This is a genomic window from Mesorhizobium sp. WSM4841 (assembly GCF_055811515.1).
In genome coordinates this window covers 1-57671 of record NZ_JBVVQC010000034.1, presented here as the reverse complement: position 1 = coordinate 57671, position 57671 = coordinate 1, and the positions used below count along the sequence as shown (strand labels likewise).

The 57671-nt window shown below is 57.6% G+C and carries 51 protein-coding genes and 2 pseudogenes (1 of these 53 running past the window's edge); 23 read left to right on the top strand and 30 right to left on the bottom strand.

The genetic code is table 11. The annotated features are described in order from the left end of the window. Both AC0L14_RS28900 and AC0L14_RS28895 read right to left on the bottom strand, forming a co-directional pair. Positions 1–270, bottom strand: partial view of a hypothetical protein gene (locus AC0L14_RS28900; RefSeq protein ID WP_473529797.1) — the 5' portion only. 255 nt of this gene lie to the left of the window's left edge; only the first 270 of its 525 coding nucleotides appear in the window; the start codon lies at positions 268–270; the stop codon falls past the left edge of the window. Between the two features lie 345 nt (positions 271–615). After that, on the bottom strand, positions 616–1524 hold the full coding sequence (locus AC0L14_RS28895; RefSeq protein WP_473529796.1) for a hydrogen peroxide-inducible genes activator: 909 nt from the start codon (positions 1522–1524) through the stop codon (positions 616–618). A gap of 162 nt (positions 1525–1686) precedes the next feature. On the opposite strand from AC0L14_RS28895, the gene katG reads away from it, so the two are divergent. The 6 genes from katG to AC0L14_RS28865 all read left to right on the top strand — a co-directional run bounded on the left by katG (position 1687) and on the right by AC0L14_RS28865 (position 9962). Then, complete coding sequence (gene katG / locus AC0L14_RS28890) at positions 1687–3882, top strand: catalase/peroxidase HPI (RefSeq protein WP_473529795.1); 2196 nt, start codon at positions 1687–1689, stop codon at positions 3880–3882. A gap of 378 nt (positions 3883–4260) precedes the next feature. Beyond that, positions 4261–5550, top strand: coding sequence for an RsmB/NOP family class I SAM-dependent RNA methyltransferase (locus AC0L14_RS28885; RefSeq protein WP_473751552.1), 1290 nt, complete (start codon positions 4261–4263; stop codon positions 5548–5550). Positions 5551–5647: 97 nt separating this feature from the next. Then, complete coding sequence (locus AC0L14_RS28880) at positions 5648–6106, top strand: PaaI family thioesterase (RefSeq protein WP_095494954.1); 459 nt, start codon at positions 5648–5650, stop codon at positions 6104–6106. A 4-nt stretch (positions 6107–6110) separates the two neighbouring features. Next, a complete protein-coding gene (locus AC0L14_RS28875; protein WP_473529793.1) occupies positions 6111–6773 on the top strand; it encodes a 5'-methylthioadenosine/S-adenosylhomocysteine nucleosidase in 663 nt (220 codons plus the stop codon). Between the two features lie 56 nt (positions 6774–6829). After that, a complete protein-coding gene (gene guaA / locus AC0L14_RS28870; RefSeq protein ID WP_473529792.1) occupies positions 6830–8392 on the top strand; it encodes a glutamine-hydrolyzing GMP synthase in 1563 nt (520 codons plus the stop codon). Between the two features lie 316 nt (positions 8393–8708). Continuing rightward, entirely contained in the window at positions 8709–9962 is a 1254-nt protein-coding gene (locus AC0L14_RS28865) for a tyrosine-type recombinase/integrase (RefSeq protein WP_473751551.1), read from the top strand. On the opposite strand, the gene AC0L14_RS28860 is transcribed toward AC0L14_RS28865, so the two are convergent. After that, positions 9943–10302, bottom strand: coding sequence for a helix-turn-helix transcriptional regulator (locus AC0L14_RS28860; RefSeq protein WP_473751560.1), 360 nt, complete (start codon positions 10300–10302; stop codon positions 9943–9945). The genes AC0L14_RS28865 and AC0L14_RS28860 overlap by 20 nt on opposite strands. A 1473-nt stretch (positions 10303–11775) precedes the next feature. Here AC0L14_RS28860 and AC0L14_RS28855 point away from each other — a divergent pair. From AC0L14_RS28855 to AC0L14_RS28845, 3 genes are all read left to right on the top strand, one after another. After that, positions 11776–11910, top strand: a complete 135-nt coding sequence (locus tag AC0L14_RS28855) for a YHYH domain-containing protein (protein WP_473751550.1) — start codon at positions 11776–11778, stop codon at positions 11908–11910. 12 nt (positions 11911–11922) lie between these two features. Continuing rightward, positions 11923–12198, top strand: coding sequence for a DUF5334 family protein (locus tag AC0L14_RS28850; RefSeq protein WP_473751549.1), 276 nt, complete (start codon positions 11923–11925; stop codon positions 12196–12198). Between the two features lie 138 nt (positions 12199–12336). Then, positions 12337–13209, top strand: a complete 873-nt coding sequence (locus AC0L14_RS28845; RefSeq protein WP_473751548.1) for a thermonuclease family protein — start codon at positions 12337–12339, stop codon at positions 13207–13209. Between the two features lie 1125 nt (positions 13210–14334). Here AC0L14_RS28845 and AC0L14_RS28840 read toward each other — a convergent pair. From AC0L14_RS28840 to AC0L14_RS28825, 4 genes are all read right to left on the bottom strand, one after another. Further along, positions 14335–14646 carry a hypothetical protein gene (locus tag AC0L14_RS28840; protein WP_473751546.1) on the bottom strand — a complete coding sequence of 104 codons (312 nt, stop codon included), beginning with the start codon at positions 14644–14646 and terminating at the stop codon, positions 14335–14337. Positions 14647–14659: 13 nt separating this feature from the next. Further along, positions 14660–14992, bottom strand: coding sequence for a hypothetical protein (locus AC0L14_RS28835; protein ID WP_473751545.1), 333 nt, complete (start codon positions 14990–14992; stop codon positions 14660–14662). Between the two features lie 29 nt (positions 14993–15021). Then, complete coding sequence (locus AC0L14_RS28830) at positions 15022–15264, bottom strand: hypothetical protein (RefSeq protein ID WP_473751544.1); 243 nt, start codon at positions 15262–15264, stop codon at positions 15022–15024. A 68-nt stretch (positions 15265–15332) separates the two neighbouring features. After that, complete coding sequence (locus tag AC0L14_RS28825; RefSeq protein ID WP_473751543.1) at positions 15333–15767, bottom strand: hypothetical protein; 435 nt, start codon at positions 15765–15767, stop codon at positions 15333–15335. A gap of 236 nt (positions 15768–16003) precedes the next feature. Between AC0L14_RS28825 and AC0L14_RS28820 the strand changes: the two genes are divergently transcribed. Then, entirely contained in the window at positions 16004–16300 is a 297-nt protein-coding gene (locus AC0L14_RS28820; RefSeq protein ID WP_473751542.1) for a hypothetical protein, read from the top strand. 128 nt (positions 16301–16428) lie between these two features. Here the strand turns inward: AC0L14_RS28820 and AC0L14_RS28815 are convergent, their stop codons facing one another. From AC0L14_RS28815 to AC0L14_RS28745, 15 genes and pseudogenes are all read right to left on the bottom strand, one after another. Further along, positions 16429–16941 carry a hypothetical protein gene (locus AC0L14_RS28815; protein WP_473751541.1) on the bottom strand — a complete coding sequence of 171 codons (513 nt, stop codon included), beginning with the start codon at positions 16939–16941 and terminating at the stop codon, positions 16429–16431. Positions 16942–17192: 251 nt separating this feature from the next. Further along, positions 17193–17744, bottom strand: a complete 552-nt coding sequence (locus AC0L14_RS28810; protein ID WP_473751540.1) for a hypothetical protein — start codon at positions 17742–17744, stop codon at positions 17193–17195. 246 nt (positions 17745–17990) lie between these two features. Beyond that, positions 17991–18257, bottom strand: coding sequence for a hypothetical protein (locus tag AC0L14_RS28805; protein WP_473751539.1), 267 nt, complete (start codon positions 18255–18257; stop codon positions 17991–17993). Positions 18258–19003: 746 nt separating this feature from the next. After that, the gene (locus AC0L14_RS28800; protein WP_473751538.1) at positions 19004–20710 is read right to left on the bottom strand and encodes an ATP-binding protein; all 1707 of its coding nucleotides are present in this window, start codon (positions 20708–20710) and stop codon (positions 19004–19006) included. Next, positions 20697–21980, bottom strand: a complete 1284-nt coding sequence (locus tag AC0L14_RS28795) for an SIR2 family protein (RefSeq protein ID WP_473751537.1) — start codon at positions 21978–21980, stop codon at positions 20697–20699. The genes AC0L14_RS28800 and AC0L14_RS28795 overlap by 14 nt, the downstream gene beginning before the upstream one ends. A gap of 115 nt (positions 21981–22095) precedes the next feature. After that, on the bottom strand, positions 22096–23256 hold the full coding sequence (hxsC, locus tag AC0L14_RS28790) for a His-Xaa-Ser system radical SAM maturase HxsC (protein ID WP_473751536.1): 1161 nt from the start codon (positions 23254–23256) through the stop codon (positions 22096–22098). A 1-nt stretch (position 23257) separates the two neighbouring features. Continuing rightward, a complete protein-coding gene (gene hxsB / locus AC0L14_RS28785) occupies positions 23258–24715 on the bottom strand; it encodes a His-Xaa-Ser system radical SAM maturase HxsB (RefSeq protein ID WP_473751535.1) in 1458 nt (485 codons plus the stop codon). After that, positions 24708–25040 carry a His-Xaa-Ser system protein HxsD gene (gene hxsD, locus AC0L14_RS28780; protein ID WP_473751559.1) on the bottom strand — a complete coding sequence of 111 codons (333 nt, stop codon included), beginning with the start codon at positions 25038–25040 and terminating at the stop codon, positions 24708–24710. The genes hxsB and hxsD overlap by 8 nt, the downstream gene beginning before the upstream one ends. Further along, positions 25040–25300 carry a hypothetical protein gene (locus AC0L14_RS28775; RefSeq protein WP_473751534.1) on the bottom strand — a complete coding sequence of 87 codons (261 nt, stop codon included), beginning with the start codon at positions 25298–25300 and terminating at the stop codon, positions 25040–25042. The genes hxsD and AC0L14_RS28775 overlap by 1 nt, the downstream gene beginning before the upstream one ends. Before the next feature lie 206 nt (positions 25301–25506). Then, on the bottom strand, positions 25507–26862 hold the full coding sequence (locus tag AC0L14_RS28770; RefSeq protein WP_473751557.1) for a RecQ family ATP-dependent DNA helicase: 1356 nt from the start codon (positions 26860–26862) through the stop codon (positions 25507–25509). Positions 26863–27006: 144 nt separating this feature from the next. After that, positions 27007–27075 (bottom strand): annotated as a pseudogene (locus AC0L14_RS28765) (hypothetical protein); the annotation flags it as partial. A gap of 508 nt (positions 27076–27583) precedes the next feature. Next, positions 27584–27871 carry a hypothetical protein gene (locus tag AC0L14_RS28760; RefSeq protein WP_473751533.1) on the bottom strand — a complete coding sequence of 96 codons (288 nt, stop codon included), beginning with the start codon at positions 27869–27871 and terminating at the stop codon, positions 27584–27586. A gap of 662 nt (positions 27872–28533) precedes the next feature. Further along, positions 28534–29097, bottom strand: a complete 564-nt coding sequence (locus tag AC0L14_RS28755) for a tetratricopeptide repeat protein (RefSeq protein ID WP_473751531.1) — start codon at positions 29095–29097, stop codon at positions 28534–28536. A gap of 14 nt (positions 29098–29111) precedes the next feature. Continuing rightward, positions 29112–29204 (bottom strand): annotated as a pseudogene (locus AC0L14_RS28750) (tetratricopeptide repeat protein); the annotation flags it as partial. Between the two features lie 456 nt (positions 29205–29660). Further along, the gene (locus AC0L14_RS28745; RefSeq protein WP_473751530.1) at positions 29661–30842 is read right to left on the bottom strand and encodes an extracellular catalytic domain type 1 short-chain-length polyhydroxyalkanoate depolymerase; all 1182 of its coding nucleotides are present in this window, start codon (positions 30840–30842) and stop codon (positions 29661–29663) included. Between the two features lie 258 nt (positions 30843–31100). Here AC0L14_RS28745 and AC0L14_RS28740 point away from each other — a divergent pair, with 258 nt between their 5' ends. The 7 genes from AC0L14_RS28740 (at position 31101) to AC0L14_RS28710 (ending at position 39277) form a co-directional block, all read left to right on the top strand. Then, positions 31101–32039: a hypothetical protein gene (locus AC0L14_RS28740; RefSeq protein ID WP_473751529.1), complete on the top strand. Its 939-nt coding sequence runs from the start codon at positions 31101–31103 to the stop codon at positions 32037–32039. 216 nt (positions 32040–32255) lie between these two features. Next, a complete protein-coding gene (locus tag AC0L14_RS28735; protein WP_473751527.1) occupies positions 32256–33083 on the top strand; it encodes a hypothetical protein in 828 nt (275 codons plus the stop codon). A gap of 42 nt (positions 33084–33125) precedes the next feature. After that, positions 33126–34793 (top strand): hypothetical protein, encoded by a 1668-nt coding sequence (locus tag AC0L14_RS28730; RefSeq protein WP_473751525.1) that lies wholly within the window; start codon positions 33126–33128, stop codon positions 34791–34793. Between the two features lie 32 nt (positions 34794–34825). Beyond that, positions 34826–35335: a hypothetical protein gene (locus AC0L14_RS28725; RefSeq protein WP_473751524.1), complete on the top strand. Its 510-nt coding sequence runs from the start codon at positions 34826–34828 to the stop codon at positions 35333–35335. 378 nt (positions 35336–35713) lie between these two features. Next, entirely contained in the window at positions 35714–37336 is a 1623-nt protein-coding gene (locus AC0L14_RS28720) for an amidohydrolase family protein (RefSeq protein ID WP_473751523.1), read from the top strand. A 294-nt stretch (positions 37337–37630) separates the two neighbouring features. Beyond that, on the top strand, positions 37631–38275 hold the full coding sequence (locus tag AC0L14_RS28715) for a carboxymuconolactone decarboxylase family protein (protein WP_473751522.1): 645 nt from the start codon (positions 37631–37633) through the stop codon (positions 38273–38275). Positions 38276–38536: 261 nt separating this feature from the next. Next, entirely contained in the window at positions 38537–39277 is a 741-nt protein-coding gene (locus AC0L14_RS28710; protein WP_473751521.1) for an AfsR/SARP family transcriptional regulator, read from the top strand. A 159-nt stretch (positions 39278–39436) separates the two neighbouring features. Here AC0L14_RS28710 and AC0L14_RS28705 read toward each other — a convergent pair whose 3' ends face one another. Further along, positions 39437–40114 (bottom strand): DUF6008 family protein, encoded by a 678-nt coding sequence (locus tag AC0L14_RS28705; RefSeq protein WP_473751520.1) that lies wholly within the window; start codon positions 40112–40114, stop codon positions 39437–39439. 414 nt (positions 40115–40528) lie between these two features. Here AC0L14_RS28705 and AC0L14_RS28700 point away from each other — a divergent pair, with 414 nt between their 5' ends. From AC0L14_RS28700 to AC0L14_RS28675, 6 genes are read left to right on the top strand one after another with little or no spacing between them, the layout of a single operon-like run. Beyond that, positions 40529–40738: a hypothetical protein gene (locus AC0L14_RS28700; RefSeq protein ID WP_473751519.1), complete on the top strand. Its 210-nt coding sequence runs from the start codon at positions 40529–40531 to the stop codon at positions 40736–40738. A 1-nt stretch (position 40739) separates the two neighbouring features. Beyond that, the gene (locus AC0L14_RS28695; protein WP_473751518.1) at positions 40740–41729 is read left to right on the top strand and encodes a DUF1702 family protein; all 990 of its coding nucleotides are present in this window, start codon (positions 40740–40742) and stop codon (positions 41727–41729) included. After that, on the top strand, positions 41726–43693 hold the full coding sequence (locus tag AC0L14_RS28690) for a CRTAC1 family protein (protein ID WP_473751517.1): 1968 nt from the start codon (positions 41726–41728) through the stop codon (positions 43691–43693). Before AC0L14_RS28695 ends, AC0L14_RS28690 begins: the two co-directional genes overlap by 4 nt. Next, entirely contained in the window at positions 43693–44685 is a 993-nt protein-coding gene (locus AC0L14_RS28685) for a hypothetical protein (protein ID WP_473751516.1), read from the top strand. Before AC0L14_RS28690 ends, AC0L14_RS28685 begins: the two co-directional genes overlap by 1 nt. Continuing rightward, positions 44685–50237: an SDR family NAD(P)-dependent oxidoreductase gene (locus AC0L14_RS28680; protein ID WP_473751515.1), complete on the top strand. Its 5553-nt coding sequence runs from the start codon at positions 44685–44687 to the stop codon at positions 50235–50237. Before AC0L14_RS28685 ends, AC0L14_RS28680 begins: the two co-directional genes overlap by 1 nt. Then, the gene (locus tag AC0L14_RS28675; protein WP_473751514.1) at positions 50238–50705 is read left to right on the top strand and encodes an acyl-CoA thioesterase; all 468 of its coding nucleotides are present in this window, start codon (positions 50238–50240) and stop codon (positions 50703–50705) included. A gap of 32 nt (positions 50706–50737) precedes the next feature. On the opposite strand, the gene AC0L14_RS28670 is transcribed toward AC0L14_RS28675, so the two are convergent. The 7 genes from AC0L14_RS28670 to AC0L14_RS28640 all read right to left on the bottom strand — a co-directional run bounded on the left by AC0L14_RS28670 (position 50738) and on the right by AC0L14_RS28640 (position 57304). Continuing rightward, positions 50738–52009 (bottom strand): ABC1 kinase family protein, encoded by a 1272-nt coding sequence (locus tag AC0L14_RS28670; protein ID WP_473751513.1) that lies wholly within the window; start codon positions 52007–52009, stop codon positions 50738–50740. Continuing rightward, a complete protein-coding gene (locus AC0L14_RS28665; RefSeq protein ID WP_473751512.1) occupies positions 52006–52668 on the bottom strand; it encodes a hypothetical protein in 663 nt (220 codons plus the stop codon). Before AC0L14_RS28665 ends, AC0L14_RS28670 begins: the two co-directional genes overlap by 4 nt. Positions 52669–53379: 711 nt before the next feature. Further along, positions 53380–53685: a MoaD/ThiS family protein gene (locus AC0L14_RS28660; protein WP_473751511.1), complete on the bottom strand. Its 306-nt coding sequence runs from the start codon at positions 53683–53685 to the stop codon at positions 53380–53382. A 5-nt stretch (positions 53686–53690) separates the two neighbouring features. Then, the gene (locus AC0L14_RS28655) at positions 53691–54773 is read right to left on the bottom strand and encodes a WD40/YVTN/BNR-like repeat-containing protein (RefSeq protein ID WP_473751510.1); all 1083 of its coding nucleotides are present in this window, start codon (positions 54771–54773) and stop codon (positions 53691–53693) included. A gap of 491 nt (positions 54774–55264) precedes the next feature. Then, the gene (locus AC0L14_RS28650; protein ID WP_473751508.1) at positions 55265–55588 is read right to left on the bottom strand and encodes a family 16 glycosylhydrolase; all 324 of its coding nucleotides are present in this window, start codon (positions 55586–55588) and stop codon (positions 55265–55267) included. 120 nt (positions 55589–55708) lie between these two features. Next, the gene (locus AC0L14_RS28645) at positions 55709–56488 is read right to left on the bottom strand and encodes a hypothetical protein (protein WP_473751507.1); all 780 of its coding nucleotides are present in this window, start codon (positions 56486–56488) and stop codon (positions 55709–55711) included. A gap of 399 nt (positions 56489–56887) precedes the next feature. Next, positions 56888–57304: a hypothetical protein gene (locus AC0L14_RS28640; RefSeq protein ID WP_473751506.1), complete on the bottom strand. Its 417-nt coding sequence runs from the start codon at positions 57302–57304 to the stop codon at positions 56888–56890. Positions 57305–57671 lie beyond the last annotated feature (367 nt).

Here is a 57671-nt window from a genome sequence, read left to right as displayed (position 1 = left end):
GATGGCCAGGATCAAATGCACGATCACGCCGGCGATGCTGGCCGTCAGGAGCGGGTAGCCGGGATCGAGAGCTTCCGGTCCAAGTGCGATGGCGCCGATCATGCGCAGGGGCATGAAGAACGCTTCCGCCCCCATCATGAACGCACTCGCCGTCATTTCGAACGCCGCAAAGACGATGCCTGCGACAATGCCCGCAACGGCCCCCTGCTGGAGTCCCCATCGGATGTCGCGCGGCGTCACTGGCGTATGGATGTAATCACGGTAAGCCATCATACTGCTCCCTGTTCTGGACGCAGACTTCTCCGCAAAATCAATGCCGTAGACGCGTCGACGGTTCCGGGCGTTCGGTACAATTCACGGTGATTTGATTGAAGTTGATGTTTCCCAGGCCGAACGGACGGGGAATGATACGTCCCCGTAGCGTACACTGACTGCGCTCCCTAACTCTCTCCGCACCCGTTGCACGCTCCACCTGGAATGCCTGAGATCCCGAACGCCATCCTTCAGGAGGTGGGGCTGCTTTCGTCCCCTTGGCGTATTCCTGACTCTCAGTGCGATGATTTGAACATTTGCTTTGGGTCATAGCAGACTTTCCATTGGATGGTGCGACGCGCCTCACGCCGCCAGCACCGCCGCATCCAGCCCACGAATAATCTTCGCCAGTTCCACACATTCGTCGTGCCGGGCCTTGTTGCGTCGCCAGGCGAGGCAGATCGTGCGCTGCGGCATCGGCTCCTGGAACGGCACGATCTTCAGATCGCGCATGGCGCTGGCCGGTCCTGCGGCCATTTCCGGGATGAGCGTGACGCCGAGCCCGTGCGCCACCATCTGCAGCAGCGTCGTCAGGCTGGTCGCGCCATAGCTTGCCATTGCCACCGGCCGCACGCTGCCGCAGACGGCAAGCGCCTGTTCGCGCAGGCAATGGCCTTCCTCAAGCAGCATCAGCCTTTCCAATGCCGGGCTTTCCGGCGGAACCGGCGGCGAGGCGAAGGCGGGGTCGCCGGCCGGTACGGCAAGGAAGAACCGGTCGGAGAAAAGCGGCTCGGTGATCAGCCCGGGCTGTTCGAGGGGAAGGGCCGCGATGAAGGCGTCGAGTTTTCCCAGGGCGGTGTCCTCGACCAGCGACGCGGTCACCGCTTCGCGCAGTTCGAGCTGCAAGGCCGGGAAATGCCGTTTCAGCTCCGGCAGCACATGCGGCAGCAGATAGGGCGCCACCGTCGGGATGATGCCGAGCCGGAAGCGCCCTTCCATGGCGGGGCGGCCACGCCGGGCCGTGGTCTCGATTTCGCGGATGTCGGCAAGAATGCGCTCGATGCGCGGCAGCATGGCCAATGCCTCGTCGGTCATCCGCACCGATTTGCCGCCGCGCTCGAACAACCGGCAGTTGAGCCGTAGCTCCATCTCGGCGATCTGTGAGGACAGCGCCGGCTGGCTGACGCCGGCCAGCTTCGCGGCGCGGCCGAAATGCAGCGTCTGCGCCAGCGCCTCGAAATATTGCATCTGCCGGACGGTGAGACCAATCATAAGGAAAACCTATCGCAATAAACAGGAAAGGCAATTTGTTTTTATCGGCAATGCGGCCTAGTCTGGAACCATTCCAAAATGGCGTGGCTCAAGGCCCGTCCGGAAAATCAACAAACCCCGGAAAATCAACAAATCCCGGAAAACGACAAATCGGAGAGAACGATGGACGCAAAGACCGATGACACCAGCGCGGGAAAATGCCCGGTCGTGCACACGACTATCGCCAGGGCCAACCGTGACTGGTGGCCGAACCAGCTGAATGTGCAGGTACTCCACCAGCAATCCGCACTGTCCGATCCAATGGGCGAGGCGTTCGACTACGCCAAGGAATTCGAGAGTCTCGACCTGAACGCCGTGATCAAGGACCTGCATGCCCTGATGACGGACTCGCAGGAGTGGTGGCCGGCCGACTTTGGCCATTACGGGCCGCTGTTCATCCGCATGGCCTGGCACAGCGCCGGCACGTACCGCATCGGCGACGGCCGCGGCGGCGCCGGAGCCGGCCAGCAGCGCTTCGCGCCGCTCAACAGCTGGCCGGACAACGTCAACCTCGACAAGGCCCGCCGGCTGCTGTGGCCGATCAAGCAGAAATACGGCCGCAAGATCTCCTGGGCCGACCTGATGATTCTCACCGGCAACGTCGCCCTGGAATCGATGGGCTTCAAGACCTTCGGTTTTGCCGGCGGGCGCGCCGATGTCTGGGAGCCCGAACAGGACATCTACTGGGGCCCGGAAGGCAAGTGGCTGGCCGACGAGCGCTACAGCGGCGACCGCGATCTCCAGAACCCTCTCGCCGCCGTGCAGATGGGCCTGATCTACGTCAATCCGGAAGGGCCGAACGGCAACCCGGATCCGTTGGCCGCGGCGCGCGACATTCGCGAGACCTTCGCGCGTATGGCAATGAGCGACGAAGAGACCGTCGCACTCATCGCCGGCGGCCACACCTTCGGCAAGACCCACGGCGCCGGCGATGCGACGCTGGTGGGCCCGGAGCCGGAGGCCGCCGGCATTGAAGAGCAGGGCCTCGGCTGGGCGAGCACGTTTGGCAGCGGCAAAGGCGGTGACGCGATCGGCAGCGGCCTGGAAGTGACCTGGACGACGACGCCGACCAAGTGGGGCAACAACTTCTTCGACAATTTGTTCGGCTTCGAATGGGAGCTGACCAAGAGCCCGGCCGGGGCGCACCAGTGGACGCCGAAGGGCGGCGCCGGCGCCGGCACGGTGCCGGATGCGCACGATGCAGCCAAGCGTCACGCGCCATCGATGCTGACCACCGACCTCGCTTTGCGGTTCGATCCTGCCTACGAAAAGATATCGCGGCGCTTCCATCAGAATCCGGACCAGTTCGCCGATGCCTTCGCCCGCGCGTGGTACAAACTGACCCACCGCGACATGGGCCCGATCGTGCGCTATCTCGGCCCGCTCGTTCCCAAGGAAGAGCTGCCGTGGCAGGATCCTATCCCTGCCGTCGATCATGTTCTGGTCGATGAGCTGGATGTGGCCGCCCTGAAGGCGAAGATCCTCGCCTCCGGCCTTTCGGTGCCGCAGCTGGTGTCGACGGCCTGGGCGTCCGCCTCGACGTTCCGTGGCTCCGACAAGCGCGGTGGCGCCAACGGCGCGCGCATTCGCCTGGCGCCGCAGAAGGATTGGGACGTCAACCAGCCGGCTCAGCTGGCCAAGGTCCTGGAGAAACTCGAAGCGATCCAGAAGGAGTTCAATACTTCGCAGTCCGGCGACAAGAAAGTCTCGCTTGCCGACCTGATCGTCATTGGGGGCGGCGCCGCAATCGAAAAGGCCGCGAAGGACGCCGGCAACGACGTGAAGGTTCCGTTCACGCCGGGTCGCATGGATGCCTCGCAGGAGCAGACCGACGTCGACTCTTTCGCCCCGCTCGAACCGACCGCCGACGGTTTCCGCAACTATCTCAGCGGCAGGCAGCGTTTGTCGCCCGAGGAGGCGCTGGTCGATCGGGCGCAATTGCTGACGCTGACGGCGCCGGAGATGACGGTCCTCGTCGGCGGCCTGCGTGTGCTCGGCGCAAATACCGACCAGTCAACGCACGGCGTCTTCACCAAACGGCCCGAGACGCTGACGAATGACTTCTTCGTCAACCTGCTCGACATGGGCACGGTGTGGAAGTCGACATCGGACGCCAAGGATGTGTTCGAAGGACGCGACCGGGCAACAGGCGAGCTCAAGTGGAGCGGCACCCGCGTCGACCTGATCTTCGGCTCGCACTCGCAGCTGCGCGCCCTGGCGGAAGTTTATGCGACCGCGGACGCCAAGGAGAAATTCGCCAACGACTTCGTGGCGGCGTGGAACAAGGTGATGAACGCCGATCGCTTCGAACTCGCCTGATCCAGGAGCATGATCCCGAAAAGTGGAATCCGGTTTTCGGAAAAGATCATGCTCAATAGAAAGACAGAGCCCCATCCCGATTCCATCGGGATGGGGCTCTAGCGCCAAGGCGCTCTGGCAACAAAAAGGCGCGGGCTTGGCCCCGCGCCTTTTTGTATTGGGGTTTCCTTCGGCCGTCAGTCCTTCTCGAAAATGCGTGTCTTGGCAACCACGCGGCGCCCCCCTCTCCCCGTTGTTCACGGGGAGAGGGTAAGGGTGAGGGGCAGCGCAAACCTGAAGCGATTGCCCTCTGCCTCCAAGGCTCTCCCCGCTTGTGTGCGCCAGTCGCGCGCTTTAGAGCAGGGCCGGAATTAATTTGCTGAGTAACGGAAGACAAAGATGAGACTGGGCGGACGGCTGGCGGCGGCCATCGAAGTGCTGGAGGATATCGGCCGGCGGCACCGGCCGGTGGCCGATGCGCTGAAGGATTGGGGCCTGTCGCACCGCTTCGCCGGCGGCGGCGATCGGGCCGCAATCGGCAACATCGTCTATGACGGGCTGCGCCGGAGGCGCTCGGCCGGCTTTTTGCTGGGCGAAGATACGCCGCGCGCCGTCGCTTTCGGCGCGCTGCTGCTCGAATGGAACCAGACAGCCCAATCTCTGAATGAAGCGCTCGATGGCGACAAATTCGCGCCGCCGCTGCTCAACGACAATGAGTTGAAGGCGGTTGCCGGCCGCCGGCTTGACGATGCACCGCCAGCGGTGCGCGCCGACATTCCCGACTGGTGCGAACCGCTTTTCGAACGGGCCTTCGGCGCCAGCTGGGTCGAAGAAGGTGCGGCGCTGGCGACCCGCCCGCCGCTCGATCTCAGGGTCAACACGCTGCGGGCCGATCGCGGCAAGGTTCTTGCCGAACTGGCCGAGGCCGGCGCCAGGGCCGCACGGATCGCACCGCACGGCATCCGCATCCCGCCGATCGCGGGCGACGGCAGGCACCCGAACGTACAGGCGGAACCGGCCTTCCAGAAAGGTTGGTTCGAGGTTCAGGACGAAGGTTCGCAGCTCGCCGCCATGCTGGCTGGCGCCGAGGCCGGAATGCAGGTCCTCGACTTTTGCGCCGGAGCCGGCGGCAAGACGCTGGCACTGTCGGCGGCGATGGACAATCGCGGCCAGGTGTTTGCCCATGATGCCGAAAAGGCGCGGCTGGCGCCGATCTTCGACCGCATCCGCCGCTCGGAAAACCGCAACGTGCAAATCGTCACCAAGCCGGCGGAACTCAGCACCCTCTCGGGCCACATGGACATCGTCCTGGTCGATGCGCCCTGCACCGGCAGCGGCACCTGGCGGCGCCGGCCCGATGCCAAATGGCGGCTGACGCAGAAGCAGCTCGATGCGCGCAAGGGCGAGCAATCGGCGATCCTCGACGCGGCCAAAGCCTTCGTCAAACCCGGCGGGCTGCTGGTCTACATCACCTGCTCGGTGTTCGACGAGGAGAATGGCGAGCAGGTCGCAGCCTTCCTGGATCGTGACAGCGGCTTTGCCCCGGTCGATCACCGCCAGCTCTGGGACAGCCGCTTTCCGGGCCACGAGACGGCCGCGCGTATCGGCGCAGCAGGCGGCATTTCGCTGTCGCCGGCGCTGAGCGGTACCGATGGGTTTTATGTCTGCGCACTGCGCAAGAGCGGCTGAACGTTGCCGACGGACCTGATTGCTGCAGTGCAGCAATAGCGATTGCCTGCCGCTCGTTCCTCTGCAATAAGCTTTTCTGACAGGAGCGTGACAAGCTATGGCAGCAGAGATCGTACCCGCCCCCAACTATGAGGATCGCGTCAGAACGTCCTTCGCGCGCCAGAACGCCATGACCACCATCGGCGCCGAGCTGACGCTGGTGACGCCCGGCATCATCGAGATCGAGATGCCCTATTCGGCGGCGCTGACCCAGCAGCATGGCTTTCTTCATGCCGGCGTCATTTCGACGGCGCTGGACTCAGCCTGCGGATATGCGGCGTTCTCGCTGATGCCGGAAAGCTCCAGTGTGCTAACCATCGAGTTCAAGGTCAATCTGCTGGCCCCGGGCCGGGGCGAGCGCTTCCTGTTCCGCGGCTCGGTGACCAAGCCCGGCCGCACCATCATCGTCGCCGACGGCCAGGCCTATGCCTTCGCCGTCGACGGCGAGGCCAAGCTGATCGCCACCATGACCGGAACGATGATGACGGTGGTCGGTCGCGATGGCATTGAAGGCTGATCCGATGCGCAAGGCCGTCAGAATTGCGGGTAGGGACGTCCTCTTCGTGATGGCGGCGCAGGCCGAATACGGCCCGCATCTGCAGCGGCTGTTCACGCCTGTCATGACCGGCGTCGGGCCGGTCGAGGCCGGCGTCAGGCTGGGCGCGGAACTGTCATGGCTGAAGACTGAAAAGGCGCTGCCGGACCTCGTCGTCTCGCTCGGTTCGGCCGGCAGCCGGACACTGGAACAGACGGAAATCTACCAGGCCGTTTCGGTCGCCTACCGCGACATCGATGCCTCGCCTCTGGGCTTCGAGAAGGGGGCGACGCCGTTTCTCGACCTGCCGGTGACCGTGCCGCTGCCGTTCAGGATTCCAGGCATAGGAGAGGCGACGCTGTCGACCGGCGCGGCGATCATTTCCGGCAGCGCCTATGATGCGATTACCGAGGACATGGTCGATATGGAGACCTTCGCCTGCCTGCGAGCCTGCCAACTGTTCGGCGTGCCGCTCGTCGGCCTGCGCGGCATTTCCGACGGGGCTGCCGATCTCAGGCATGTCGGCGACTGGAAGGAGTATCTCCATGTCATCGACGAGAAGCTGGCGGATGCGGTGACACGGCTGGAACAGGCGATCGGCTCCGGTGCACTGCAGTTTGGACCATCGCATGACGCGGAAACGGAGTGAGAGAGACGCCTTCGCAACCCATTGCGCCGACTCGTTTCTTTCTCTAAACGCTCGCCATGAAGATAGCCAATCACCCCGACACCGTCCTGATTGTCGATTTCGGCAGCCAGTTCACGCAGCTCATCGCACGCCGTATCCGCGAGGCCGGCGTGTTTTCCGAGATCGTTCCGTTCCAGTCGGCCGAAGCGGCGTTCAAGCGCATCAAGCCGAAGGCGGTGATCCTCTCCGGCGGCCCGGCCTCGACCGGCGACATCGGCAGCCCGCGCGCGCCGCAGATCGTCTTTGACGCCGGTGTGCCGGTGCTCGGCATCTGCTATGGCCAGATGGCCATGTGCGTGCAGATGGGCGGCATCGCCGAAAGCTCCGACCATCGCGAATTCGGCCGCGCCTTCGTCGAGATCCAGAAGGACAGCCCGCTGTTCGAGGGCCTGTGGGCGCCCGGCCAGCGCCACCAGGTGTGGATGAGCCACGGCGACCGCGTCATCTCCCTGCCCAAGGGGTTCGAGGTGTTCGGAAAATCGGAAGGCTCGCCCTTCGCCATCTTCGGCAATGTCGAGCGCAAGATGTACGGCATCATGTTCCACCCCGAAGTGGTGCACACGCCGGACGGCGCCAGGCTGCTGCAGAACTTCGTCCACAAGATCGCCGGCATCGAAGGCGACTGGACGATGCACGCCTACCGCGAACACGCGGTCGAGACGATCCGCAAGCAGGTCGGCAAGGGCAAGGTCATCTGCGCGCTTTCGGGCGGCGTCGATTCGTCGGTCGCCGCACTGCTGATCCACGAGGCGGTCGGCGATCAACTCACCTGCATCCTTGTCGACCACGGTTTGATGCGCAAGGACGAGGCATCAGGCGTGGTAGAGATGTTTCGCCAGCACTACAATCTGCCGCTCATCCTGGTCGACGCTTCTGACCGTTTTATCGGCGCGCTCGAGGGCGAAACGGACCCGGAAAAGAAGCGCAAGACCATCGGCCGGCTGTTCATCGAGGTGTTCGAGGAAGAGGCCGAGAAGCTCGGCGGCGCCGACTTCCTGGCGCAGGGCACGCTCTATCCCGACGTCATCGAAAGCGTCTCCTTCACCGGCGGTCCGTCGGTTACCATCAAGTCGCACCACAATGTCGGCGGCCTGCCCGAGCGCATGAACATGCAGCTGGTCGAGCCGCTGCGCGAACTGTTCAAGGACGAGGTGAGGGCGCTCGGCAAGGAACTCGGCCTGCCCGACAGCTTCATTGGCCGGCATCCGTTTCCCGGCCCCGGTCTCGCCATCCGCTGCCCGGGCGGCATCTCTCGCGAAAAGCTGGAGATCCTGCGCGAGGCCGATGCCATCTATCTCGACGAGATCCGCAAGGCCGGCCTCTACGACGCCATCTGGCAGGCCTTCGCCGTGCTGCTGCCGGTGCAGACCGTTGGCGTGATGGGCGATGGCCGCACCTATGAATTCGTCTGCGCGCTGCGCGCCGTCACCTCGGTCGACGGCATGACGGCGGATTTCTACCACTACGACATGGCGTTCCTCGGCGCCGCCGCCACCCGCATCATCAACGAGGTGCGCGGCATCAACCGCGTCGTCTACGACGTGACGAGCAAGCCGCCGGGCACAATCGAGTGGGAATAAAGTTCGGTCGTTCGCCAGCATTTGCTGACTATCGGCGCCAGACACTTAACTCACTGAACTAGAATTGTTTTCCTCTCATTTCCTATCGCTAACTATCGCCCGCAAGCGGGATCATTTGGCGATAGACCTGACGGTATCCCATTCCTCTTCATTCCCGCTCGAAGCTAATACCGTCACCACCTTATTTCCTAGAGAGTTAGGTAATCTCTAGGTAAGCCATTGAATCTCAAACGATATGGTCATGCCTTGACGGTAAAAACGATGACGGTAAAATCTGGCGCTGGATATGCGGCCACGCGCTTGGATTGTCCTCGCCATGCTCACCGACATTGCGCTTAAAAAGCTGAAACCAAAAGACAAATTATACAAGGTCGCTGATCGTGACGGTATGTACGCCACGGTGTCCACGGCCGGGCAGATCTCGTTCCGATACGACTACCGAATGAATGGAAGGCGAGAGACAGTCACGCTGGGCCGCTATGGTGAGGGTGGCATCTCGCTAGCAGAGGCGCGCGACCGCTGCATTGCCGCTCGAAAAATGGTGGCAGCCGGACAATCGCCGGCGCATGAAAAGCAGCGTGAAAAGCGGCGCCTGTCTGCAATGGCCACCTTCGGCGATGCCGGCGGGGGCTGGTTTAAGGAGGCCAAGATGGCGAATAGCACGCGCTCAATGCGCAAAGCCATCTTCGATCGAGACATCTTGCCGGTTTGGGACAAAAGGCTCCTCACAGAAATAACAGCTGACGACTTGCGGGCGCTCTGCGCAAAGGTGCGCGACCGCGGCGCGCCGGCAACAGCCATTCATGTCCGGGACATTGTTAAGCAGATCTATGGTCATGCCATTCTGCACGGCGAGAAGATTCCCAATCCAGCGGACGAAGTAGGACCGGCCTCGATTGCCACGTTCGAGGCAAAAGACCGAGCATTGTCCCCCGCAGAAGTCCGAATCATGCTGAACGAGTTGGAAAATGTGCCAACGTTGCCGACGATACGGCTCGGCCTAAAGCTGATCCTGCTCACGATGGTTCGGAAGGGTGAGCTGCTGGACGCGACGTGGGACGAGGTCGATTTTGAGAACGCTGTTTGGAGCATTCCCAAAGAGCGAATGAAACGGAAAAAGCCGCATAACGTCTACCTGTCCCGCCAATCCCTCGATATCCTGATTGCGCTCAAGACTTGCGCAGCGAACTCGCGATACGTGCTGCCATCTCGCTATGACGCCGACGAACCCATGTCGCGCGCCACCTTCAATCGGGTCACCATGGCCATTGTCGACCGCGCAAAAAAACAAGAATTGCCGCTTGCGCCCTTCACAGTGCACGACCTACGGCGGACCGGCTCGACACTCCTAAATGAGATCGGATTCAATCGCGACTGGATCGAAAAATGCCTTGCCCACGAAGACAGCCGTACCTCGCGCGGTGTTTATAACAAGGCTGAATATGAGCCGCAGCGTCGTCATATGCTGCAGGAATGGGCGGACATGGTTGAGGCATGGGCGGCGGGCAAGAAGCACACGCCCGTACTCCAGCCGGCTGCCGGGGCGGCGATCATCCTCGATCCGATTTGACAGGTCTCGTCTTCCGCGACCGCACGTCTGGACCTGGGGCAATTTCGATCGCGCCGGCAGACGGTCCGTTTCGCCTTGCCTGAACCCAGGCTTCGACCTCCGCCAGATCCCAAACAACACAGCGGGGGGTCAGATTGAAGCGTCGTGGGAACTCGCCACGCTGTTCCATCTCATAAATGGTCGTGTCCGATAAGGGGACGATTTCTCGCAGCTGCGACCGGCGAACAGTTCGCACTGCCAGACGCGACCCGATGTGTGGCAGAACCGGAAGTGGATCCGGCTGCCCAATTGCGAGGTCCTTGAATTTATCAAACTCGGAAGACTGCTGCCGTTTGACCATTTGCGTGACCGGATGGGTTGCCTTGCTGGCCGACAATCGCGCAATTTTTCGAAGTTTCGTACAGCCCTCAATTGCGACCACGTATCCTCGCCTACTGACGTGAAGACTCAAGGGCATTCCACTGCGGATTATGTCAGGACCGCACCACCAATGGAATCCATCGAGCAGGCGCTGCCTAAGATCCGACAGGCGATCCTCGCTGCCGGCTTGTCGAGGCCCGAATATCTCAAGCTGCGCGCTGACAATGACCTTGCGCCAATTGACGCGTTAAATCGGCCGGCGGGGCTAGATCGCAGCGGAGGGGAAGCGCCGCGAGATCACGCTCACAGCCGCGAGAACGCGAAGCGCCGCCGGCTTCACAGTTACGCCGTCGCCGATCTCACCAACAATAATGAGAGATGCCGACATGAACAGCGAGACTTGGTCTTTGCTTCAACGGCAGCAGGCTCGGCGGTCGCAACGGCTACCTTGTCAAATACTGCGACGAGAAACACTGCATCGCGGGTTGTTTGCGGAATCGGACCGAGTGTTGGAAAATGAAAGTTGGGGGCAGTGCTCTCCGGCAGTTGATTGCGGACGCATCACAGTGCGTGTTACGCCAACTCAACCGCGCGGGGAAACCAATGGCAAAGAAACCCAATGAGACTACGAGCAAGAAAGTTGCTTCTACGGCATCCAAGTTGCTTCGTTCTAAGAGCTCCTCAAAGGCAGTCAAATCGGTCGCGGGATCCGCTCTTACGCAAAGGCTGAAAAAGAAGAAATAGCGCCGGTTTGACAGACATGAAGCAGTTCTTTGGATTCATTCAGAAATGACAGTCGATTTGTAGGCTTCGACGGGCCGGATTTGACCTCTACAACCTCAGAACTTTTGACGGCTCTGCAAGACCTGGAGGACTTGCCGGAGGCGGACAAGGGGCCACTCGAACAGATACGGATAAGCTATTTTCGGGAAGCGCTGAGGCTGCGCGAGGCAGACGAAAAGAGGTGCAGGGGATTGCAGGGGTTGTTTCGGCTTCCCCATGAATTTTTGCACTGACACTTTCCCGCGTCGCGGCCATGACCAGGGACCGTTTAAACGAAAGGTGACAAGCAGCCATCAAGACGCGCGCCGACCACCATGGCGCCCACGAGTGCCGGCAGCAGGCCGAACGTTCGCCAGCCGAGCGGTAGCGACGGCGCTACTTCCTGCGGTGCAACTTACTCGCGAATATCGAGGCGATTGTACAACTTCGGATTTCCAGATTTCCCGGATTTGCTACATCTAAACGCGGGAATTTAGCAGTACGGACGTATATGTACGTGGCCATATTGCGAAATTCTTAGACATGGCTGAAATCGATCCGGGAAATCCGGAAATCCGGAAGCAAAGCAGGTTCCTTTTCGTCCTGCTACCTTTCTTCAATACCGCCTGTCCGGTTCTTTTGACTCTCGTCGGGATTGAGCGCCGAATGCCAGTATATTAGTGAGGGTGAAATGAGATATTTGACTTTGGTTCTTAGTGTTCTTTTTGGCGCCTATAGTGTTTCCCCGGCATTGAGCCATGGTGGCGGAACAGACTCAAATGGCTGCCACACAAACCACAAAACTGGCGAGTATCACTGCCATTAGGCAAATCCTGTCATGATGAAGCGTGTTGCGCTCACGATCGGATTCATTTTGGGCACGTCCGATGCCTATGCTTGGGACGGGACGGATACGATGACCGGCGAGACGGTTGAGATTGGCAAGGGTAATTTTATTAGAACGGGCAGGGACATCGAGATATTTGACGGTGGTGCTGGCGAACTTCGAGACGTAACCGTTGAAAGCATTCGGCGGTACGGATCAACAGTTGAAGTCGAGGTCTACGACAACGAAAGCGGCGAGTACCGGACTCTTGAAATGGAAGACGACTGACTCGCTATTTAATTGCACTCGCGCAGTGGGCCGCGCTCGTGAAGCGACACCATCACACGGCCTACGCCATGGTAAAGGCCCGAGCAAGCCTGGACTCTGGCCCGCAATGGAAGCATTCTCTATTCCGGGAGAAGGGGCGTGGGCAAAGGCTACCGATATCAGGGTGCCGATCAGGGTAACCGGTGGCGAAGACGCGCCGGCCGTAGAATGCCGTCACGGCGGCTGCCGCGACCGCTCTTAGGGCTGATCTTCCTCGGCGTCGGCACGCTTGCCGCCGCAGTCACCCAATTCGCGATCCAGAGCACCGCCGGCCAACAGAGCACCGCAGGCCTCCAGAGCACGATAACAAATTGGACAGAACCGCTGCCTAGGCCGATGCAAGGCCGGGCATCTATCATCGACGGCGACACCGTCGAGATTGCTGGCCAGCGCATCCGCTTCAATGGCATCGACGCACCGGAAAGCCGGCAATATTGCAGCGACGCCAAGGGCTTTGACTACCCATGCGGGCGCCGCGCTGCCCAAGCCTTGGACAAGTTCCTGGCAGCTTCGCGACCGCTGCATTGCAGGTTTGTCGATCGTGATCGGCACGGGCGTCTTGTCGGTAACTGCGATCGCGCCGACGGCCGAAGCGTTCAGAAATGGCTCGTTGAACAAGGCCTCGCTCTAGATTGGCCTCGCTATTCGAACGGCGCATTTGCCGCCGAGCAAGTCTCAGCCAAGGCCGCGCATCGCGGAGTTTGGCAGGGCCGCTTCGATCAACCATGGGACTGGCGGGATGCGAATGCCGACAAGGTCGAGACCGTCAGCGAGCAATCGACCGGCTTCGGTCTGCTCGGCTCCGGCTGCAACGTCAAAGGCAATATCAGCGTGAACTCGGGTGAGCATATTTACCATCTGCCGGGCCAAGAGTATTACGACGAGGCAGTGATCACGCCGAGCAAAGGTGAGCGCTGGTTCTGCAGCGAGGCCGAGGCGCGCGCGGCCGGCTGGCGTAAGGCAAGGCGGTAAGGGTCGACAAAAACGTCGATTTTTCACGGCGTACATACGGCCAAGACCAAAACGCCCGGCGTGCTCCCTCCGCCATATCAATCGATTTTATCCGACGCGTCACATCCGCGTGATCTAGCGGCCTCTAATGAAACCGGCTAAGGGGAAGCGCGGGTTTGGGGGAAACTTCTCGTGACTAGCCAAAAAGATGCAGAGCGTATCCGTGCCGAAATGTCGATCGCACAGGCGATTTACGATGCCATTTGCGAGATGAACGGATCTTCGTACAGGCAAGACAAAGCACCTTTGCGGTGGGACACTTCGTCAGGCCAACCATTGAGCCTAATGAGTATTGACGGCTTTTTCGAATTGCGGGAACTCGCCAGGCGCATAGCGTCCAAGATCGACACGCCTGCGCTCATCAGTCTCCAAAGCCACACCTCGCAGTCGTCAAAAAAGATTGACTTCCACTAGGTAGAAACTGCGCTCGCGCTGCGACGTGCCTCTGGTCTGAGCGCCGACAAAACCCGGCAATCGGGAAGCGCCCGCCGCACCTTTCGGCACGGCGGGCGATCACTCGTTCGCCAGGCACGGGGTGTGGGCGGGGTGGTGTGCCCGGTGCACGGATTAGAAACCTATGCTCGACGGCGGCGTGCGTCTACCAACCGGCAGTTGGAATGTTTCAACAGCTTGCCTGGTACGACCGCGGCTCGATCAAAACCATCAACGATCGGAGTTGCTATAGTGTTCCTAGCTCATCGCCACGCAAAAACCCGCCGCTACTTGATTGCGGCCCAGTGACCCAGCGGCCGATTCACTCCTCCGCTGCCGGCCTGAACTTCCGCACGATGAAGTCCAACGTCAAATGTCCGCTGCAAGTCGCCTAATCGTGTCGGCAACACAAGACGGCCTGCGGGAGGCCGCCAGCCAATAGCCGCCGCTCCGTTGCGTCGTTCACTAGATGGAACGGGGCAGAGCCGGTGGGCTGGGTAGAGCTCTACAACCGTTCGCAAGCCGTTTGCGTGCGGGGGTCACCAGCCAGCTAACTCAGGTTCCGGATCATCAGACAATGACGACGAATGATCGTTACTCTCCCCGGCCACTCGCCACACGGTGCTGTTGCTGTTGCTGTCGCGAGGCAGTTGTTCAATCCCATCGCCCGCCGATCCGCGTCCCGGCATATCGCGCTAGATACCGCCCGAAGCGCTTGGACGAAAATGCGCCGCTTCGTTCGATGAAGCCGCCTAGCGATTCCTTGAGAGGCAGGCTATCGGCGACCCGGAGAGCTATTTCCCGTGTCGTGAACGGCCCGTTTGGCAGGGCTTCGATGATCTCGGCAAGTTCGTCCTTCTCCGGGTCCGCTGCTCTCTGAGCCGCTACATCGCCCCGGCAATCAGCTAGCCCGAGCCAGATCAAGGAAGATCGTATCAGATCGCTCCAATCTTCAAACCCGCCCATGGGTGACGCTCTGTTAGCTAGGTGCGGCCGCCGACAGGTAGGCGCGCTCGACTGTCAGTGCGGCCGCAACAAGCTCGGGCCGCTTGCGCATGGCCAGGTCAATCGCGTCGAACTCGAAACGTCTTTCCTCAGGCCGCTCACACTTGGCGTCTAGCCGGATTTGGATCGTTCGCCTGTTCAAATCACCATAGACCGTGAGATCGTTTCCCGTGGCGCAGATCAGGGTGGTCGCGGGAATGCGGACGTTCTTTGATGACCCAAGCACGCGGACCTGAACCTCATCTTGCGTGAGCATCTCGCAAAGTTGGTCACTGCGCAGGATCCAGGTGACGTTGTCGATGCTCATGATCTGATCGCCAGCGAGCGCGCACGCCCCTATCCTCTTTTCAAGTTCCGCCTCGTCCGGCGTGGAGTGATGACAGCCGCCCGCCGACTCGTCGCCATCACCGCCGCGACATCGACCACAAGGCTCTTGCCCGTGCCTGCAGATGGGGCGGATACCGCGAACATAGGCGCGCTTTTCAGGCTGGGGCGCAGAACGCTGGTGATCAGCAGTGCCAGGGCAGCGGCGCGGTCGCTTTCGTTCACGAAGGGAAGCGCGGCGATCGGTTCTGACAAGACGGCAAGAGCTTCCGTAGCTTCGCGTTTAGACGGGCTTTCAGGTACATGCCGCCAGAGCCGTTCACCTACAAGGGTAGGCCAGTCTCAGCGTCATACCCCGGCTCGCTGATCACTGTTCCGTCAGGCCGGAGCGTCGGCGCGCTGATAACCGCTCTCAGTCGCGGCATGGTCCAGTTATGGCTCTTTCTCGCAAGGATCATTTTTGCCACCTCAGGCGGGCAGTCGCATGCAACGAAGTCATTGACCCGCAGATTGAACTTCATAAACAGCGCTGCTTCCGTTAGGGCCTCAGTTAGCGCGGCCTCCGTAAGGGTTGTGACGATCACCGATCCGTCAGCGCGGCTGATATTCTCGCCCTGCTTGGCAACGGTCAGGGTCTGAGAGGGAGTGCGGTGGGTGACCGGGCGAACAAGTTCGTCTGCGCGTGAGAAGATGCCAAAGTCCCGGTTTGAGCGGACGGCGATCGCTTGGTTGACTGCCCGGTGGATTTCGCCCTTCACGACATTGATCCGGGGCTTGAGGCGTGGGGGCTCAGCCTGAAGCGTGGAGATTGTCTCGACCGCGCGCGCGCTCTCAGCGGGCTCGCCTGCCGGTTTCTGTTGCGGTGGCGACCACGGCCTAGCGGTAGCCACCCGGCCAAGGCCGCCCGGATTGGCTTTTCGGTCTCGCAATCTCTGCGGTAAACCGATTATGCTGCTGACCAAAGCGACTGCCGCCATAATCGGAGACTACCCTGATGCATGAACGGAATGAAAATGCGAAGCGCGCCCGCGAAATCCTGAAGGCGTGCGAGATCGATATATGCACAGCCTTCGAGGCGCTGGATGGGCGGCAAATCGATGCGCTGCTCGCACATCTGGATCAGCATCGGTTCAGCAAGTACGGCCCTATGAGCAAACTTCGCCAACCGCCGGGCAGCGTCAATTCGCGATTGCGATCGTTTCACGGCCTGCTTCAGGGCCGCGCTGCACTCCGGCAGCCTCGAATCGCTGCATCAGTGGGTACTGAACTCAGGTCGGAGACTGAAGAGTAGCTTGGCGACCTGATCGCTTCTCTCAGCTAGCCGTCCGCAGTCGGTTAGTCCCATGTGGTCGGTGGCTACAGTGAAGAGATAGCCCGCCATCTCGCTCGCGGTGGCGCCTTCGTCCATCACTCCGCTGATCAACTCGATATCAATGGGCGTTCACGGCTCCTGCTGTAGCCACCGTTCGTCCATTCTGGCCGTATCGCCAGGTCCGTAACTTCATCCGCCAGGCATTCGTATCTCGAAGTCGCGCTTGCCTGCATGGGGATGGAGAAGCGCTCGCCATGCTCCTGAATCTGGCTAATCGTGCCGAAATAACTGCAGAACAACTGCCGCTCGGGGATGACCTGAACGGTCACCCAAGCGAGTTGCGCGTGGTAGCGCCGGGCAACACCGAGAAGGTCAGCGCCCTTCTTGCGCACGTTGTAACAGGGGTTCAGAAGCCCGCTTGCCTGAAATTTGTTGCGGGTCTTCACGCTGATCAGATACATCAGCCCGCCCCGCTCAGCATAGATGTCGCCGAATGGTTGGTTGCAAGTCTCGACGTTTACATCTTTCACCTTCACGAAGCCTGCGTGTTTGAGCAGAGCGAGCGTCTTGTTCTCTCCCCATTGGCCTAACTCCAACATCCGCTGTTTGTCGCTGAGCATAGCGCCTCCGTGCTCCCTTGTGACGGGTCAATCCAACGTAGGAACAGCTCCTCTCTTAGCTGTCCCAAAAATCGCCCAGTTCTTTTCGATGAGAGTCTAGAAGTTCGCTACGCCGTTCGACTGCTGTATTCATGGCCTCAATTCGGCGCTCAATATCCTGTTTGAGAATCAGGTCGATACTTCCAATGTCCAGAGATTCGTCTCGCTCATAGATTTGACCACCGGAACAAATTTGCGGGCGGCGTTGACAATCAAAGATGTTGCATTGAGAAAAACACCCTCCGCATCGACATCGCGTGTCTCGCGTAAGAGTCGAGTTTCTCACCGGCGAGGTAACTGTAGATTGCCTTGCTGACGCCAGCTCGCAGCCTGCTCTCCGACTGTGGCATCATTAGCAAGGTACGAAGGTTGTGCCAGGAAATAGGAACATCGAATGTGCTGCCACCATCTTCGGCTTCCGGATAAGTCACGAAAATATATGGCCTAGGTTCTTCCGGCCTCAGCTGCTGCAGATGGTAGGTGTATAGGCCGCGGATGCGATGCGCGACATTGTGATGGCGGGCATTCCTCACCGCAAGCAAGGTCGCGGTCTCCGGGGTTCCGTACCAGTCGAACGAAAACCGGTCATCATTGAGAGAACTGTCATAGACGCGATGATACGCATTCAGAGCGTTCGTCAGCCCCTGCTCGATGTTTCCAGCGGCTTCATGAGCATCGACCAAGAGAACGTCGTGAGAGCGATGCACGGCTTCAAGCAGAATACGGAGTGAATGGGCAAATCCCTCAAAGGCCTCTGTTATCATCTGTTTCCGGCCCTCTCGATGGGCAACATGGGCAACTCAGGATCGATCGCGAAGACTGCTAAGTATCATTCTGTAGTCTGACGTCTTCTCAATTCCCCCCATCAACATGTAGATTGTCGGCTCCTTGCAAATGGCGCGTCGGAAGTTTTCGGCAGTGCGCTTATCAACGTACAGCACGTCAGCGTAGGCACTGAGTGTTGCCAGATATCCATCGTTTAGGTCGCTACCTTTGCGCTTATTAGCCTTCTATCCGTGAAAACGCAGAGCGTTACCAATCACCCGGCTTGGCAGCTGATCAGGTCTAACGGAACGCTTCAAAATCTCAAACGAGATGCCCGTCTTCGGTGCGACAACGCGAAGCTGAGATCGGAAGAGCCCAAGCTGATCGATCTGCTCCATCGTTGTAGTCGGTTTGAATTCGTCCTCATCGATTCCTTGTGCTGCCAGACCTCGCAGCACCAACTCGCGAGCTGTCAACGGCATGTCTTGTGCAAAATCCAAAACCTCATGCATAAAATCACCTGCTCGTTCACTCGCGTTTGTGATCTTACTGTCACCGTGGGCTTTTCCGCAGTCAACTGCCGCTGTTGCGCGCGCAACGCTCGTTTTGTTCGTTCCGGAGATCGAATTTTGCCCGCCATGAGTTCGCCGACGGTCCTGTTTGGATCGATGAACGTAAATGGAGATATAGCGGTGATCGTGCGCGCACGGTCGGCGCTCTCTCGGGACCACTTTTGCATGATCGGTAGAAAGAGAGGGTGATCTGGGAGGAGATCGTGACCGGGCCCGGAGCGCAGAAGAAGCAATCTTGCCGCCTGTCGCACCCCGGAGACGTCGTTGCCGCTTCGGTAAGCCGTCAGAACCTCAGCTGCCATAACGTCGGCCATACTACCCAAGCCGTCGTCATCGCCGATCCTACCGATCCAAGATAAGAAGGGTATATTGCGGATGAAGCGATGAAGCGCAACCGGCGCTCAACGACCTCGTCGTCGTTGATCGCCAAAAGTTCTTCAAGATGATGCCAGCTGAACAGGATAGTGTAGCCAAGCGAAAGGAGATCCTCAGCGAAGCTGAAAGCCATACGCCGAACTGTCTGATCACTTGAGAAAGCGTCATGGATCCCTTTTTGCCCAATGGCTGCTATCCAATGCCACCAATTTGGACACGTGCATAATCTGGGTCCTTGTTCCGAAAGTCGCTCACGCCATTCAGCAAAGGCTCAGCGTAGCCATGCGATTCAAACACGGCGGCCGTCGCATCTAAGTTGGTGGCGACTCTTTTCGCCCTTGCCAGAACGTCGCATAATCCGGGCCCTTTGAGTTTGGCGGAAACATCGGCTCCTGAATCATAACCGGTACAGGCGCGGGCAACCCCGGCCCTATTATGATAGCTTCGCCGGGAGCAAGCGTGGGTACGAATAAAGCCGCGTTGCGATCAAGATCACCGCAAGCCCGTTCGACGGCCATTCGATCCTCGTCGTTGGTTAGTCGATGGACTATGAATGTTCCCAGCTGACTTAAAACGTCCGCGGGTACGTCTCTGGGCCGTTGAGTTGCCAATACGCAGGTAAGCCCATATTTGCGGCCCTCTTTGGCTATTAGGCCGAATGCCTCCAGCCGTACGCTCACGTACTCATCACCCACGGTTCGCCCAAGAAACTGATGCGCCTCGTCGAGAATCGCAATCATCGGCCGATTCCGAAATACGTCGTTTCTCGCTCTACCAAGCAAGTAACGGCCTATAACATTCATAAGAATCTCGCGGGTATTGTGCTCAAACCGAACATTCTTGAATGATATCCTGATAACGTCATCGTCATCGTCCTCAATAAACTGATCGATAATCTCGGCAAGCGAGGGTCCTTCTGCCCCAAAGAGACAGGACAATTCGGCCGAATGGACCAGCGTTCGGATTCGTGAGATCAGACTTTCACAGTGACCCATCGCCTGTTGATCGGCCTTGCCAAAATTGGCTGGGATATCAAAATCTGAGCCATAGATGCACTCCGCAGCGATCTGCTCCGGCAGGTCGTCAATCTTGAACTCGCAGTACGGGCTATGAAGTGCGCTGGAGTTTGCAGCAACAGCATTGTAAAAAGCTGCTCTTGGCCGCTGTCGCTTCGTTAGCAGCCTTCCTTCATAGATGGTCAATGTTTGTGAAACGCCACTGAGATTTGTTATCAGTTTGAGGCTTCTAATAGCCTCCCGCAGCTTTGGGCCTTGGCTCTGTCCACCTGGACGAAAAAGTGCGAAGAGGTCATCCTCGGTAGTTTTTCGGTAAGGGAAGTGGACACGTGTGGTCCCGATTTCTTCAGCGTCAAAAGCATAATGTTTAGAGATTGCGGGCAAGCCTGCGAACTCTCCGGTTGGATCAAAGAGGATAGCCTTTCCACCCTTCTCTTTTATCTGGCCGATTACAGAGGCAACCGTCCAACTTTTTCCCCCGCCTGTCGCACCAAAAATTCCACAATGTCTCCCGAAAAGACGTTCCGGCTGCAACCGGAGCATGATATCCGAACCAGCACTTAGCGTGCCCACATCAACGGTCAATTGACCATCTGTGTTTAGAGCGTTTGCGAACAACTCACCGAGCAACTGTGGATCAGCCATATACACTGCGTCGCCGATTCGGGGATGCTCCTTTAAGCCCCGGAGTAGCTTATTGGAACGCTGATTAACCGAAGCTAGAAGCTGAATCTTGCCTACTGGGTGCGTCGCTGACACCTTTCCCAATGATGGCTCGACCGTAAGGCGCTCTGCGTCTGGTATCTTTGCTTCCACGATGCGACCGAGCAACTTCACCATTTCGCAATCAACGAAGACGAAGTCACCGACAACGCCGCGAGCGAGCGATCGTCTTTCGGGCGATGCGGTCGCGTGTGGCATGTTTACTTGGACCAGTGACGCCCCGACCAAGGTAACTGTGCCAAGATATCGCTGCGGATCGACGAGACTAGCCTTGCTCATTAAAGGGTCCCGCAGTTGTGCTGGCCCGTACAGCCATCATCCGCTCCACGTGTCGTTCTCGCTCGGTTTGCGCTACCAAATCTGGAATCGCGAGCGCCAAGTCTTCGAATCGTCCGTTGATTAGAGTGATGCGGGTGTCCCCTTGGTCAGCTAGCGCAACGAAGTGATCAAAGTAGGAATTGGACGACCATCTCGGCACATCTGCCGGAATGACATCTGGATCGCTGTCCAGCGGTCCCTCAGCGATGAAAGAGAAGTCGCAGACGACAACACGAAGCCCCATGTTAGCTTCAACGGCGGCCATGATCGGCTTGGCAATGTGGTCATCATTGAAACCGAAGCCGGAGACGATCAAAGATGCGTCCGGTTCTCGAAGAGCAGTCTGGAACGCCGCCATCATATCGAGGTAAGGTGTCTCGAAGGCTTCCTGATATTTGGTGTCACGAGGGAAAATCAGAACTGGCAATCCGTCTGATTCCGATCGGCTTCGAACGATTGACGAAGGTCCGCGACGCCAATCTAGCGATCCATGCAGCTTGTAAAGGTGGAATACATTTTCGATGTAGTCTGGCGCATCTTCCGGGCTGCCTCGCCGAACGGTATCATAAGAGAAATGTGCTCGGTCATATACTTGTGGGGTGGTGTGCGAGAATCCGTCCACCACCACGAATTGCTGGCCCTGTGCCGCATACTCAAAACACAGATCGTAGTTAGTCGTAAAAACTTTTGTGCGAGGTTTTCGGATACCTCTCCGCGCAAGCTTGCGAATGACAGATCGGTGACTGGATAAGTCTGTTTCCGCGGTTACGAAATCAACCCGAGCGAGGATGGCCTTTTCGGCGTTATCTATAAAAGTTTGGACTTTTGTGCTGGTCTCGTCCGAAAAAAGTGAGACGTACAACTTGGACAGCGTTAGAAGCTTTTCAATGTTCTTTGCAATACCTGTCGCTTTTGGGATGATACCGGCTATTTCCGCCATAACGTGTGGGGTGACCATTGATGTCACGGCATCCCAAAGGTCACCCATGCTCGGGGCCGCTACAGCTCCGCTTGAGTTAATCGCACTAAAAGACGACCCCGCACCTGTCAAAACAAGTAGATTGCTTGCGTTAAGAGAAGTCGCTAGCGCAAATTCGATGTCTCGACTTGATCCAAAGAAGGCGGTTTTGCCTTCAGTATCCACGGCGTCTTCATACTTCCGCCAACCGGTGGTCGGTTTGTAAAGCCTCAGGTTGGATGCAGCAGGAGGACGACCGTTCCAAAACGCCATAGCTACTCCGATCGATTAGGTGGCCCGCCAACGATTAAAGGCTAAATGACTGCGCCGTTCTATTCCGACAGACATACATGCTGAGGTCCCCCGGTCCGCGCTGCGGACAAAGATCTTATTGAAATGCCGAAATGTGAGAGCTTCGCGCGAGGTTGCTGGATGAAAAGAAGCCCCCACATGCCTCGCGTTGGGAGCAGCTCGTGCACTCGTCCACGTACTCGTTTTTCCAATCGCTGATCGACCGTCTCGCGTACTTATGGATGGACCCGTCGAGAAGACAGAGCTGGTGATTGTAGACTGAAACGTTGATCCTAGCCGCAGCCAGATATTGCACGGCCGCCCGCAGCTCGCTGCGGTAGTCGTATGGGTCCATCCAGAGCTTATCCATGTTTGCTCTTGTGTACCCAGTGATCTCGAGACCCATGAATGTGACGTGATCGACAAAGGTCAAATTTCTGAAAATGAAATCCGATAGGTCGGCAAGACCCTCATAGGTCTGCTTGTGAACGACAACTCGAATCTCGACCTCTGCATCGACCGACTTCAGGTTCATGATCCCGCGGATGGTCTCGTCAAAAGCGCCCTTGGACTGAACCACATAATCGTGCACTTCCGGGTCCGCGGAATAGATCGGTATGCCTACCGAAAGGCGACGGTGTCCAATAGCTTGATACCGCTCGGCGAATGCTCTATCCTTAAATGTCCGACCATTGGAAAGAATATGAACTGGCGTGAATGGGAGGTGGTCACGAGCCGAGGCCAAAATATCGAAAAAGTCCTCGCCTACCAGCGTCGGCTCACCGCCGGTGATCCCAAGAAACGGTGTCGTGGCGGGCAGTAGGGGCAGCACGTCCAAGATTTCCCGAGCCAGCCAGCGATCGTCAACATCCTTTGGCGGCTGCGAGCACATTAAGCAAAGGTGGTTGCACCGTTCTGTAACAAGGAAGTAGTTTGCATTGGCTTCTGTTCGAAACAGGACACGCACAGCGTTGCGGTCCGGCACGTACCGAATGACATCTCCTTCGCTGAGATAGCCAAAATAGTCAGGCAGAACGATCAATCGTTGGCTCGGAAATAGCCGCGCGGCTTCTGACTGATGCTCTTCAAACGTAACAACCCAATGGCACTCAGGATGAAACGCCTCGCCCTTGAAAAGATACGCATCATGCTCCGGGTTCGGCGCTTGATCAGCTTGGCCCGTCACGAGCCTAAGTGCCACTCGCTGTGAAAAATCACCGACGCTTGCTGACGCAGCGAAGCCACTCAGTCGCAACATCCTAATTCGCCCAATTTAAAAAGAGTTCTCGGGCGGCAACGTCCCTCTCCATAAGGTCGATCAGCCTCTTGAAGATCGACATGTTGCGATTGCAGAAGCCCGACCGCGTTTTAAGGCCGACAAAATCGCCCTGCGTAGCTGTGTGGAATACTGGATCGGAACCGCAGAACGGTTCGTAAGCGCAGTCGGCGCACATCGGCACGGATCCTGCAAAGGACTGCTCTATTGGATCGAGGAGCGCGTCAGATCCGAAGATTTCCTCATACGTGTTCTCGTGGACATTCCCGAGCAGAAATGTCTTGTCTCCCATTTCTGCCAACATTCGTGCTTCGTCGGATGCGTAGACGCTGGCATCATAATTATAGACAACGGCGGAGATGCCGATGCCTGCTGGGCTCATCAGATCCACATACCCCGGCTCAAAGGGCGTGAGCATCTTTGTGAGGATGGTGGCAGCGTAAAATTCCTTGAAAGGAATGCCATTCCGATTCAGTTCGAGGATGTAGTTCAGCCCTTCAAAGTAAAAATCGAGCCAACGATCTACGTCGTACGCGACATAGGATTTCGTCTTGACCGCGAAACCGTATGGAGAAAGTGGCCGAAGAAATATTCCGGGGAAATCTAGCCGGACGTATTCGTCAATGATCTCGCGCACATGTGGAAGGCTGGCTTTAGTGGTCGTCATAAGCGCGCTTACACGCTCGTGGCCGAGAGCCAATCTCGCTTTGTGGATTCCAGCCACGGCCAGTTCGTAGCTGTTCTTTCCCGGGCGCGGTCGGTTGCCATTGTGAAGAGTAGCCGGACCGTCGAGCGACGTAGAAATCAGGATGCTGTGCTCGCGACAGAATTCCAAGATTTCGTCCGTAACAACGGCGAGGTTCGTCGTGATGACGAATTGCAGGGACCGCCCGGCAACCTTGTTGATCTCTTCAGCCCGATGCACGACGTGTTGGATCAACGGAAAATTCAGAAGCGGCTCACCACCCTGGAACTCGATCTTAATAGCCGGGCTTGGAGATTGAAAAATGAGTCCCAAAGCCGTTTCGGCAGTTTCTTCGGACATGTCGAAGGCTGAACGATCTTCGCTTTGGCGGGACACCTGACAGTAGGGGCAGGAGTGCTCGCAACGCAGCGACACGACCATTATGTGAAGCGATGTGAAGTTCTCCAGCCTTTTTGCCTTGGTCCGAACCTTCAGCGCCAGCAGCTCCTTGCCGATATTGGAGGATGCATCAAAGAGGAACTGCCTGCTGCGCAGGCGGGAGTAGGCGGGGTGTGTGCTGGGAAGCTCGTGCTTGACAAACGAAGCCAGCACGGCGCGCGGCAATACCAGATATTCGCCCGCTTGGTTGGTCAGCACATACCGCTCGTCGTCCAACTGGGAAAAACGGAAGTACGCGAGCTGATATGTGTCGTCCAACGGTCGTTGGAACTCAGCTGCCGGAGCAAACTTAGTCATCGGACTGCAGGCCCGATCTGGAAAACGCCAGCGCCAGTATCGCGTTTCTAACCGTGGCGGTTTCGGCGGCGATGCTGCTACGCAGGTCCTGATCCAAGACCTCTAGCCGCAGCCCTTCTATTGCTGCGTCGGCCGAAGCTCGCGCGGCCGCCTTATTGAAGTTGATCGTGCATACTGCGAAGCCGCCTTCGATCGTGATCTCAACCGCAGCGTTTCCGGTTACCCGATACGCTGCGCGCTTCACACAGTCGAGGCTGAAGACTGACAGATCAAACTTGACTTGGGCAGTCTGGACGAGCTCGCTATCGCGAGAAGTGTCCGTCATCAACAGTAGCTGTAGCCAGAGCAGTGAGACCCGTGACTAGAATGGCTCGAATGGCTGGTGTGGTAGGCCATGATAACGTCCGCACCGTTCGAGCGGTCGAGCACTTCACCGTAGCCGAGATCCGCCGGAACAGTGCCAGCTTCAGCGAGCTTGGCTGAAGGCTGATTTGCCGGTTCGACAAGTGCTGCGGCCTGGACTTGGCCGCCAAGAATCATCGTGGCCGACAAGGCCATTGGTGACAGAAAACTACGCTTCGACATTATCCAAACCCCCGTTTGCACGGCCTCATTAGCAAAACGGGCCAATCCGGGCAAGTACCGATTTGTGGAGAAGTGCTTAAGAGATCACTAATGTTTCGACCAAATACTGTATTGTGGGGTCGACGGGTTCCGTCTTCTGAGCACAATCGATTGTCATCTTCGCCCTAAACGCGGGAATTCACCTCCCATGACCCGCGCAACATAAGCTATCGCGCCGTGCTTTTTGATTGTTGCGGAGTCGCAGCTATCGCAGCAAGCGGTGTGGTGGGTTGTCGGCGTACGTGTTCCAAAAACCCATTCGAGGACCGCTCTGCAAGGCTCGTTTTGTGCCGTCCCTCACTATCGCCGAAATAGTTGCGGATCGAATTACGAAAACAAGAAGTCGAGCGGAGCATCCCGGCCACTTGATCGATGTTCCGGGTCCGCTGCTCCAGCATGACCGCTCTTTGGTGTTCATCCCCCGGTGCACTCGAGACAGTCATCTCGGCCATGAATTTGAGGCGTCCCGTGTCACCTCGGCCCGTACCGTCGTGGAACATGACCGAGACCGACGGCTTCCTATCCCTTCCGGCGCGGCCAAACTCCTGCAACAGGTCTTCAACAGATGCTGATTGTTGCCAGTGCACCACCAGCCGCACGTTAGGAACGTCGAGGCCCATGCCAAAGGCGTTGGTGCAGACAATCTGATCGACTACTGGGCGGCTCTGCCCCAAGAAGCGCTTCACGAGTTCCTGCCGCTCCCATGCGGTTCCCAGCTTGGAATGATAGAATGGGATGTCCAACCCCATCGCCGACAAAGTAGTCCGCAGTTCGTCACCCACTTTCACCGTAGGGACGAAAATCATAGCCTTCTGCCCCTTCAACTGGGGCAGCGCCAGCATGGATGCTATTTCCTGCGCCCGCTGTTCAGATCGGCAATGCCGTCGCAACATCGCGATGTTTGGCCTATCCACATCGCGGACGAACACCTTTGCGTCCGGGATGCCAAGCGAGCCGAGAATCCTGTCCTGCATTTCCTTTCCAGCGGTAGCTGTGAAAGCCAAGACTGGGGGCGCACCGAGCTTTTCCCGAACCTCGCGCAAGCGCCCGTACTCGGGGCGAAAGTCCTCACCCCAGCGGTCAACGCAATGGGCCTCGTCTATGATCAAAAAGGACGGTTCGCTCCGCTTAAGCTGGTTGCGCTCGGCGTCGCTACGAACAAAAAACCGCTCCGGCGCTACATAGAGGAGCTTTATGGCCTTGAGGCCAAGCAGAGAAAAGCGGGTCTCCTTCTCTTCGCGGCTGAGATCACTGTTGATGAACGTTGCCGGTATTTTCTTGGCCAGAAGGTCGGACACCTGTTCGGACATCAGCGCCTTCAAGGGAGAAACAACAATGGCGACTCCACGCCTCAGCACCGCGGGAAGCTGAAAACATAGGGTTTTGCCGGAACCTGTAGGACTGACGACTAACACGGATTTTCCCGAAAGTGCCGCCAATATGATCGGCAACTGACCGTGACGAAACCGCTGCAGCCCAAACAGGCGTAGTGCAGGTCCGAAGTTACCTGTGGCTTCGGTCACCACTCCTTCGCGGTCCAGCCATCTCGCGAGCCTCACGGCCCATCTCTCAATCGCCCGTCTTGCCAATCCACCAGCCAGGTTTGGGTGATGGCGAGCGTGACAGCCGTCGCAGAGCGTGACCAAGTTCGACATTTCGTCGGTTCCGCCCATCGAGCGAGGGAGCAAATGGTGGACGTCCGCATCCGCCGACTTGAGCCTGATGCCGCAAGACACACAGCAATAGCCGTCGCGTTGCAAAACATTTTGCCGAATTGTGGACCAGCTACTTGATGGTACGTTCAGATCAAACTTCCCCGATTGAGGTTAGCGGCTGGCAGGCTCCCTCGAAGGCACCTAAAATCTACGCGGAATAATGAGGGGCTTCCGTTAAAACCGGGTGTAGGAAACAGTTGACACGTTTAGCCGAGACCAGCCACGTGGACGCTATAAGGCTTTAACCTCGGTCACAGCCCGGCCTCAGCTGGATCAACGTGAGTTGAACGCAACCGGCATCGACGGTCCCGCTAACAGAGCGGCAGCTGGGTCGCCTGCTCAGCGGTAGACTGCTGTTGCTATTCTGTAGCTAGGCGACTTTTTGGCAGGCATTTCAGGATGGACAGAAACGCAAATTAGCGTTGCAAAACAAAATGGTGGGCGATGACGGGCTCGAACCGCCGACATCTTCGGTGTAAACGAACCACGCTTCCACAATCATATCTTCTTCCGACGCTCAGAATGGTGCTCACCATAGCCTGACGCGTCGGGTGGGCATCAAATCACGGGCCACCAAAAAGGTTCGGGATGCCTCGTGGATGCCGCTACGTCCTACCTTGGTATCGTTGAGCGCGTCGAGCGGATAGATACCTAGTTTCGCGATCTCCGCAGCCATGGTTTTGAGGGTGACCTCACCGTAAGTGTCGGCAACCGTCCTAGCTGCCTGACCCTGGATTGCGTCTAGGATGCGGGGAGGGATACCGGCTTCCATGCCAACTGTTTTGAAGCGATGACGCCAGCCATGATTCGGCGCCACGTACGGATCTGACACAAAGGTCCTGCCGAACTCGGCGTGCCGGTTTTCAAGCCGCGCAAAGCCCCCCGGAACATTTTCCGACGACTAAGAGCCCGATAGGGCCGTCGGTATTTCGGTTCATTTTGACGAACGTCACAATGTTACAAACTGCCGTATAAGTTGTTGAAATCATTATAGTGACTTAGAGTTCAATCCTCTCTCGCAGCATCCGATCTTCCCGTTGCAATCGCGGAGCTTCTTGGTGGGTTGGATTCCAAAGTCTACCCAGCATACGTCAGGCCGACGGCGAAGCGGGTCTTTGTCAGCAAGGACGCGCCGTTCCTGAGCGACACGCGGCCGATCGCGACCGGCTTTGCCGCCCCGTCGAGCCCCCGGAACATAATACCCCAGCAGCACGCTATGGAGTTACGCCCAGGGCGCGTAGGCTCTTATTCGCCGCGACATATTCGATGAAATCGCGGGGGCAGTCGCGCACGGCTAGCCGGTAAAGTCGCGAGGCCTTATCGGCATGGCCCTTGAGCTGGTGGAACTCCGCGGCGTAAAAATGGCCCCACATAGATTTCCGCGTTTTCTGCTTGGGACCGGATCGTCGGCCGCGGCGAGTGCTGCTTCGGGCGTCTGCTCGCCAAGGAACATGCGAACCAGCGGCGCCGGCCATCTGGTCATGTCCAACTTGCTAGCCGTCTGGCGCAAATGGCTGGCACCACCGCCACGCCGCTCGGCCAGATCGCATCATAGGCATTGCCGGGTGCAAGCGCTGCCGCCGTGGTAAGATCCGCTTGCGCCTTGGCCGGTTCGCGATCGTAGAAGTAGTAGATTCCCCTGCTTCCATAAGGGTTGACATAGGTCGGATCGAGCGTGATCGCCTGGCTGTAGTCGGCGACGGCGCGCTCTGCATCACCCTTTGCGCCCCAGGAAATGGCCCCGTTGTTGTAAGCGTAGGGGTGTTGGGGATTGAGGCTGATCGTCTCGTCGAAATCGGCGATGGCGCGGTCGAATTCGCCCATCCTGTTGAAGACGAAGCCGCGGTTGTTGTAGGCTTGGAAATATGCCGGATCGAACTCGATGGCGTGGCTGTAGTCGGTGATGGCGCGAGTGTCGTCGCCCTTGCGAGCCCAGGCGCGGCCTCTGTTGTAGTAGGCCTCGGCTTTTCCTGGATCGAGCTCGATCGCCCGATCGAAGTCACCGATGGCGCTGTCGTTCTCGCCCTTGTCGAGCCAAGCCATTTCTGTCCGCGCTCGTTGTAGGCATCGGTGTCGTCCGGATCGAGAGCGATGGCGTTGTCATAGTCTGCAATAGCCCGGTCATCGTCACCGCTGTCAGTCCAGGCGATTGCCCGGCCGTGGTAGGCGTTGGCGCGACTGCCCGGGCTTCGCGTCCTGTCCTCGATGATCCGCGTGCAGGCGGCGATCCGCTGTGAGCCTGCAGCGGCGCCACCGCGTCAAACAAATTCTGGTTCTGCGCAAGGCATCGCCGCGAAGAAAATGGGTTGATAAATATCGAATTGAGCTGATCGCGAGGTGTGGGCTTGCTCGCGCTCGATACCGCACAGCCAAAGTGGGCCTGGACCAGGGTCGAATCAGAATTGAGGTTTGACAATTTTGGAGAAAATCCAACAGGATCAATGGACGGTTCCGATAGGGTTTGACATTCCAAGCCGTTGATATCCCGGAGGTATTCTAAGACCTGCCGAACCGGGACGAATCAATGCCAAGCCTACAGGGTAGGCTCGACAACGACATTTTTGCTGACCGTGCGGTCCTGAAAGTGGTGTTGTTTCGGCGAGACGCTAGTGCATCAAGCCTGCCGATCGCAGGGCCTCCTCTATGACTTTCCGTAGCCCCGCGGCCGAGTTGGGCTTCTGAGAAAGCGGGATGTTTGCACGTTTCTCAGAGCGAGGGACATTGGGAACCCCAACCTTGGGCATCGAGAAAGCGCGTGCGAAACTGGCCCCGAGCGCCTCACTGTTGGCTCTTGCCGGCTTGACCTTCGCATCTCGCTTTACACACGGCTTCGCTACCCCCCAGAAGCGCGCGATATGCCGGGTAGAGGAGATACCGATGTCAACCATGAACGGTCCCCGAACTCCCAGCGCGGCGTCGCCGGCCGTATCAAGTGGTGTACCGTGGCCCATTCCGGCGATGCGATATTCCTCGATCAGCTCCTGCCCTTTGGCATTGCACCAGACATGCCGCGAATGACCATCCACCTTTTCTGACCGGGTAGAACGTGCATCGAGCCCGTGAATGGCCCGCCATTGCTCGACGATCGCATCAGCGTTGGAAGATGCTACGGTTTGATCGGTGGAGCCGTGCCAGACGGATATCGAAGGCCAAGGACCTTGGTGCGGCGAGGCATCGCGCAGGGCTTTCTGTAATTGCCGTTCCGAGGGCATGCCATGACCGCGCATGCGGTCGAAGGCCTCCGGGATGGTCTTTGCGCTCCCATACGGCAGGCCGGCGATGATCGCGCCGCCAGCGAAGATCTCCGGGTAGCAAGCGAGCATCACCGATGTCATGGCGCCTCCGGCGGAAAGGCCGGTTATAAAGATACGCTTACGGTCGAGGCCATATTCGACGACAACCGCCTCTATCATCTGCCGGATGGAAAGAGCCTCTCCGCCGTTGCGCCTTGTGTCTCTGGGCACGAACCAGTTGAAGCACAGGTTGGGATTGTTGGCGCGTTGTTGCTCGGGAAACAGCAGCGCAAAACCTTCCTGATCGGCCAGTTGCGACCAGCCGGAACCCTGGTCGTAGCCTGCTGCGGTCTGCGTGCAGCCATGCAGCACTACGACGAGAGGCGCCGCTTCAGGCAAACCATTCGGAATATAGATCCTCGCCCGCAAGGCGCCCGGATTGGACCCGAAATCCGTCAGATCCGACAACCGGTCGCGGCCTTGGCCAGTGATTTGAAAACCCTGTCCGGCGCGGAATGCCGCAAGGCGGGTGATGGTGTCGGAGATTTTTCGCAAATCAGTATTCCTTGTGGTCGGCCGCTAAGATTGCCACGACGCTGCGCATAACGCACATGCAGCAATATCGTTGCTGCACTGCACAATAACAAGTTTCATTTGAACTGTTGCGGAGCCCCTCCACGTCACCTCCCGCTCCAAACGGGCTGGCGTCGGGACAGCGGCAGTGTAGGTGATTATCGTATTCGACAAGGACAGGTCTCCTCACCCTCGCGCATGTGGTATCTGGAGCAGCAATCAAGTGCCCGGAGCATGAGCTTGAAGGACGGAACCCCACTGCACATGGCCTACCGGCAGCAGTACCGAAAGCATCCCTACGCGCGGCATCTAACGGACGCGGAACTGAAGAAACGTACCCGCGACCTGATCATGAACCTACTGCGAGTGACCCCAGACGCGAAGATCGGGGTCTTCTCCGTCGATCAGAGTTTCGGACCGATCTGGGAGAAGTTCACCCACATGCTGGAAGAGATGAAGATGCGGAATTGGCCACGCTTGCCTCCCGATCTTATTCGCTCCGAGCCTTTCCCCGATTTCGCTTCTGAACTGGCCAAGTTGGCGGCGAAGCGAATAACGGCCTTAAACCTGAAGCGAGGCGACGTATTTATAAGATTGGGCAGGCAAACGCATATGGCGGACCTGCACAGGTTAGGCCGATTGCGTATCCAACCCGCAAGCTACCTCTCTGAGCCTACACTCAATCAGGCCGTCCGCGACGACGAACTGTCTCTTTTCTTTTCCGCTGCGGTTGTGCGCGACGATACTGGGAGACTGGTTCCCTATTCATTGCGAACTGGGAACGGCAAGGAGGGACGCCTTGATGTTCGGTTCGATACGCGATCAGACTACTATTTGTATTGCGTGACCGCGTCGGTAGAGCCGCGCTTGGTGGTCGATTTTGGCGCTGAAGCATGCGTTGTCATTCGCAACAAGGATGCTTTCCGCGACCGCCTGCAGCGGGCAATGGTTGCACAACATCCGAAGCTGGAGATGCACGAAGGACCAGTCATCTATATCGACCCCGTTCTACCAGCTGCCGCCCACCCGTTCGTTCCGCTCAGCAAATACTTTGGCTACGCTTACCAGGACGAGTATCGCTTCTGCTGGCTCCCTCGATCCCAGGTGCCTCGGCTGAGCCACATAGACCTAGAAATCGGCAGCCTTGAGGACATTTCTGAGCTTGTCTCTTTGGAGTAGCGCGAAGCTACCGAGCCACCAACCCGGCGGATTCTTGAGAGCTTCAACGATCCCTCGTCAAGGCAGGAGCGAGTAGCTGGCCCGGTGGTGGGAATTTATCCTTGGCCCAGAGGCGAGCGATTTACAGCCCGTCTCTCCAACGCCTCGGCAGACGTGGTTATGGCGAACCCCGCCATTTCGACTATACGTAGGTGACGTGCACGGGGACGGTTGGTGATGGCGGCAAAAGGCTTCTGGAAGTTTATCTCTCAGAATTGGGAGCGTGTTGTCTTCTCGACGGTGGGCCTTGCCCTAGTCGGTTACTCGTTGCGTTTGGTGTACCTCGATCAAATTGCAAACGCGAGCATCGTCTTTGGCTTAGGCTTTTTGAGTTTCATCTATGCCAATGTTTCCCGCTTCAAACGGTTCAAGGGCCTGGGCTTCGAGGCTGAGCTTTGGGAGGACAAGCAGAAAGAGGCGGCTGACCTAATCGAGCGGCTAAAAAATGTCGTCGCCATTTACACGCGAGAAGTGATCGTTGGCCGAGTAAAGGCTGGGCGTTGGGGTGGCGGGGTCGATTGGAAATCACATTGGCAGCTGTATGGCGATCTTGTTACCCAGCATACCGTCCTCGGGCAGAAGATCGACTTCTCTGGCGTAAAGAAAGTAATGGACGACTACTTCCTGTTCGACATGTCTACGCCTCTCATCGGAGACGTCCGCAAGCAGGTGGACGCTGGGAAGGCGAAGGCAATGCGCAAGATAAACGAGGAGTTTGGCAGCCCGGTGAAGGATGTGGACGGCTATCACAAAAGGATAGCAGCCCATCATGAAATTGTGGGACAGGTGGACGAGCCGTTCGAAATTTCCACGAAGCGCAATCTGGCAGGTCATGTGCTCACTGTGTGGCAGGATGCAAAGGCTCGCCTAAAGCGCGAATTCGATGTGGAGGTGGAGCTTGAGCCGGACAAGCTGGAGCGCCTGCAAAGGATTTCAGCGCTCTATGAGAGCCGACCAGTACAGGTCACTGACGAACTGATCGAATGGGTCGCCCTGCGAGATTAGTAGGATGTCAGTACCGCAACACCATGAGCACTAGCGGCTCGGTTGCCAGAAAATGAATATGGCCAGAATGCAATGATACAAAGACTGACTTCTGAAGAGTTAGGTCGTCATGGTGAAAATCTGTTCCCGCCCCTTTGTCCAGGGCTGGCTGTTAATAAGGTCGATCAAGACCTTACCGGTTGGGACTATCGGATAGAGCTTACGAACAAGTATCTCGATAACTCAACTTATGCTGACAAGAGACCTTCACTACCGGCGTTCAATTTTCAAGTCAAATCGATGTGGGCAACCGCTAAGAAGTTCTCAGCTCCGCTCTTATCGATGGAGCGGTTGGCAAAGGCGACCGATCCTTCGTTTGTATTTGTGATACGATTTAAGCCTGACCTGTCAATTTGCGATACGTTCCTTGTCCACCTTGGAGGCGCTCCACTAGACCAAGTTCTGAAAAGGCTGACGAAGGAAAGTAGCGGTGGACGCCCTGTTACCAACAGGCAAACGATTACGTTTACAAAGAACGCCGATTGGCAGCCAATCTCGTACGAGCCTAACACTAATAAGATGCTCCAGTGCGTTCAGAAAATGTGCAAGGGGTACGCGGCGCGTCAAGATTACTACGAGACTAAGCGCTTGCAGCTAAAGTCTGCCGGTTATGACGGAAGCCCTATAACTCTCAAGATGTCTATTCAAGCTGCGAGTGAGGAGGAAATGGTCGAGGGCTTTCTCGGGCTCAGGCCACTTCGGGTGACCAAACTTGCAAGTTTTGAGAAGCGGTTTGGTATCGAGAGGCCGCACCAGTTTCAATTTTCAGGTATCGGTGAGCTGTCAATCACACCAACTGACAAGCCAGATTGTAAGATGATTTTCCGTCGCGGCAGAAATGGTCTTCCAGTCGTTAGATTAGGAACTGCTGTAATTCCGCCATTCGTACCGTCCACACTCCAAAAGATGCGATTTGTCGTCGCGTCACCGCCGGTCTCCCTTGATGTCAGCCTTGCTGGCACTTTTGCAATAACGGTCGCAGATTTGCAGAGCGAAAAGAGGCCCGTAGGCTGGTGGATCGAGGTTTATCAAATTCTTAATATGATGGCTGAGGATTTCTATCTCGAACTCTACTCGCCAGATGGCAAGAAGGTATTCAGCTCCAATCTGGAAACAGGGGCCAAAATTGAACGGGACGATGCTGAGCACTTCGCGGCAGTTTCGCGGGCGTTGGAACGAATAGAGCGTATCACGAGTAGGGTTGGCGTTACCAACGCCCAGCTCACCTTAGTGGACATACAGGCGGCTGATATTGGCGTGCAGGCCGTGCTGTCGCTGATTGATGAGATCGGGAAGTCCTTCCAAGCCAAGCTCGACGCGAAGAAAGCGTCCGTCGAGGATCTGATTGGAATGCCGAAACCGGGGATCATGGTCCAGACCATCCGGGTCGGTGATACGAAACTCATGTACTGTGTAGTTGCTGCGATGACTTTGGCCTACGAGGAGCCCGGCGAAACCGTTCTGCGAGCAGTCACCAGCCAGCACGGTTATCTCGAAGCAGGCAACAGCATGACTTTGAGCGAGTTCGCCCAACAATGCAGCAAGGAAGTTGGCGCGGTCTATCGGATCATAGGCGGGGAGGATGCAACTGACGCGCTTGGGGCTGAACCCTCGCCCCTACTTCGCGAAAGGCGACCCGGCACGTTTCTAACTCGAGATAATCCTTGCTAATCAGAGCCTAAAAATCGAAGGGGGAGTTCACAATGATAACCATTGTGCCTCGAAATACTGCGGTTGCACGAAGTGACCGCTCTAAATTGGCGCTCACAAAGGATGAAGTCGTCCAGATCGTCTGCGAGCGGCTGGAGGCGGACGGCTTCACCATCGTCAGTCGATGCACGACCAAGCAGAAGGGGATCGACGTGATAGCCGACAATCGGGCTGGGACTGTGTGGCACATCGAAGCAAAAGGCGGGCGTAGCGGACGCGAGGGATCGAACAGGCACGGAATGAACTTTACCTCCGTCCAGACAATTGACCGCGTGATGAAGGGGTTTTTCACGGCGGCGGCGATGGCCGAGGCCGATCAACGCAATGGCGCTCGCATAGGATTTGCGATCCCGCGCTCGTCGGTCGCCGAGGCATATATGGGCAAGGTTCGGGCGGCGCTCGCGGCGCTGGGGATTCACCTCCGGTCCCGGTCCCCACCACGCACGAGAACGCCGTCCATATCCAGTAAGTGGGCGATTTCCATCGTTGTCTCCGATGCTTGATAGGGGAAACACCTGTGATCCGGGAGGCATAGATGCAAAGGCGGTCCGCCTTGAAAAGTCATCCAAATTCGCCCGTCGTAAAAATAGGATGCTTCGACTTGCAAAAAGGCGAGACAGAGGTGTCAGCGCGCGCACCGGCGACGAGCTATGTCAGATAGCGGACTCATGCCGCGTAGATCCGGCCCACCCCGACACATGTGTAAGAAGCGACCGCGATGCGAGAAGCGGATGATGCCGTTGGCCGCGTCGGCGTAATAAGCGAATCCCAGTGTGTCGACTCAGGACGCAAGCCCTACTTGTCACGGCTTCTAGGTAGCCTTGCGGGTGTAAGACTTGGATGTGATAGGATCTTGAGAAATAAACTGAGAGGAGGGGCTTGTGGGACGTTTCAGAATACAAGACGGAGCAGCACCCGCTACAGCAATTACCCTGGATGCGGTAGGACCAGCGCTCACTGTACTGGCAGGGCGGGTGGTTACGCTTGACGCTGGATCGACCATTCATCGCGCCGGCTACGTTTGCATAAAGGGCAACTCGATTGCCGCAGTCGTTGGTGACAAAACTGGAATTCCGGCAGAATTCGCAGCCGTAACGCCAGTAGACATGAAGGGGACCATCTACCCGGGCCTCATCGAACTGCACAATCATCTCGGTTACAACATGCTGCCGCTCTGGGAGGTCCCTCAGCGATATTCAAACCGTAACGTCTGGCGGAACGATTTCGCCCGCTATTTGCCAGAGGTGAGCTGGCCGGCAACGGTCCTGGGCAAGAACACCGACCTGGACTACCAGCGCGCGATAGTGCGTTATGTCGAGTGCCGCTCGCTCTTTGGCGGCGTGACTACGGCGCAGGGTCTCTCGGGTAATGGAGAATACTACAAAGGCCTTGTGCGCAATGTCGAAGCGCCGTTGGACGCCGCATGGCCGAAGGCGGAAGGACAAACGCTCGACTACCGCGCTGATGAGATTGAAACTGCTTTATTGCCGAAGCTGCAACAGCCCCGGCCGTTTTTCTATCACCTCAGCGAAGGTACAGATGACGATGCCCTTCAGCGTTTCCTGGACCTTGATTGCGGCGCCAAAGGATGGGCAATCAATGGGAATCTCATTCCGATCCACTGCGTGGCGCTTCGCCCCGAGCATCTGCAACGCCTCACCGCGGCGGCTGGCATGGTCTGGTCGCCGCTGAGCAACTTCCTGCTTTACGGCCAGACTGCTGATGTTGCTACGGCCAAAAAGCTTGGCATCCCGATCGCACTCGGCTCGGACTGGGGACCAAGTGGCAGCAAGAATCTACTCGGTGAGTTGAAAGTGGCGCAGATTGTCAGTGACGAACACGCCGGGCTGTTTTCCGACGAAGACCTCGTGCGAATGGTCACTACCATGCCAGCCAAAATGCTGGGCTGGGACGGGTATCTGGGCTCGATCGAGGCAGGCAAACGCGCAGATCTTTTAGTGCTGGCAGATACCGTCGAGCATCCGTATTCGCAGCTTGTCAACGCGCATGAAAATCAGATCCTGGCGGTTGTCATCGACGGACGTCCGCGGATCGGCCGCCAGGGCCTTCTTGAGTTCGCGCCGGATCAGCAAGAGACGGTGCACATCGGCGGCTGGCGATACGCCCTCGATCTGGCCGAGGACAGCGGCCAGACGCTGGGCGGTCTGTCGCTTGCCTCGGCTATCGCGAAGCTGACCTACGGTCTACAAGATCTTCCGGAACTCGCCCGCGACTATGTTCGCCAGACTGCTTTCCTTGTCGCGCGCTCGGATGAAAAAGCGCTGTTCACAGAGACGCTCGACCTTGACCACTGGGGCCTCGATCTTGAATTCGAGCCACAGCTCACGACGCTTCGCGCAGCCATGGAAAGAGCGCCGGAAATTGATCCGACGCTCATCAAGCGACTTGAATTACCGCCCCTTACCGAAATTGACGACGCGTCGTTTCGCCAGCGTCTGCGCGCGAATGTGAATCTGCCTGAGTTTGTGCGGCGCGGTCTCTGAATTGCAGGCTGCCGAGACCACACTGGCCGCATGCGGGATTGCCTGCAGCATGAAATAGCCAGCGCCGCCGTCGGTATCCAATAACCAACAACCAAAACCCCTGCGCCATCAGGTGACCGGCTTTGCCTGCTCTCGCCCGCATCTCAAAAGACGGACGACAGCGCGGCGCTCTGAGCTCGGAGGCCCAGACACAAGCAAATTAAATAGATCTGCAATTTCTTCGTGATCGAATGAGCAGACCTCGGGTGCATGCAAATCCAATTCCAAATTGGACGCGAGGATAAGGAGGAGCCGATGGGCACCCGGCTGCACTCGAGACAGCCCGAGAGGACGCTTCGCGCGGCCGAGACCCCCATCGTAGACGGCTTGCCGAACTTTCCTGGCATTCTCGCCGCGATGATGATTTCGCCAGATTTGGCGAGGCCACTGCGGTCACTTGCCGATACACTTTTAGTCAAGCCATTTCCAGGCTCATCGCTGACGAGATCCGAACGTGAATTGATCGCAACCGGGGTATCCGCCGGCAATGCCTGTTTCTATTGCATGGACACACACGCTGCATTCGCAGAAGCGCTGCTGCAGCGTGAGGGCGTTGGCGCGGACCGGTCGCGCGTTTTGGCCGATGACGTAAAGGCGGGACGGTTGACAGCGTTGCCCGACAAGCTGCGACGCCTCATGCGCATCGCCTTGATTGTCAAAGACAGTGGTCGAAAGCTTGCAGAGCGCCACGTCGCCGCTGCCCGCTCTTCTGGCGCCAGCAATGCCGATATCCAGCTAACAATTCTGATCGCATCAGCGTTCTGCATGTACAACCGAATGGTTGACGGGTTTCGTGCGCGTACGCCGTCAGATCCCGCTGCATTCCTAGATCGCGCCCAGCAGATCGCGAGCTATGGGTATTCGGATTCACGTGTCACTGCCGTTCCAACTGCAGCGTGAAACGTCGCGGCTCAGTCTGATCTTCTGCTCACGTAATAATTTCTGGGAAATTTGACCGATCCGTGATTTTATGGTGAGCGAACTCTGCATTATTGACAGACAGCCAAGTAATATTGCGGCCGGTCCGAAGCGGCGAACGGCGCGAGCGAGTCCCTATGGTTTGGGGGGTGGATCGTGTTGCAGGTCAATCTATTGGGTTCATTTGCTATCACGGTGGATGGTAGGCGGATTCACTCTGACCTTGGGCCCTCAGGGCAGAGGATGGCTGCATTCCTGTTTGCCTTTTCGGGGAAGCTTCATCGTCGGGAACGGATCGCTGATCTTTTCTGGCCGGAGATGAACACCGAGAGGTCGCGAGCCGCGTTGAACTCAGCGCTGTGGCGCCTGAGGAAGATTCTGGGCCAGGAGCCGAGCAGCAACGGTGGCAGAAATCTTCGATCGATCGGGGACGACGTGGTGCTGGACGAGGAGCCCTGGCTATACGTGGACTCAAGCGCCGTCACTGCGCTGGCAAAAAAGGTGGCAATCGGATCAGATTCTCAAGAGGTGGCCACGCTCGCGGCGGTCAGGGCGGCAATCGAATTGTACCAGGGGCCATTTTTGGATGGCGAAGAAGATGCCCTGTTTGTGGAGGAGCGCGAGAGAGTTCATACATGTTTCGTCACGCTCGCTCGCAATGCGCTGGTCCAATATATCAGGCAGAGAGATTACGCCGACGCGATCGCGGTATGCCGCAAGGTCCTGTCATTTGATCCTTTCCGCGAATTCTTCGTTCGAAATATGCTTGGACTGCTGTGCCTGGATGAGCAGCGAGCCGAAGCAGCCGTGTTCTTCGACCGGTGGCAGAAAGTTCTTCGAGCAGAGATCGGCGTTGGGCCGATGCCTGAAACGGCCCGGCTATTTCAACTCGTCCGCCAATGCGACAACCACGATGATATAGAGTCGATCCGGCAAGCACTGTGCCTGGAGAAGCGAGGCGCGCTGAATTCGCATTCGCTATAAGCGATGGTATTCGCTTCCATTGCTTGATTTTGGCGAAGGCGTGCTCGATCGGGTTGAGGTCTGGCGAGCATGCAGCCGGGTTCCAAACTGCTGTCCAAAATTCGGGCCGTGGCGCCGGCGAACCAGCCACACAGATGCGCCGCGAACCGCAGCAAATCTTCATCCACGGGTCTTGGGATCTTCGCTCTTAAGTAATTTTGGACCCGAGACCAGTGGCAGACCACAAAACCGGTCCGCGGGGATCACTTTGGCCAGGGCGTTCCGCGTGCGCTCATATTCCATGATGCCGAGCATTGCGAAGGGCATCGGCAGAAGGTTCATGGCAAAATGCCAGGTCACCCTGAATCCTACCGCGAAATCCCGACTGCCGATAGCACCCGCCGCGCCGAAGAGGGTGCTCATGCCTATGGGTTTTCCGACAAAGAAGGCGCTGGTCGTGAGCATGATGTGCTCATAGAGATGGAAGCTCTCGATGTATAAAGCCCAACGAACCCATTTGGACGGCAAGCAAACGTAGAGGCACACAAGTCCTGTCAGAAAAATGCCGTTGCCTATCAGATGCAGCACTTCCATCCCAAGCATCGTACGCCGCTCGGTATCGCCGGCAGGCGCTACAACGAGACCGATCTCCTGAACGAGGTCCATGGCCCACGGAGACATCCAAGGAGTGTCACGGCCACAAACGTTCGACCAGTCGCCAAGAACCCAGACACCAAACTGGAACGCATGCTCTGCGAAATGCCCAGTCTGGAAAATCAGGCCAAGAGCGGCGACCACTCCAAATGCAAACTTGAAATTCCACGCTTCGGGAGTTTGAGACACATCTGAAGTGGCCATCTCGAGTTCCTTGGGTCGCATCGTCGCCTAGTCGTCCAAGGCTCAAGACCTACGTCGTGGCGCTAGCGCAAAAATTACTAGACGCTCACGAAATACTGCGGTCTCTGAGAGAGCAGCCGCTTTGTTGCGGCGCGGGTTGGCGTCTCTGTCCCATCGGTGTGAGGTGGTCGCAGCGTTACTGGATAAACGGGCAGCGCTCGCGCCGGAAGATGGGGTGGCCATCGGCGCAGAATCTGGGCGCGAACCCGCAGACCGGCTCTGCACGTTGGTGAAAATCGCGAGCGTCACCCGTCGTGAGGCATTCGTGAGATTTCCCTGAGAAGCGCCGCGCCCTTTTTCGACTTCGCCGCAACAGATTGATGAGAGTGCAAACACCACTTCACGAAATACTCCGTCAATCGAAGGAGCCTGGTCGTGGAAAAAAAGGCCAAGTCGGGCGAGCCGGACAAGGTGTTCGTACTCCGCTTCTGGGGAGAACCAGGAGGTCAACCGGCTACCTGGCAGGGAGAGGTCAAGGAACTGGGCGCAAGCAGGCGGTCTGACAGGCGGTTCAAAGTCTCAGGCCTGGCGGCCGCATGCAAGGTCATCGCTGAGCAACTGAAAAAATCGATCATGAGGGAATGACGTGATTCCCCTTCCGTTCGACCCATTTGATCCTCCGGTCCTGTCGCCCCCAAAGATGCTGTGGCGGCCATTTCTCCTGTCTCCTGTTGAAGCAAGCTTCGAACGACGTGGTTTCGCTTCGTCATCGAAGGAACGAACTGCTCAGCTCGAGACGATCGGTAAGGCCTTCATCGAAGGCTACAACAAGGGTCTCCTTACCAGGAGAGCTGCCGAGGTGCGCGTGGCCACAACAGACGTTGACCCTTTCTTTCGCGGGTTCGCTGTTGAAGGAAGCGCGATGGGCGTTGCGGTCCATGACGCATTCTCCCTGAGACGGCCAGTTCTCCCCGAATTGCTGGCCGAGTTTGCTCCCGATTTCACTTATCTGGCCCACGTCGGATGCGGATGGGCTATGGCAAGGCTGCCCTGGCGTCGGGCGCCAGTATTGAGACAACTTGACCCGCTCCTGCGCTGGCTTGCTTTCGACGGGATGGGTTTTCACGACACGTACTTCAAGCCACGTCGCGTCATGTCATTCTGGCGCAGGGCCAGCAGTGGCTATAAGGCGCGCGCGTATGACCAAGGCGTGGGACGTGCGCTCTGGTTCGCCTGTGGCGGCTCGGTTGTAGATGCCGTTCATACAATCCAGCGATTTCCCGCACCTCGACGGGGCGATCTCTGGGCCGGTCTCGGTCTCGCGATGGCCTATGCCGGCTGCGCTGACCGTTGTGATTTCAGGATCGCCCTGACTGCGGCAGAAATGAACAGGCGTCATTTCGCGCAGGGTATCGCATTCGCCTGCGAAGCGCGCGCACGCGCCGGGGAGCCGCCGCCGGTGGCCGACCTTGCCGCGATGACAGTTTGCAAAATGTCGGCGTCAGATCTTTCCGAACTCGTTCGGGTAGCCCGAAGGGGCCTCTACTCGAACGATCCAGGTGCCCCTGACTACGAGGTCTGGAGGGGCCGTCTTTCTTCCTCACTGGCCGTCAATCGACTGGAGGCCGCCGAATGAAAGGCTTTCTGCTCCGTCACGCAGCCAAGGTAGTCACGGGATCGATCGCCCTGGCGCTATATCTTGTTGCGTCTCCCGGCTACCTGACCGAGCAGGCATCCGCGGATCTGGCAGAAGCACTGAACCTGCAAAGGACCGAACTTGAGCCGGCTTATGCGGGCCGACCTTTCCGGATCATCCGTCAGGTAAATCCCTCTCTCAAACGTATCGATGCCTGGGTCTCGTCAGTAGGCGCTGGCATAGCCCTGGCAGATATACAGGGGACAGGCTTGCCGCAGGACATCTGTCTTGTCGATCCTCGTAACGACAGCGTCACCGTCATGCCGGCGCCGGATACCTCCGGAAACAAGCTCTTTCCACGCTTCACTGCATTTGCACTTGAGCCGCCAGATAGAAGCGTTGACAGCGGGCTTGTGGCGCCAATGGCCTGTCTCCCGGCGGATGCCAACGAGGACGGTCAGATGGACTTGGTCGTCTGCTACTGGGGCAGAACGCCGCTGATCTTCCTTCGAAACGAACGTCCGGATTTCGACGCCGCAGGGTTCACGCCCGTCGAGGTTACGGATGCCCCGGAGATATGGAACACCAATGCTGCCATCCTCGCCGACGTTGATGGCGATGGTCATCCAGACCTGCTTTTCGGGAATTACTATCGCGACGGCGATCGCGTGCTCGATCCTAGGTCGGACAAGCCGGTTGCAATGCAGCACTCCATGTCGCGCGCGGAAAACGGCGGCAGAAATCGACTGTTTCTCTGGCAGGATGCGACCAGGACGTCCGTTGCCTACCGCGACGCAAGCGCCGCCTTCACCGACGAGATGGCAAACGGGTGGACGTTGGCACTCGCCGCGCGCGATCTGGATGACGCGTCGCTTTCAGGCGAAATGCAGAAATTTCGCGGCCTGCCGGAAATCTACGTGGCCAACGATTTCGGCAGCGACAGGCTTCTTCTGAACCGGTCGACTCCTGGAAATCCGCATTTCGAGCTGGTCAAAGGAACCAGAACGATTGGCGTTCCGCGCTCCAAAGTGCTCGGTCAGGATTCGTTCAAAGGAATGGGCGCTGATTTTGGAGATCTGGTCGGCAACGGCCGACCGGCGCTTGCCGTAAGCAACATATCGTCCCCATACGCGCTTCTCGAGAGCAATTTCCTGTTTGTCAACAATGGCGACGACACCGCATGGTTCAGAGGTGTCGCGCCTTACGTCGACCGGAGCACGGAATACGGGACCTGGACCAGTGGCTGGGGCTGGGACATCAAGTTTGCGGACCTGCTGAATTCGGGACGGCCGGCCATCCTTCAGGCTATTGGCTTCATCAAGGGGACAACCAACCGATGGCCCGAGCTTCAGGAGCTTGCCATGGGCAACGACGAGCTTCTGCAATTTCCCGCCGCATGGCCTCGTTTTTCCGACGGGGATGAACTGTCCGGACGAGATCACGATCGCCTCTTCCTGCCGACGAGCGACGGGAAGTATTCGGACGTATGGAAGTCTCTCGGGCTGGACTCTGGAACCGTATCGCGCGGAATCGCGACGGGTGACGTCTACGGCGACGGTCGGCTCTCTGTCGCTATTGCGCGGCAATGGAGTCCGTCTGTCTTCCTGAGAAATCTTTCGAAGGACGTCGGCCAATCGATCGTTGTTGATCTGCGGGTGCCGGGAGCGGTAGGGGGCACAAGACCCGCGATCGGCGCAGAAGCGCGCGTCATTCTTCCAGGTGGCCGTATTGTCACCTCGGTCGTGGACGGTGGATCCGGTCATGCCGGAAAGCGTGCACCCGAAATCCACCTCGGTCTTGGCAAGGTGGCCTCCGACGCCCAGTTCGATGTGCAATTCAAATGGCGCGACGCCGCTGGCCAGCAAACAATGACGATGAGGCTGACGCCCGGGCGGCATCGTCTGATCCTGAGAGATGCGCTGGCAGCTGCTTCACAGGTTAACGCCCGGAACAGGGGTGGTTGATGTCAATCAATACAACGGCACCGACTGGTCGCCGCGTTGACCGCTTTGAAGCTGTTGCGGAACGCTGGTATTCAGAGAAGCGTCTGGGCGGTCTGTCCCGCTTCGCGTTTGCCATCACTGTCCTGAACGTTGTCGGCCACGCTTTTCTTGGGTTTGAGCAGTCGTGGATCACGCCCTTTCTCTCTGTGGGGACAGCCTATTCGGTAGATCTGATCGGCGAGACTCTGGAAGCGCGCGCTGCTGGCCGCAAACCGCGCTACGCAGGCGAGTTCCTAAATCTGGTCAGGTTTCTGTTGCCAGCCCACATCAGCGGACTTGCGGTTGGCATGCTGCTGTATGCTGCGGACAATCTGGCTGCCGTTGCTTTCGCCGCCAGCGTTGCGATGGCTTCAAAATATGTATTTCGGGTCGCTCTCGGGCAGGCCAGAGACGGCAACCCTGTCCTGAGGCATTTCCTCAACCCTTCGAATTTCGGCATCACGGTAACGCTGCTGCTGTTTCCCACGGTGGGAATTGCGCCCCCCTACCAGTTCTCCGAGAGTACGTGGGGTTTCGTGGACTGGCTCCTGCCGCTGGTTATCGTTGGAACCGGAAGTTACCTTAACAGGAAAGCGACGGGTAGGATCCCGCTGATCCTCGCCTGGGTTGGGGCCTTCGCTGCGCAGGCGATCATTCGTGCCGCCATAAACGGAACACCCATCACATCCGGTCTCGTGCCGATGACCGGCTTTGCCTTCATATTGTTCACCTTTTACATGATCACGGATCCGGCGACGACGCCTGCCAGAACGCGCGGCCAGGTTGCCTTCGCTGCGGCGGTCGCAGTTGCCTACGCTCTCCTCATGGAAGTCCACATGGTTTTTGGGCTGTTCTATGCGCTCACCGCAGTGACAGCAGGACGCGGAGCACTGCTCGCAGTTGCCAATGCTGCGCGCAAGGCTCGGTCGCCTGATCAAACCCGAGGGTCAGCTGCCCTCTCTCCAGGTGAGTGATGAAACCGCAGACCAGGATCGCCATCGTCTCGCTGTCATGCCGGTTTCCCGATGCAGCAAGCCCGACCGAGTTGTGGCGAAATGCCATGGAGGGGCGCAGATCGTTTCGAGCCATCCCGAAACAGCGACTGGACCTCGAGCAATACGCTGACCACCTTCTCGGCGAAGCCGATTCAATTGTTCCGGTGAAAGCAGGGCTTCTCACAGGGTGGGAATTTGACCGCGCCCGTTTTCGCGTTCCACTGGCAACCTTTGAAGCGACTGACTTGGCCCATTGGCTCGCGCTTGAACTTGCGGCCGATGCGATCAGCAAAGCGGGCCTCGACAGACTGGACCGCAGTAGGACCGCAGTGATCGTTGCGAACACGCTGACGGGCGAATTCAGCCGGGCCGCCATGCTCAGGCATCGGCTGCCCTTCCTTGACACCATGCTGGCAAATGCCGTCGAGACCGAGGGCCTCCAGTCGACTGTCGGAGCGAGGCTTCGGCAGGCATTTGGGGAGGAGATCTGTCGAAGATTCCCGGCGCCGAACGAGGATAGCCTGGCCGGTGGATTGGCGAACACCATAGCGGGCAGAATTGCCAACCATTTTGATTTGCGAGGCGGCGCATACACTGTTGACGGAGCATGTGCATCTTCGCTGGTTGCTGTGGCTGACGCAGCCAATCTGCTGGCATCTCGTCAGGTCGATGCAGTCGTCGTTGGCGGGGTTGATCTCAGCATTGACCCATTCGAGCTGGTTGGATTTTCACGCAACGGTGCGCTTGCTCGGGGCGATATGCGGGTCTTCGATGTCAATTCAGGAGGTTTCTGGCCGGGAGAGGGAGGAGCGTTCGCTGTAGTCGTACGGGATGGTGACGCACGCCGTGGCGATTTCGACCGGCTGGCCGTGCTTCGCGGCTGGGGAATCTCCACGGATGGAGCAGGGGGGTTGACCCGGCCATCCAGTGCAGGGCAGCTGGTTGCATACAAGAGAGCTTACGAAGGCGCAGACGCAGATCCGGCAGATCTGGCCTTCGTGGAAGCCCACGGTACCGGGACAGCTGTAGGCGATCCGACCGAAATACGAGCCCTGGCCTCGTTGCGGGGCCGGACATCGAACCCGCTCCTCATCGGATCAATCAAGGCAAACATAGGTCACACGAAAGCTGCCGCAGGATTTGCAGGCCTGGTGAAGGCGATCGAGGCTCTGCGCCAAGGGGTGCTTCCGCCTCATGCCGGGTGCAGTGATCCACATCCTGCCTTTGCGGAGACGGAATACAGCGTTCAGCCTTCTCTCGTTCCGGCACGGGTTGATGGGAGACTCGCCGGCGTATCGAGTTTCGGGTTCGGCGGAATAAATGCGCATGTCGTCATTGAGCAGGTCGGTAAGCCGAGGAGTACATCGGTATCCCTCCGCGCTCCTGCCGCTTTCGACGCGGAACTGTTCCTTTTTTCGGGCTCTCGGCTAGACGAAGTTGTGCGCGATCTCGATGTCCTTTTGGCAAGGGCGTCGTCCCTTTCCATATCTGAGCTTTCGGATGCCTCGGCTGCAACTGCAGCCAAAGCAGGGGAAGGTAATATTCGGGTCGCAATTGTGGCTTCTGAGGCCAAGCAACTTGCGGAACGGCTGCTGCAGGCAAAATCATTGGTCGACAACGGACGGTCATCGTTTATGCGTGAAGCTGGCGTTCTAGTGGGCAAAGACCATTCAGCCCCCCGGATTGGCTTTGCTTTCCCGGGGCAAGGAGCACCTTCACGCCCTGACGGCGGACTTTGGGCGCGGTGTTTCTCTGACGCCGATGCCTTCCGATCGCAAATTGCTCCGCGTTGGCAAGTGGATTCCGTCGCAACAGAGGTCGCGCAGCCCACAATAGTGGCTGCTAGCATGGCTGGACTTGCGCTTTTGGAGAGGCTTGGTGTGGTCGCCGAGATCGGCATCGGTCACAGCCTCGGCGAGATATCCGCGCTTGCTTGGGGCGGTGTGATGGCGAGGCATGCTGCCGTCGAGCTTGCGGCGAAGCGCGGCGCGATCATGGCTCATCATTCCACAGCAGGCGGGGGCATGCTGCGCGTAGCACTGCCCTCAGCCGAGGCCGAGGGGATTGCAGCAACCGTCCTGAACGCCGTTGTGGCGTGTGAGAACGGTCGAAATGAGACGGTGATTGCCGGTCCTCGCGCATCCATAGAGCGCCTGAAACTGATCTGTGAGCGCAGCCATATCGATCACACGCTTTTGGCGACCTCTCACGCCTTTCATAGCGCAGACATTCTCGGAGCTGTGAATCCGTGGCTTGAAGCACTTGCGGACGTAGAGCTTCGGATTTGCGAGAACTCGGTAGTGTCGACTGTCATTGGTGAACTCGTCGACCATGCGACCAACCTGCGATCGCTCCTGGCAGATCAACTTGTTCGCCCGGTTCGTTTTGAGGCTGCTTTCAAACAGGTCCGACCGCATGTTGATATATTAGTTGAAGTCGGGCCGGGACGAGGACTTGTCAGGCTGGTCGAGAACTACGGCATCCCAGCCTTGGCTATCGACGCTTTTGGCCAGTCCATCAGCCCACTTCTCGTTACGCTCGGAGAGCTTTATGCACGCGGACATCGCATCAACTGTGCTCCGCTATTCGCCGAGCGCGCAGTCAGGCAATTTGATCCGGCGCCTTCAGAGTTCCTGACCAATCCGTGTGGATCGGCAGCGGTGCCAAGCGCACGGACTTCAATCACAAATTCGTTGACTGTCATCAATGTACCGGTGGTTGCAACCACGGACAGCCTATCTGGGGTTCTGTCCGTCATTTCGACTCTAACGGGGCTTCCGCAGGAAACAGTTGGCGCCGACGACCGGTTTCTCGACGCGTTGCATCTGAATTCGCTGTCCGTTTCACGAATAGTGACCGCCGCGGCTGGTGCCCTCGGGGTGCGATCGCCTTCGGCTCCTACCGAGTTCGCCAACGCAACGCCGCGAATGCTGGCCAGCGCTCTCGATGAACTGCGCGAGTTTGGCCCACGTGACAGTGAAGCCGATCGGATCTCGGGTGTCCGTCCTTGGGTAGACACCTATGCAATTCGGTGGGTGGGTGGCTCGTTGTCGTCGGATGTCAATCCGGCAGCGTGGTCAACAATCCGACTGTCGGCGTCCCGCGATGGTCCCGATTTTCCAACCTCAACGGAAGCTTGGCTTCTGCATCTTCCGCATTCGTTCTCCCGTACCTGCGCCGAAATGCTGATCAGCGTGACCGCCGAAGCTTCGCGTCGTAGCGTCAAACACTTGGCCATTGTTCACAAGGGCACGCCAATCTCGGCTTTTGCAAGGTCGCTAGCGCTCGAAGGGGCCTTCCAAACCGTTCGTGTCGTTGATTTCAACGAAAAACTTCACACTGACGAGACGCTGACAAAGGCTCTCAGAGCATCTGCCGGCCGATATACTGAGCTGCGGGTCGATTCCGACGGATCACTGAAAACTCCGGAGTTTGTTCCGCTGAAACCTGCGACAGACCAGGGATCTGGGGCGGTTGGAGTTGGTGATGTTGTATTGGTCGTCGGAGGCGGTCGAGGCATCACCGCCGAGTGCTCGCTGGAGCTCGGGAAAAGAGGCGCTGCGCTGGTCCTTGTGGGCAGAACAGCTCCCGAGAGCAAGGAGGTTTCGGACACTGTCGCACGAGCCCATAGGCTAGGCATCAACTGCACATACGTGTGTGCGGACGCGTGCGACGCGGTGCAGTTGCGATCCAGGCTTGCTCCGGTATTCAAGACCGTGGGCACGCCGACAGTTCTCGTACACGCAGCTGCCGTTAACGAACCGATGCGGATCTCGAGCGTAGACGCGATTACGGCGCGTCGCTGCTTGGCGCCCAAGATCGACGCCTTTGACAACGCATTATCTTGCTGCGGGCCTTCGCTCCGTAGGGTTGTGACATTTGGCTCGCTAATAGGCCGGATCGGGCTTGAGGGAGAGGCTCACTACGCCTTGGCTAACGGCGCGCTGACTGATCGCTCCATTGCTTGGGCATCTTCGAGAAAGGGACGATCGGCGCTCGCGCTCGAATGGTCGATCTGGGGGGGCGTCGGAATGGGCGAGCGTCTCGGCACCATAGATCGCCTAACCACTGCTGGTGTTGACCCAATTTCGGTTGATGACGCCCTAACCGCATTTAATCGGCTCGTTGAGTCAGGTGCTTCGGGGGCTGTCGCAGTAACGAGCCGCTTCGGTTTCCCGCACTGCCTAGATTTGGGTGCCACGACCCTGCCATCGCTGCGGTTTGTCGATCGACCTTTGCTGCATTACCCCGGTAAAGAGATCGTGCTTGAAACTGAAATTTTGCCAGGGCGGGATCGCTACCTTGATGATCATATCGTCGGCGGTCACCGGGTTTTCCCGGGCGTCATGGCATTGGAAGCGCTAGGTCAAGCAGCCTTATGCTTGTCGCCGCAAGCGCACCTGTGTTCTATAGAAAGGATCGAGTTCAAACGCGCCATCCATGTGGGCGACTCCGGTGGGGTGACTATACGTCTGGCCGCGGTTATGACCGAGGACAGAATTGAGACGGCGCTCTTCGCACCTGATGACAATTTCCTGGCTGCCGCTGTGCGTGCAACCTTCAGGTTGGGAGCAGGCACCACGATCCTCCCAAAGCCTCAGACAGACAGACTTGTTGGGGCGGAAAGTTTCGATGCCGGTCCGCTATATGGTCGGCTGTTCTTTCATTGCGGGCGATTCCAGCGTGTGGACCGGTTCTTGGCTGTGAACTCGCGATCAGTCACAGCAACGCTCACGGACAATGGGCCGGATGGTTGGTTTGGGTCATACGAATCGGCCCAAACGATCCTTTGGGATCCAGGCTTGGCAGATGCCTGTATGCACGCCTTGCAGGCTGCCGTACCGCACAGAACGGTCTTGCCCGTCTCGATCGATCAAATCGAATTGATGTCTCAGGCTCGTCCGAAAGTCATTCGCGCGCGGGAACGCGAGGCAAAGCCCGGCTTCTACGTCTTCGATATCGAAGCTGAGACCGCGGAGGGTCAGATCGTGCAACGCTGGCACCGGGCGGCATTTCAATCGGTCGGGGAACTGGATGCATCGGATGTGATTGCGTGCGAGGGCCGATTGATCACTCCTTTTTTGGAGCGAGTGGCCAGGGAAACCCTTGGAGACGACAGCATCAAAATCGCTGTTGTGAGAAATCGGTTGGGTTCACGTCAGGATCGCCGGACTACTGTGCTGTCGATGCTGAGAGTCTCAGGCTGCATCGATCGGCGGGCCGATGGTCGGCCGATAAGAACCGACGGCCAAGGCTCGATTTCCATAGCCCACCGCGAGGGCGTAACACTGGCCGTCGCAGCCAAAGCGAGAATTGGATGCGATATTGAAATATCCGATACTGCAGGCCCCGAGTTCGCTGCTGTCGAAGCCTGCAGGAAGATCGACCGCCGGATTTCGCCTAGCCACATGGCGAAACTCCGCTCCGGTGGATCGCTCCGGTTTGATGACATGCACGTGCTAGTCGTGAGCCTGCCTGTTCAAGCAGGCTTCAAAACCGTCGCGTTTAGCTCACTCAAGGAAGGCCTCTGAATGACAGAGTACGCCAATATTCGCGATCCGGCGCTGGACTCTCGCAAGGCGTTTGTGTATCGGCACCTCGTAACTTTTGAGGACACAAATGTCGTCGGCAATGTGTATTTCGCCCGCCACATATCCTGGCAAGGTCGCTGCCGAGAATCGTTTCTAAAGGCTTATGCGGCAGGGATTGTTGCTGAATTGGCGGGGAATTTTCGGTTAGTCACCCTGCAAGTATCTTGCGAATACTACGAAGAACTCCACGCTCTCGACGAGCTCGAGGTTCTGATGAGGCTCGCTTATCTTCGTCAACACAAGATCGGCCTCGACTTTGAGTATCTGGTGCTTGCGGACGACAAGAAGCTTATAGTGGCACGAGGGTTTCAGGAGATTGGTTGCATGGAGGCAACGAGTCGAGGCCTCCAAGCTGTTACGCCACCTGAGGATCTTTCCAGAGCACTCCAGCAGTTCACTCACATTTGATCAGGAGAGCTCTGCGCACAACGCTGTCTGAGTTAAATGGATGGTGCAGCTCCAAAACGGCGCTCGACCATATAGTCCATTGCTATACGTTGGAAGTCGAGGTTCGGGTGCTGCTTTCTTACGATGCCTTCGATGCAAAATAGTGCGTAAATAGGCCAGAAGAATGCTTGAGTCCCGTATACGCCGTGAGACCTTTGAATAGAATACAAACTACTTACGAACGACGGAATGCTAAAATCTTTAGCTGTAAGGCGAGAATAATTCGATACCAATTTAGAAACGTCAAAACGAAATTTGTCCCTGTCGAAAATGTCCGGCAATGATACTGCCGTATTAATTATGATGTTGGCTGCAATGTCCCCTTTTCCAAGCGAGACGCTTAAAAAGAATTCGCGAAAGTTCCGCATCATACCTGGTTCCATGCGCGAAACAAGCCCAAAATCCAAGTATAATATTTGGGATAACTTGTTTAATTGCAAGTTTCCCGGGTGAATATCGCAATGAACAATTCCAAAAAAGAAAATCATTTCGAACACTGACCGGAGGCAATCTTCGATTATTTCATGCTGATTTGTACAAGATGATTCGTCTATTGGTGTTAGATCCGATTCGAATTGCATCGCTAGTACATTGCGAGTTGGACGGTGAACGACCGATGGAAATTTGACTCGATCTGGAAAGAAGTTGCACGACTTGAAGAGCTCAATGTTGCCTGCTTCTTTTTCGAAATCCAACTGGTCATGAAGTTTAGCCGATATGTCTTTTGATATTTCTTTGATGGGAATTGAGCGAATTTGAGGAACCTTCGTCAAAATGCGCGCGGCTGCAGAGAGGAGCCGTAGATCCAATCCTATCAGTCGGTCAATTCCCACCTTTTTTATCTTCAGCGCTATCAGGTTCCCCGTTCGTCGATCGGTTGCTAGATGGACTTGAGCAATAGCGCCGGCGGCGATCGGATCTGGCTGGATATCAAAGATATCGCTTATCCATGCGTCCTCGCCAGCGAGGACCAAGGCAAGGGGTTGATGGTTGCAGCTAGTGCGAAGAGTTGAGAGAAGCGCGATATCGGTCGCTGAAAGGAGGTCGTGGCGCGTAGATAGAATCTGTGCGATCTTGATCCAGCCGCCACCAAGACAGCGGGCAACGTGAAATACTGCCGCTCCAAGAGAATACGTCGGCGGCCTGCTCCCGGCCGCCGCATTTCCCAATCGGCTCGTGCTCAAGCGTAGAGCCGCCCCCGTGAGAACCATGATGGTATGCGAGGCCCTAACAAGAACCTGCAGTCCTAACCGAACGCCAGTCACTCAAGCTCCCGATTGGCCGCTGGCTTGGTCATGCCAAACCGAACTCGGCCCATGCGACCAGCATAGTCAGCCGAAGTAAACTCCGCTTGGTCTTTGGCGCATGCAGCAATCGTAGGGCCTGCGTGCTGCATAGCGACCAAGGGAGAAATTTGGCCGTCTCGCTGCGCCGTGATGATCACCTCCCCTTCATAAAAGAAGGGGGCGGCTCTGAAGGAAGTCACCACGCGATCAGTCGGTGGTTTCATCGACCATCGGCCTCCCGCACTTCCGATGTTCATTGGAAAACCTGGCACTCGCGCAACGCCAGTGTCGACAAAAATCGAATGTCCCTGGCCTAGGGGGCGGAGCTCGAAAAGTGGCCAGAATTCGGCCTTACTTTCGAAGGTCCCGTGAGTGTCATCTTCAAAATGATAGATTGATTCACCGACTGACTCTCGCGTCGGGGAAAGTGTGACGTATAGATCATAGTATCCAGCAAGTGCGCCGTCACCTTTCAATTTAACAGGCGCTGCGCTTACATTTGCGAAAGCCACGATCCGTGTTGGTACCGGCGCGTCGGAAGCCACATCTTCAAGACGCTCCATGATCGTGTCGGTATTACCTATGGGGGGATCTAGGGGAATACCGACCAGCGTAACAAATTCGCTGAAGAGTTCCATTCCGTCGCCCAGCAAACCAGGCGAGAACTCGATATACTGGTCTGATCGGATGGTGTGTAGGTAGTCTTGGCCTCGTGGAAGGCGTCTGCTGGGCGCTGTGCTTTCGGTCTGCTGCGATGGGCTACGCGGTTTCCTTTGACGGGGCATCGGACTCTCCTTCCAGCTGAGTGGCAGAAACTTATCCTGATGTTCCTTCGATGGGCTCGCCGGCGGCTCACGGCTGAATCACGATGTGATTTCATCTAAAGGCATTGGCTTTTGTCAGTGACATGCCTCTGTTCGATCACTGCCGTAGCCGCATCTTAGAGGTCGGGACCGATTGCTCAGGCTTCCAGAACAGCTCTGCGCAGACCGCAGCCACAAAAAAGGCGGAAGCTTATTTTGAGGCAGATGTGGGCGTGACATCGGTTGCCGTGCCCGATGTGCTGCTCTCGAAAGCAGCATGGCTGTTGCCTCACTGGTACGCCGGTGCCGGCCCGGTCTCGGTCGAACTATGCGGGCCGCACTCCTCTGTCAGCGAGGACTCGCATAGTGTCGCCTATATCGTCGAGCCATTCCGGCGGCAGAGACTCGCGGAGCGGTTCGCGGCGAGCCTGGGTCGGACGGACAGGCGAGAAGGGCGGGCGCTCCGGAGGTTTTTGCTGTCCTGCGGCAGAAAGGCAATGTCCAGGCGGGGCGCAAGCGGCGAAAAAAGGTAGACCGTCCCGAAACTTACCCTCCGCTGATCGCCATGATGACGAACACCTTCGTGCCTGGTTCGAGCGGCGTATCAAGTCTGGCGCGCTCACCGTCGATGAAGACGTTGATGTGCTTCCTGATCGCTGGCGTCGAGTCGCAGAGCCGGTCGCGCATGCCCGGCCACCGCCGATCGAACTCGTCCATCATCTCGTCCACTGTTGATGCCGACATGTTCAGCGAACGTGTCGAGCCCGGGAACAAGTCGACCAGCACGCCGGGCAGTCTCACGGTGATTGCAACGGCCTGAGCGGGTCGCGGGTGACGCGTATCGTTCGGCACGGTCCTTACCTCTCGACCACCATTGTTTCGACCGAGGTGATGACGGGCAGATGCTCGGCAATAGGTGCAAAGCTATCGCCCTCGTCGGCGCTGGCAAATACCGTACCGCTCGATGTGCCGAAATAGACGCCGGCCGGCTCCAGCTGGTCCGTCGCCATCGCTTGCCTCAGCACGCCGAAATAGGCGTTTTGCTGCGGCAGGCCTTCGCGCAGGTCCTGCCAGGTCTTGCCCGCGTCGCGCGTGCGCCACACCGCGGCTTTCGAATCGGGCATGTAGCGGCCCGCCGTGTCGCCGTTGAGTGGGATCATAAAGGCAGTGTCGGGATCGCTCGAGTGGGCCGCCACCGGGAAGCCGAAGCTCGACGGCAGGCCCTTCTCTATGCTCTGCCAGCTCTTGCCGCCGTCGTCCGAGCGGTACATGCCGCAATGGTTCTGCTGGTAGAGCCGGTCAGGCCTCCCTGCAGCCATGACGAGATTGTGCACGCACTGGCCGAACTCTGGATAGTTCTCACCCTCTGGTAGGAAATCGGCACGGGTTCCCTTGTTGCGGGGCTCCCAAGTCATGCCGCGGTCCGACGTGTGGAACACGCCGGCCGCCGAGATGCCGATCCACACCTGGTTCTCGTCGTTCGGGTGAAGCACGAGCGAATGAAGGATCAGGCCGGCGCCACCGGGGCTCCACTGTGGGCGTGACGGGTGTTTTTGTAGCCCTTCAACATGCTGCCAGGTCTCACCGCCATCGTCGGATCGGAACAGGCCGGCAGGCTGCACGCCGGCATAAAGGCTGCCGTTCTTCGGCGCGACGCTCCACACCGCCTTGATCGGCTCGGCGCCGCACTCATAGGCGAGCCCCTTGCTCGAATGGGTCCAGCTCTCGCCGAGATCGGTCGATTTCCAGACGGCCGGGCCGAACCATTCATTGCCGCCGCCGCCATAGATCGTGCCAGTCGCCGGGTCGCAGACAACATGGTTCATTGGCCATGTCGCGCAGAACGGACCTTTGAGGCCCCACGATTTGCGCTTGAAATCACTTTCTAGGGTGAAAGCACCTTTGCGGGTGCCGATGAGAACGAGCACATGCTTCGCCACGATCAGGTCCTCTTGCCAGCGACAGGTCTGCCCCGCTCGACCTGTCGTTTTTTCCTCGTTGGCACTCGCTGCCGGAGGAGGAACGTTACGCCCTAAAGCAATAACGTCAACTCGTCGCCATCCCCGGTTCGCCAGACCATTTGAGAACATACGAAGGATACGGTTTGGCGAACCACCCGCTAACTGATTGTTTTGTTGAAAAGGCCACCTCCCTCAGCGACTAACATAATCGTTATCCGTCAATATCTTACGAAGCGGTTCGCCAAGGTCGACAAGGAGCTGGTTCAGCCACTCGCCGAAGGGCATTCATCTTTATGCCGAATGGCAGCTTTGCGCCTCATATCGGCCGTTCGGGTCAGCATGGCGCTCTCCCAAAAGCAGTCATTGGTCGAAGCCGCCAGCGTGGTCGTCATTGGGTGGCTTCAGGTAGTTTTCCGTATCAAGTGCCGGTGTACTCACCAATTTTCAAGGCAAGCAGTCCAAACCCTGCGCTACCTCACCCTATAGCTCTTTTGAGTCGACCAATTGCGGTGTCGTTTATGGAAATCTTTGGCGGTCATCCATCGTCCCAAATACAGATATGTTTCGGAATGCCGCAGTTGATTGCAGAGTGGCTTTGTCAACTTGCCCTGCAAGCTTTTCAGATCGCGGCGCCCATAAACTTGCATGCAAACGCATTGGAAGGTGCGGAATCGGCGTGGGGTCCCAACAACGCGTTCATAGACAACTCTGCCACCGACAGACCATATGATACGGCCTGGCTGCCAGTCGATGGCATACATATGAAAGTCCAATGTGCTGTCGAAGCTGGTCAATGTGGCATGGAGTTCCTCGATACCCGAAGCTCATGTTGGAGCCATCGTCGCCTGGGTTGAAATAGACGTTGACCAACATTCGGCGAGGATCACCGCCTGCTGATCTAAAGCATGCCGCACCTAAGCGAAAGCCTTGAGAACGGCACCTATTCCGGTCATAAGCGCGCTAAACGCCGCGAGTGGTCCTTTTGGTTGTTCGGCTATTCGTCGGAGAATAAGTTCGACGATGAAAACAAATGCGTAGCATAAATTGAATTCGATCACTGGTAATATTGCAACAATTGCAACAAATAAAATTGAAAATAGGGAGTAGATCATCGCAGTGGCAATGGGTGGATTCGTTAACGTCATAATTGCAAGAAAATACATTACAATGGCAAACGGGATCAAGGCCAAAAAGTTAACAGCAAGTCCAGTAAATTTACGATTAGTGTATTGTAATCTTATAATATACGAGACGGCTATGGTTAACGTACAAGATATAATTAGTATATACAAAATAATATCGGATTGGTAAAAGTCAACCGTTTCAAATTTCTTTCGCTCGAGTTCAGCTTGATGTTCGAGGGAGCAGCGCGATCGCGCAATCCTTTTCAGGCAGATGTCTTGCATTCGTTCAAGTTGGCGAATTCGATCCTGATCCCAACTGCGCCGAATCTCAGAAACGATCCAGCCAATCGAGAACATCGGAAGAATTGTTAAAACACTTGCAGAGGGAACAACCCATTTGTGAAACAGTCCTAGGAGAAATCCATCTCTTTTGATATCATCGAGAGCGCTCCATATTCTGACAACAAAATCGCCTACTTGGCGTTTTTGATAGTCAGTCAGTAAAAAACTATCAAGAACTCCAACCGCTGCAGTTGTAATTCCAATCGCGATCAGTATATTTGCCAACATCGTTGGAAGGTTCCGAGAGACCTAGCCAATGATGGCAGCCTTCTCGCCCAAAGCAAAGGCCAGCGCGCTGATTCCTGCTAGCGATGCAAGCCTCTGCGTACGGAGAGTATGGATAGAATCTGAAAGGCTTTGCCCGGGCGTTGGCGGCACTGTCGCGGGCGCAGGCATCGGTGCTGTCGTCCTCCCTGAAGGTTCGACGTGATACGGCTACGTCACATGGCAGCCACTACGGCCTGTCTGTTTCGAGACGGGCGGACTTCCACGCCCTGAGATGCCAGTGTCTGAGGTTTGAAAGCAGACCGTACGCTTAAGGCCAATTTCGGTTGTTCAATGCTACCCGCCGTCATGGCCGCTTCTGGACGATAGCGTCTGTCGATAGCGCTTTGATCAAGCGCCGGCCTATCCTGTGTCAGTCGTCTCCTTATGGCTACCGGCGCCTGCTCTCGATAGCGCCCTGTTTCTAATCTGATGCTCACTATCTTCAGACATCCTTTCCGCATGTTGCTGGATGCGTGCGGCGCCCATGTAGCGCTCGTTCAGCAGGGACATCGCAGAATACCGAACGACCTTGTTCGGGCTCACAAGCAGCCGTTCCGCGGCTATGAGCTCTTCGGCGTCGAGCTGCACACCGCTAACTAGCACCTTGTCGACGACGCGACCTGGCACGTCCCCTGCCTCAACTTCATTGAAGAACTGCAGTCGCTCCCCGAGGGGCTGTTGAAGCCGCTCAACCAGAAGCCTGGCACCGATGTCATAGATATCTGAACGTGTGTCGCACAGGTAATTCTTGATGGTTTCGTACGAAGGTAACCCCAACCTGGCTCCAGCTTTTGCGAGCTTTGCACGCGGGCTCGTAGGAATAACTCCACCGGATAGGGCTCTTCACGTTGATCGCGACCAAGAACCAGGCCAGTTACGAGCGACGCGCGAAACAGCGCCGGCAGGATCTGGAATATGTATCGGCGCTGGGCGGATGAAGGCCGGTCCGCGTCGGCGGGAACAGCAGACCTGGCTGCAGGGCGATGAGCCGGAAGAATCGGACTCCACTTGAAACTCGAGTCGTCAGGGCTGCGGAGGCGGCCCTTGCCGCAAAGGGCTATGTGAGTTGTCAAGCGAAGCGAAGATTTGACCCCATTGGCGAAGTGAAGAACTGACCCCCTTCATTGGTTTGCTGTTTCGTTGG

Excerpts from the sequence above, each read along its gene's own strand:
- AC0L14_RS28895 (WP_473529796.1), bottom strand. The coding sequence starts at position 1,524 with ATGATTGGTCTCACCGTCCGGCAGATGCAATATTTCGAGGCGCTGGCG.
- katG (WP_473529795.1), top strand. The coding sequence starts at position 1,687 with ATGGACGCAAAGACCGATGACACCAGCGCGGGAAAATGCCCGGTCGTG.
- AC0L14_RS28885 (WP_473751552.1), top strand. The coding sequence starts at position 4,261 with ATGAGACTGGGCGGACGGCTGGCGGCGGCCATCGAAGTGCTGGAGGAT.
- AC0L14_RS28880 (WP_095494954.1), top strand. The coding sequence starts at position 5,648 with ATGGCAGCAGAGATCGTACCCGCCCCCAACTATGAGGATCGCGTCAGA.
- AC0L14_RS28875 (WP_473529793.1), top strand. The coding sequence starts at position 6,111 with ATGCGCAAGGCCGTCAGAATTGCGGGTAGGGACGTCCTCTTCGTGATG.
- guaA (WP_473529792.1), top strand. The coding sequence starts at position 6,830 with ATGAAGATAGCCAATCACCCCGACACCGTCCTGATTGTCGATTTCGGC.
- AC0L14_RS28865 (WP_473751551.1), top strand. The coding sequence starts at position 8,709 with ATGCTCACCGACATTGCGCTTAAAAAGCTGAAACCAAAAGACAAATTA.
- AC0L14_RS28860 (WP_473751560.1), bottom strand. The coding sequence starts at position 10,302 with ATGGTCAAACGGCAGCAGTCTTCCGAGTTTGATAAATTCAAGGACCTC.
- AC0L14_RS28855 (WP_473751550.1), top strand. The coding sequence starts at position 11,776 with ATGAGATATTTGACTTTGGTTCTTAGTGTTCTTTTTGGCGCCTATAGT.
- AC0L14_RS28850 (WP_473751549.1), top strand. The coding sequence starts at position 11,923 with ATGATGAAGCGTGTTGCGCTCACGATCGGATTCATTTTGGGCACGTCC.
- AC0L14_RS28840 (WP_473751546.1), bottom strand. The coding sequence starts at position 14,646 with ATGGGCGGGTTTGAAGATTGGAGCGATCTGATACGATCTTCCTTGATC.
- AC0L14_RS28835 (WP_473751545.1), bottom strand. The coding sequence starts at position 14,992 with ATGAGCATCGACAACGTCACCTGGATCCTGCGCAGTGACCAACTTTGC.
- AC0L14_RS28820 (WP_473751542.1), top strand. The coding sequence starts at position 16,004 with ATGCATGAACGGAATGAAAATGCGAAGCGCGCCCGCGAAATCCTGAAG.
- AC0L14_RS28815 (WP_473751541.1), bottom strand. The coding sequence starts at position 16,941 with ATGCTCAGCGACAAACAGCGGATGTTGGAGTTAGGCCAATGGGGAGAG.
- AC0L14_RS28810 (WP_473751540.1), bottom strand. The coding sequence starts at position 17,744 with ATGATAACAGAGGCCTTTGAGGGATTTGCCCATTCACTCCGTATTCTG.
- AC0L14_RS28805 (WP_473751539.1), bottom strand. The coding sequence starts at position 18,257 with ATGCATGAGGTTTTGGATTTTGCACAAGACATGCCGTTGACAGCTCGC.
- AC0L14_RS28800 (WP_473751538.1), bottom strand. The coding sequence starts at position 20,710 with ATGAGCAAGGCTAGTCTCGTCGATCCGCAGCGATATCTTGGCACAGTT.
- AC0L14_RS28795 (WP_473751537.1), bottom strand. The coding sequence starts at position 21,980 with ATGGCGTTTTGGAACGGTCGTCCTCCTGCTGCATCCAACCTGAGGCTT.
- hxsC (WP_473751536.1), bottom strand. The coding sequence starts at position 23,256 with ATGTTGCGACTGAGTGGCTTCGCTGCGTCAGCAAGCGTCGGTGATTTT.
- hxsB (WP_473751535.1), bottom strand. The coding sequence starts at position 24,715 with ATGACTAAGTTTGCTCCGGCAGCTGAGTTCCAACGACCGTTGGACGAC.
- hxsD (WP_473751559.1), bottom strand. The coding sequence starts at position 25,040 with ATGACGGACACTTCTCGCGATAGCGAGCTCGTCCAGACTGCCCAAGTC.
- AC0L14_RS28775 (WP_473751534.1), bottom strand. The coding sequence starts at position 25,300 with ATGTCGAAGCGTAGTTTTCTGTCACCAATGGCCTTGTCGGCCACGATG.
- AC0L14_RS28755 (WP_473751531.1), bottom strand. The coding sequence starts at position 29,097 with ATGGCTTGGCTCGACAAGGGCGAGAACGACAGCGCCATCGGTGACTTC.
- AC0L14_RS28735 (WP_473751527.1), top strand. The coding sequence starts at position 32,256 with ATGGCGGCAAAAGGCTTCTGGAAGTTTATCTCTCAGAATTGGGAGCGT.
- AC0L14_RS28725 (WP_473751524.1), top strand. The coding sequence starts at position 34,826 with ATGATAACCATTGTGCCTCGAAATACTGCGGTTGCACGAAGTGACCGC.
- AC0L14_RS28715 (WP_473751522.1), top strand. The coding sequence starts at position 37,631 with ATGGGCACCCGGCTGCACTCGAGACAGCCCGAGAGGACGCTTCGCGCG.
- AC0L14_RS28710 (WP_473751521.1), top strand. The coding sequence starts at position 38,537 with ATGGCTGCATTCCTGTTTGCCTTTTCGGGGAAGCTTCATCGTCGGGAA.
- AC0L14_RS28705 (WP_473751520.1), bottom strand. The coding sequence starts at position 40,114 with ATGGCCACTTCAGATGTGTCTCAAACTCCCGAAGCGTGGAATTTCAAG.
- AC0L14_RS28690 (WP_473751517.1), top strand. The coding sequence starts at position 41,726 with ATGAAAGGCTTTCTGCTCCGTCACGCAGCCAAGGTAGTCACGGGATCG.
- AC0L14_RS28685 (WP_473751516.1), top strand. The coding sequence starts at position 43,693 with ATGTCAATCAATACAACGGCACCGACTGGTCGCCGCGTTGACCGCTTT.
- AC0L14_RS28680 (WP_473751515.1), top strand. The coding sequence starts at position 44,685 with ATGAAACCGCAGACCAGGATCGCCATCGTCTCGCTGTCATGCCGGTTT.
- AC0L14_RS28675 (WP_473751514.1), top strand. The coding sequence starts at position 50,238 with ATGACAGAGTACGCCAATATTCGCGATCCGGCGCTGGACTCTCGCAAG.
- AC0L14_RS28665 (WP_473751512.1), bottom strand. The coding sequence starts at position 52,668 with ATGGAACTCTTCAGCGAATTTGTTACGCTGGTCGGTATTCCCCTAGAT.
- AC0L14_RS28645 (WP_473751507.1), bottom strand. The coding sequence starts at position 56,488 with ATGTTGGCAAATATACTGATCGCGATTGGAATTACAACTGCAGCGGTT.